Source organism: Arthrobacter sp. Z4-13 (genome assembly GCF_054792705.1).
The window spans coordinates 3,530,971-3,586,918 of record NZ_CP096459.1; the positions used below are offsets into that span (position 1 = coordinate 3,530,971).

Consider the following 55,948-nt stretch of genomic DNA (forward strand, 5'->3'; position numbering starts at 1 on the left):
CGTTTTGACGACGTTGGCTGCCAGCCAGTTTGGATCCAGTTAGTTGCGCGCCGGGACCAGGACTACTTCGTGCGGGCTGGCCGGCCGGTTGAACTGTGCGTTCACGGCGGCGAGGGTATCGCCGAACTTGGCTACCGTCGTCGGGATGTCGAAGTGCTTGCTGGTGATGACGTCCCGGACTGTTCCGGAAGAGAGGTCACCGGCAAGCTTGACGCGGGCGATCTGGTTGAGCATGTTCTGGACCGCCCACAGTGTGTTGCCTTGCAGGAGGATGCCGTCTACGAACTCCAAGTCCAAGCCTTTGATCCTGCTACTTTCGCCGCTCCACGGATTTACCGTGTAGAGGGCCTTGTTCTTGGTGTGGGCCACGATGAGCACACGGTCATCTTTGGCTGCCGCTATGCCGTTGAGCCCGAAGTCCTCGGGCGCCAGGGCGGCGCCTGCCTCGCCTTTCACGGTCAGCGTCCTGACAGCTTTGCGTACTTCACCCCAGCCGCTGACCTTGACCTGATACAGCTCGCCGTACTTGGAGTTCGTAAACCACGCGCCGTCGTCGGTGAGAACCACGTCATTGATGAACGAACCCGCCTTGGTGGTCAGCGTGAGGTCGGCGACAGTGGCCTTGGTTTCGGTATTGTAGATATACGCCTTCCCCTTACCTCCGCCAGCCACGTACAGCAGGTCTTTGCGGACATCCGCCTTCATGCCGACGGCCATCCGCCCATTCGGTACGTCAATGAAACGGTGGGCCTTGCCGTCACGCATGTCGCCACGGAAGATATCGCCGGTCATCAGCTCCCCGGCATAGAAAGTCCTGCCCTTGCCCGCGGCGATGCCCTCGGCGGACTTGGCGCCGTCGAGCACAATAACGTCGTCCCGGGAGGGCGAAGAAGCCACTGCCGGCAGCGCCGCGGGTAACAACAGGGCCAAAAGAGCGATAAATCCGACGGCGGCACGGCGGTGTACTCGGCGCATGATGCTTCCTTGCATTGGGCTGATGCGCGGGGCCCAATCTGCGGCAGCTCCGCACGATGGTGCTGCCATTTTAAGCACTTGCAGGACGTCCCGCCAGAGCCTGATGGCCTCTTCATAGTCGAGGGTGCGGCCATCGCGGACCACCATCGGATTCCGGATTCTGCTTACAATCGAAACCTCAATCAACTACTGAGGGACCCATGAAGAAACTCGCCACAGCCCTGATCGCCGCCGGCCTCGTTGTTTCCGCCACGGCCTGCACCGCCTCGAACCAGCTCAGCACCGCGGAAACCTGCGAGCGCATCCAGAGCGTTGTTACCAACCCTGCCAACAACGCCGGCAAGACGGGCATGAACCGGCTGGCCAACCAGATTCGCCCCATTCATGCGGTTGCTTCCAATGACCTCAAGCCGGCCCTTGAGTCGATCCTTGAATACACGGATGAGCAGGCAAAGGAAACCCCGGACAAGGCCAAGCTTTCCGAGCTTCAGAGCGGCTACGAGCAGGCCGGCAGCACCTACAGCCAGTTCTGCAGCTAAGCCTTACCCTTTGGCCGGACCCGGCCGCCCTTCCTAAAGTGTGGCCGGGTCTGTGTTCGCACCGCAGAGCACCACGGCCACGGTTTCGCCTGGAGCCGGGACATAAGCGCCCGAGGCCAGGGCAGCGTACGCCGCAGCGGCGCCGTGTTCCACTATCACCCGGTACTCGTTCCACAGGAGCGAACGGGCGCTGACAATGTCGGCGTCGGACACCAGCACGCTTTCGACGCCGGCGCGGACCGCGACGGAAAAACCGATGTCACCGACGCGCCGGGCTCCCAAGGAGTCAGCAGCTACGCCTGATACCGCCACGTCGACGGGCTCACGGGCGGCAAGGGCGGCATGGAGAGTTGGCGCGTTTTCGGGTTCGACGCCCGCCACTCTCGCGTGGCCTTCCACGGCTGCGGCGATTCCGGCCATCAGTCCGCCGCCGCCCACCGCAACCAGCACGGTGTCCACCCCGGCTATCTGCTCCAGCAGTTCCGTCCCCACCGTTCCGGCTCCGGCCGCGATTTCGGGCTGGTCGTAGGCATGACAGTAAACAGCACCGGTTTCCCGGGCGTGGGCTACGGCAGCCTGGTAGGCAACGGCGTATTCCGCTCCGCCCTGGATGACCGTTGCGCCGATCGCTTCGAGCTTCCTCACCTTCACAGCCGGAGCGGCGGTGGGGACAAACACCGTTGCCGGAACCCCCAGCTGGGCTGCCGCATAAGCGTTGGCCAGCCCGGCGTTTCCACCGGAAGCCACCACCACGCCGACGTCCGGCTTCAGCTCACCGCGCTCTTTGCTGGCGAAGATGCGGTTCAGCGCGCCCCGGGCTTTGAAGGTGCCCGTGTGCTGCGTGAATTCGCACTTGAACCACACCTCTCCGGAGAAGGCCCCCGGGTCAGCCTGCAGGACCGGCGTCAGCCGGGTGAGGCCTGCCGTCCGTTGTGCCGCAGCATCCACATCGGCGCGGGTAATCATCTCAGACGTCGTCGTCCCAGGTTCCGCGGCTCCGTCAGGGCTTCCTCGGGCTTGTGCTCCTGGGGCGGCTCGCCGCTTCCTGAGTACGACGCCGGCACGGTTCCGGCTGCGTGTGCCTGCTGCTCCTCGCGGATATTGCCTGCACCCGGCAATTCAGGGTGCTGGCCGCTTTGCGGCGCCTGCGTCACCTGCTTTGCCTCGTCGGGGTCACCCGGTCCACGAAGGTCTGCGTTGTTCTGCGACTCGTCATTCGAAGCGGTCATGGTCCTGCCTTCACCTCGGGAACTGTTTACTCTCGGCCGGGACGGACCCTGCACCGGACTCCAGCCTACGGTCTCTTCGTCCCCTCGGACACGGGCCGGTGGTGGTTGCCAATCCAGACCAGCTTCCGCCCGCCACCTTGACGGAACCAGCCACTCGGACTAGACAATAAGCAGGCTTAGTATTTTGTTGAGTGCTTCACGAGGAGGAATGGTCATGAGTGACAAGCCAGGCAACCAAACACCGAATACGCCGCAGGTCAGTGAGACAAAGCTGCGGGAGATGACGGTGGATGAACTCCGCCAGGAAGCCCGGAATGAGAACATCAGCGGGGCCTCCGGCATGCGGAAGGAAGAGCTGGTGAAGGAACTCGCCGAAGCACGGTCCAAAGGGACGCGCAGTGCAGGCGGAGATACAGCTCCTGAGCCGGGCGATCTGGGTGCCGGGCCGGAAGGAGGCAGGATTCGGCATGGGGACGACTCATCAAGTTCACTGAAGTATTCACAGGAAATCACCTCCACAGAGGACGAGCCCGAACGTGAAGGCCGCAGCCTGGCAACAACGCACCACGAGGTCATCAGACAGTGGGCTGAGGAACGTGGAGGAGTCCCGGCCACGGTAGAAGGCACCGAGCACGGCGACCACCTTGGTGTTTTGCGGATTGATTTCGGAGCTGAGGACAGCAACCTGCGCCGCGTCAGCTGGGAGGAATGGTTCGGCACCTTTGATGTGCGCGGCCTGAATTTCATTTACCAGGAACAACGCGCCGACGGTACGCAATCCAACTTTTTCCGGCTTGAGAACCCCGAACGTGAAGACGCGTAGGAGTCCCAAGGGCCTGCAGCTGGGAATACTTGCCCTGGTGGTTCTCACAGGCTGCGCGCCTGACGGTGCGGCACCGGCTACGGCTGCCGAAGAATTTCATCGCGCCATGCAGGACGCCGACACGTCCGCGGCCTGCATGCTGCTGCTGCCAAAGACACGGGAGGAGACGGCAAAGTCAGGCGATGCCGGAACCTGCGAGGGCCAGCTGGAAAAGGCTAAGGTGCCGGAACCAGGGAGGGTGCGGTACAGCGAGCAGTATGGCCAGGATGCCTTCGTTGAATTCGAAAGCGACACCGTTTTCCTCACGGTCTCCGAAGGGGGCTGGAAGGTTACTGCTGCTGGTTGCACCGCCAACGGGGAGACACCCTACAGCTGTGAGATAGGAGGCAAATAGAATGCGCTGGAGTTTCACGCTGTACCTGACCCTGATCATCGGCGGCCTGGCCTTTATGGCCGTCGTCGGACTGTTGCACGGATAGGCGGACCATGAAAAAGGCATTAAGAAACAATGGTTTAGCTCTGTTCTTCGGCCTCATTTTCATCCTGGCGCTCGTGGGACAAGGCCTCACCGGGCACGCCCTTTTCAATGAGGAACAAATCGCCGCCGGCTTTGAGGAGATTGGCCTCGGCCAGTATCTTGTTTCGTCCAACTTTGCTGTGGACGTCGCCGAAAACTGGCAATCCGAATACCTTCAGTTCCTTCTGTATATTTTTGCGACGATCTGGCTGGTGCAGAAAGGATCGCCGGAATCCAAGGAACTGAGTGAAACGGGCCTCGAATCGGACGAGAAACAGTTGGTAGGCGATCACAGCAACCCCAAGTCCCCGAAATGGGCCAAAATTTCCGGGTGGCGCCACACACTTTTCTCAAACTCGCTCGGACTGACGATGGGGCTGATCTTTATCCTGTCCTGGCTGGTCCAGTCCTTCACCGGGAACAGTGCCTACAACCAGGACCAGATGCAAAACTTCGAGCGGCCCGTCACCTGGACGGAATACATTGCGTCCCCTGAGTTCTGGAACCGCACGCTGCAGAACTGGCAGTCGGAATTCCTGGCTGTCGGGTCGATGGTGGTCCTGTCCATCTACCTCCGGCAGCGCGGGTCACCGGAATCCAAACCGGTCGGTTCGGCCCACGACGACACGGGCGCTACAGGCTAGGCAGGGCAGATCGGAGCCCAATCCGCAGTGGTGGTGGCGCCTCAGCGAGTGCTGGTGGAGGTCGGGCTGGATGTTGCGCTGCCGCCGTCGGCCTTTTTCAGCACCTCATTGATGAGGTCCTCGAGCTCCTTCTGGTCCGGATCGCCCAGGTTCGCTCCACTCTTGGTGGCAACAACCAGGAGCTTGCCCTCGGCGGCGGAGACCTGCATCAGCTTCTGCTGGTTTTCGCCGCTGCGGGTGCTGAGGGTGCCGAACGTCTTCCCGGCATCCGTGTTGGCCTGCAATTCCTCGCTGGTGACCTCATACGTCTGGCCCAACGCCGCCACGGAGAACTTGCCGCACTGGCCCATCTTGCCGCTGATCCTGTCCAGGACCTCGACGGCGCCCGGCCCTTCGCTGTCCGACTGCGCGGACACGGTGCGCGGCTGGTCACCCTCCGAAAGCGCGACGGCTATCCCACCGCTCTCCACCGTGTCCAGCAGCCCCGCGGTGGCGATGTCCTTGCAGTCTGCGGGGTTCACGGTGGCCGTGCTGAGGAGCAGGTTGGCGATGTTGCCGCCCTGGTCCACCTGTTCCTTGGAGTACAGCTTCAGCTCGCTGCCGTCGCCGTCCTTCATGCCGGAAATCAGTTCTCGGAGCTCATCCTCGGTGTAAACCTTTGCTTCGGCTGTCTCGGTAGCCGAGGCACTCGCCGCCCCGGTAGCAGTTGGGCTCGCAGCACCACCGCCGCCGCCCGTGCAGCCCGCCAGGGCAATCATCGCAGCAGTCATCAGTGCAAGTGCAGGTACTTTTCGCATCAGGTACAACCCCTTTTGGGAAGCATGCTTAGTGTTTCCAGTTTAAGGGGTTTCAGGCGAACTTGGGAGATAGCCAAGCCTTCAACTCCGGGTGGAACAGCGTGGCTACAGTCCCGGTCAGGCAGGCTGCGCGCCCTGCTCCCGTGACGGATGCCGCCACGACCCGCTCGCCGTCGCCTGATGACCCAGGTTGCGCGAGATGGCACGCGCCGCTGCCCGGACCAGCGGCACCAGCTCGTGCGCCGGCGTTGCCTCATCCGGAACCACGATGGACAGCCCGGCCGCCACCTCACCATCGGCTCCGTGAATGGGCGCCGCAACCGAGACGGTGCGGGAGGGATGGGTCCTGCGGACGACGGCGGCGCCGGACTTTTTCACGCCCGCAAGCAGTGCGCGCAGGCTATCGGCCTGCAGGTCACCTGACCCGGTCCCGCCATCAGCGGGCCCTGCGAGCAATTCATCAAGCACGTCAGCACCGGCGTCGGCCAGCAGGACCTGGCCGACGGCGGTGGTGCGCAACGGCATCCGGCCTCCCACCCGGTAGGCGACTTCCGTGGCGTGACGCGACGAGAGCCTGTCGATGAGTACCGCATCCGTGCCCTCCCGGACCGCAAGCAGCACATGATGGCGCGTTACCTCGTAGAGGTCCTCAAGATAGGGAAGCGCTATTTGCCTCACGCCGTGGCCGCGGGGCGAGAGCGATGCGACCTCCCAGAGGCGCACGCCGACCACGTAGCGTCCATCCTCAAGACGCTCCAAGGCCCCCCAATCGGTCAGGTGCCTCACCAGACGGAGGGTGGTGGCGGGGGCCAGGCCGGCAAGCCTGGACAACTCGGACAGGTTCAGGGCCCGGCGCCGTTCACTGAACTGCGCCAGCAGGCCCAGCGCCCGCACCAGCACCGGCTGGCCAGGGGTTTCCTGCAGTCCGTTGGTCCTGCCTGCTCCTGCCACGGTCCCTCCAGAAACGCCGTTGTGTCTTCCAAGCTTCTGCCGTGTGGCGCGTGCCATAAAGAGCATTTTCACTCAGTGAAAAGTAGCGGCGCCGGAGCTGGGCCAGGGGGCCAAGCTGAAGGACGTCCCGCCGGTGAGATCGAATGCCGCCCCCTTACCCGATTGGAATCAACGATGAACTCCAATGCCCCTCGAAAATCCCTTGCCGGAATTTTTGTGCTGTGCTGGCTTGGCCTGCTCGCTGACGGTTATGACCTCTACGTTTACGGCGCTACCCTTCCCGGCCTGATCGGCCAGCCGCCATTCAATGTGACGCCGGCCGCGGCCGGGGCCGTGGGCTCCATGGCACTGGTGGGAATGCTGCTCGGTTCCCTCATTGTGGGCACCCTGACGGACCGGCTGGGCCGGCGCCGCATCTTTGTCAGCGCCCTGGCCTTGTTTTCGCTGGCCATGCTGGCCTGCGCCGTGGCACCTACCTGGGAACTTTTCGCTGTGTTCCGCTTTGTCGCGTGCTTCGGCGTGGGAGGTTTGCTCCCGACGGCGGTTGCCCTCACCAATGAGTTCGCCCCGCCCGGCAAGAAGTCCCTGGTTCTGGGGGCAGTCCTCACCGGACCGGCCACGGGCACGGTGGTCGCATCCCTGACTTCCCTGGCGCTGTTGGAGTCCAGCGGTTTCCGTCCCGTGTACGCAATTGGAGCCGGTGGCCTTCTGCTGGTTCCGTTCGCCTGGTTCCTGCTGCCGGAGTCGCCGTCCTTCCTGCGGACGCAAATCCGCAATGCCGAGGCGGACCGCATTGAAGCCGTGTACGGCCTCTCCCGCACGGCAGAAGCACCCGCTTCAGCTGCCCGCGTTTCGCCCACACGCACCTTGTTCGCCCAGGGCACAGCCTCGACCACCGTTTTGCTGTGGGCCATCACCGTCCTGAGCCTGCTGACCATCTTCGGTGTCAGCACGTGGCTTCCGCAGATTATGCGGACGGCAGGTTTCGGCGTCGGATCGTCTGTGACATTCCTGCTGGCGTACTCGGTGGGCGCGGTGGTGGGCACTGTCCTGGCCGCGATCGCCAGCCAGAGGTTCGGCCCCCGGCCCATGGTGATCGTGGGTTTCCTCAGCGCCGCGGCCGCCCTGATGCTGATGTCCGCCAATCCGCCGGCCGCACTCATGACGGTGCTCGCCGCCGTCGCCGGCTTTGGTGGGCTGGGCACGCAGAACATGATCAACGACTACATCGCGCAGTTTTACCCTGCTGCCACGCGTGCCACCGGCTTGGGTTGGGCCTTGGCAGTGGGCAGGATCGGGGCCATCGCCGGCCCTACATACGGCGCACTGCTGGTCAGCTTCCGCGGTGGAGTGCCAGTGGCGGCCATGGCGTTCGCCGCCCCCGCCCTCTTAGGCGCAGTTCTCATGCTGACCCTCCGGTCAAGGGCGGCCAACCGGGCCCACGCGGCCCAGGAAGCGGAACTGGTGGCCCGAACCAGACCAGGGCCAGCGGTCGCTGTGAAATAATCCGAAGCAGTGGTCCTTACCGGACCGCTCCAGGATCGGAGGGGCCGACGTGCCAGCCAGAGCACCATCAGCGAGCAGCGCCCGGTCGGCGAGCGCAGCCATCAACAACTCGCAGGTCCCCAAGCATGAGCAGTTGCGGCTGATCATCCTCAAGCTGGCCAAGGAGGAGCTGGAGCCCGGGGCACGGCTTCCCAGCGAACGGACCCTGATGGACTCCTACGGCGTCAGCCGCATCACCGTCCGCGCCGCCATCGGCCGGCTCGTCAACGAAGGGCACCTGGTCCGGGTCCCCGCGAAGGGCACCTTTGTGGCCGACTCCCCCGTGCAGTCCACCCTGCACTTGGCGTCGTTCACCCAGGAGATGGAGGCTATGGGGCATGTTCCCAGCACGGTGGTGCTGGTGGCGGAGGCCGCGGCAGCTCCCGATGACACGGCCGAAGCGCTCAGCCTGGCTCCTGGAGCAGAAGCCATCCACCTCAAGCGCCTTCGACTTGCCGACGGCCGGCCGGTCAGCGTCGATGACGCCTGGTACAACCCCGCGCACGCCCGCGGACTGCTGGATCTTGACCTGACAGGATCCGTCTATAAGGCCCTGGCAGCACAATTTGGCCACCAGATCGACCGGGCACGGCAGAGCGTCCGGTCAGAGGGCGCCCCGGCGGACGTCGGGGCGCTCCTCGGCACCGGAACGGGGGCACCAGTGCTGGCCTTCGACCGAGTTTCCTACTCTGGCCCCCTGGCCATCGAGCATTCGCGTTCCTGGTACCGGTCGGACCGCTACTCCCTCAACATGGAAGTCCGGCTGTAGGAGCAAGCCCAGGCCTGCGCGGCTAGTCCAGCGAGAACAGGCTGGCCCCGGCCGCTACAGTGCCGGATGCAACCAGGGTGGCCGTGTCAGGCTTCGTGTCAAGCACGACGACGGGACTCACCATCGAGTACCCGGCCGCCAAGGCGGCGGCTGGGTTCACGCGCATGACGGGGGCGCCGGCATCTACGCTGTCCCCTTGCGCAATCAGCAGCTTGAAACCCTCGCCCTTGAGTTTGACCGTGTCGATGCCCACGTGCGTAAGGACGCCGCGCCCTGACGACTCCACCACCACAAAGGCATGCGGCAGGAGTTTGATCACCTTTCCCGAGACCGGGGATACGACGTCGAACATCTCACCCGCCGGAGGCTCGACGGCCGCGCCGGACCCCACCATCTGGCCTGCGAAAACGGGGTCAGGGACATCGGCGAGGGGAACCACCGTGCCGCTGATGGGAGCACGGACAACAAGGGACTGCGCCACTAGAGCAGGTCCTCGATGTCTTCGGCGAGGTTGTCGGCCTCCGGCCCTACGATCACCTGGACAGCAGTTCCGGCAGCCAGGACGCCGTGGGCTCCGGCGGCCTTAAGGGTGGCCTCGTTGACAAGTGAGCCGTCTTTGACTTCCGTGCGCAGGCGCGTGATGCACGCTTCGATTTCCACGATGTTGCCGGCTCCGCCCAGGCCTTCAATGATCTTTTCTGCTTTGGACATGGCTGCCCTTTCTGACGGTGCCCGCTCGGAGCACTGCTTCACCACCGGGGCCGGCGGCCCAAGTGGGACCAATTATGGCTTCCGCGGCCGGGCCTTTGAATAGCCCGGCAACCTCTCCACTTCCTTGACAGGCAATCGTGGGATGGATCACACTGAACTGGTCATAACCAGACAGTACCGGCTGGACCCATCCCTCCACAACCCCCGACGAACCCGCAGAGGTGCAACATGTCAACATCTGATACCGCCGCCCTGGCTCCGGAGAAGAAGCCAAACAGGGTTTTTGCGACCCTGCAGCGCCTGGGCCGCTGCCTGATGCTCCCCATCGCCGTGCTCCCCGCCGCAGGCATCCTCCTGCGCATCGGCCAGGCAGATCTTCTGGGCGCGATTCCGGGGTTCGAAGGCGGCGCCGCTGTCATCTCCGCCGCCGGCAATGCCGTCTTCACCTGGCTCCCGCTGATTTTCGCTGTGGGCATTGCCATTGGCTGGGCCAAGAAGGCAGACGGGTCCACCGCTTTGGCAGCCGTGGTGGGGTACATGGTGATCGACGGTGTCTTCAAGGCGATGTCCCCACTGGTACTGGCGGGACAGGTGGATCCCACTGGTAAGCCCGCGGTGATCAACTATGGTGTTCTCGCCGGCATCGTAGTGGGCCTCTTTTCCGCGATGCTCTGGCAGCGTTTCTACCGCACCAAGCTTCCCGACTTCCTGGGCTTTTTCAGCGGCCGGCGCCTGGTGCCGATCCTGACCTCCGTCACCAGCCTGGTGGCCGGTGTCGCCCTGGCCCTCGTTTACCCGTTCTTCAACGCAGGGCTTTCAGCGGTGGGTGAGGCCGTGGCAGGCAACGCCGTTGCCGGCGGCGGCGTCTATGGCTTTGCCAACCGCATGCTCATCCCTGCGGGCCTGCACCACATCCTGAACTCCGCCGTCTGGTTCCTGATCGGTGACTACACCGACGCCTCCGGCCAACTAATCCGCGGTGACCTCAACCGGTTCTTCGCCGGCGACCCCACGGCGGGTATCTTCATGACCGGGTTCTTCCCCATCATGATGTTTGGCCTGCCGGCCGCCGCTCTCGCCATCTGGCGCCACGCCAAGCCTTCGCAGAAGAAGATCGTGGGCGGCATCATGCTCTCCACCGCCCTCACGGCATTCCTCACCGGCATCACGGAACCGCTCGAATACTCGTTTATGTTCGTTGCCTTTCCGCTCTACATCGTCCATGCTGCCCTGACCGGAACCTCCATGGCCCTGGTCAACGCGCTGGATATCCACCACGGGTTCACATTCTCGGCCGGCCTTATCGACTTCATCCTCAACTTCGGCAAGTCGGAGAACGGCTGGCTGCTCATCCCCATTGGCCTGGCTTACGCGGTGATCTACTACTTCCTCTTCTCCATTGTTATCAAGCGCTGGAACCTGCGCACCCCGGGCCGGGAGGACGACGAGGTCACCGTGGAGACTGACGCGGCCAAGTAAGTCACCGGCCAACACATACCAGCGTCAGCAACGGCAACTGAAAGCACCCACACCATGGAAATTGTCATCCTCCCTACTCCCGCAGACGTGGCCCGCACCGCTGCGGACGCCATCGAGCAGCAGGTCAGCAGCGGCCCGTCCGTCCTTGGCCTGGCCACGGGTTCCACGCCACTCGGCACCTACCAGGAACTCATCAAGCGGCACCGCGACGGCGGGTTAAGTTTCGCTGGGGCGCAGGCCTTCCTCCTCGATGAGTACGTGGGCCTGCCGAGCGGGCATCCGCAGTCCTACCATTCGGTAATCCGGGAGGAATTCGTGGACAGCGTGGACTTTGCTGCGGGCGCGGTCCTCGGCCTGGACGGCGTAGCGGAGGACCTCGAAGCTGAGGTTGCCCGGTACGAGGCGGCGATTGCGGCGGCGGGAGGAGTGGATATCCAGATTCTGGGGATCGGAACAGACGGCCACATCGGATTTAATGAACCGATGTCCTCGCTGGCTTCCCGGACCCGGATCAAGACACTGACCCAGCAGACCCGGCAGGACAACGCCCGCTTTTTCGACAACCCGGCGGACGTTCCGGACCATGTGCTGACCCAGGGGTTGGGGACCATCCGCGAAGCCCGGCACCTGCTGCTGCTCGCCATGGGTGAGGCCAAGGCAGAGGCAGTGGCGGCAGCCGTAGAAGGTCCGGTGGCAGCCCTGTGCCCTGCCTCCGCGCTGCAGCTGCATCCACACGTCACCGTCCTCCTGGACCAGGCTGCGGCGTCCAGGTTGGCGCACCGCGAGTACTACCAGGACACGTTTGGGCGGAAGCCCGCGTGGCAGGGACTTTGAGCGTGGCAGCGAGCCTGCTCCAGGTGCCACAGCTTGAGCTGGCAGTGGAAAGCGCCGAAGGCGTGCGGCTCGCAGCATCTGTGGGCGCCGCACGGGTGGAACTTTGCGCGGCCCTTGCCGAGACGGACGGCGTCACTCCCAGCATCGCCACTATCGAGCAGGCATGTCGGGTGGGCCTGCCGGTCCACGTCCTGGTCCGCCCGCGCCCCGGCAGCTTCACCTACTCGGAGGAGGAGCTCCAGGTGCTCGAGCGGGATGTGGAAGCGGCGCTGGAGGCGGGCGCCGCCGGCGTCGTGGTGGGCGTCCTGGCGCGAGACGGCGGACCGGACGTTTCGGTGCTCCTTCGCCTTTCCGAGGTGGCCCGCCGTCGTCATCCCGATGCGGAGGTGACGTTCCACCGGGCGTTCGACGCTGCTCTGGCCGCGGGCGTGGACCCTGCTGAGGCGCTGATCCGGCTTGAAGGCGCCGGTGTCAGCCGCGTGCTGACCAGCGGCGGAAGCCCGGACTGCACAGCCGGACTGCCGATGCTGGCACGCCTGGTGGAGCTGGGACGGGACCATGCGCCGTCGTTACAGATCATGGCTGGAGGCGGAGTCCGGCTGGAACTGATGCCGGCACTGAGGGCAAGCGGCGTGCATGCTGTCCACACCTCCGCGCGGAACCACGACCATTCCACCGGGTCCAGGACGAGTGCCGCCGATCCCTTACTCGCTGCCGCGATGGCGGCGGCGCTGGCAGCAGGAGGCTGACGAGTATGGGCGGGGAACTGATTCTGCGGGGCCGTATTGTGTCCGGAAGCATGGACGTCGAGGACGGCCTGGTAGCGGTTGACGGCGGCCACATGACCTACGCCGGGCCGGCGTCGGACTTTCCCGGGGAGCCTGGTGCTGCCGGTGAGTGGAGTGCCACCGGAAACGGTGCCGGCCGCATCCTGTTGCCGGGCCTGGTGGACTTGCACTGCCATGGCGCCCACGGCTCGGACTTCTCCGAGGGCTCCCTGGAAGGCGCGCGCGCAGCTGCCCGGTACCTGCACAGCAGGGGTACCACCACGCTGCTGGCGAGCCTGGTCACCGGAGCCCCGGCGGACCTGGTCCGGAATCTCAAGGTGTTGCGGTCGATGGCTGAGGAGGGGCTGGTCGCCGGGTCGCACTTGGAGGGTCCTTTCCTCTCGCCCGGGCAGTGCGGCGCCCATGACCCCGGGCTGCTGCTGGAACCCGACAGCGGGCTGATGGCCGAACTCCTGGAAGCGGCGGGTCCTACGTTGGCTTCCGTGACCCTTGCCGCCGAACTTCCCGGCGCTGACGGCCTCGTGGATCTGCTCGCTCCCCGCGGAGTCATCCCGTCGCTGGGGCACACCGCAGCGAATCACCAGGCCGCCGCCTCGTTCCTTTGGCGGGCAACCGCCGGGCTTTCCAGTGCATCAACCCCGGAGGAGGGCCGCAGACGGCAGCGTCCAACCGTCACCCATCTCTTTAACGCGATGCCAAGCCTGCACCACCGCTCTCCCGGCCCCGTATCGGCCTGCCTCAGTGCCGCCCGCGCGGGGAACGCCGTCGTCGAACTCATTGCCGACGGCGTCCACCTGGCCCCGGAGACCGTGAAGACGGTGTTCGAACTGGTTGGAGCGGACAACATCGCGCTGGTCACCGACTCCATGGCCGCCACCGGCCTGCAGGACGGCCACTACAAGCTGGGAACGTTGGCCGTGACGGTCGATGGCGGCGTGGCCCGGGTGGACAGCACGGGCGCGATCGCCGGCGGGACGGCCACGTTGCTGGACGTTGTCCGCTCCGCAGTGGACGCCGGCGTTTCCCTGCGGGACGCCATCACATCAGCCAGTGCAGTCCCCGCGGCGGTCCTGGGACTGTCGCACCAGGCAGGGGACCTGCGGGCAGGGATGCCAGCCGATGTCGTCGTCGTCGACACTGAACTGAACCTGGCCGGAGTCCTGCGCCGGGGCGAATGGGTGACGGAGCTGCGGCGGTCCGCCTAGCCGGTCCGCCTAGCCGGTCCGCCTTAAATGTCAGTGCCTCGATGGATGATTTTGGTATGGGAAACGGCGTAGGTTCAGCGGCAGCGATGGAGGGCATTCATGCCTCTATCGACGGCGTGGACGCCCTGTTTCTCGATGACGCCGCACTGGCCACTGCCGGCGGCGGCGGTGTTGACCTGTTCCAGCGCGCGTACGAACTCCGGCTGGACCGGATGGGCTGCTGTCGCGGCTCGAAGCGCAGGTAGCTGCGCTCAAGGCCCGCGACGCAGCCGAAGCTTTCGACCTGCAACAAGCGATGACCCCACCGGACGCGCCCGTGCACGAACACACTTATGCCGAGATGTCGGGCATCGAGGAAACCGCCGGCGTCCTGACCATCAGCGGCCCGGCAGCCGGAGCGTTCATCACCCAGTCCCGCCAACTCTGCGCCCTCCCGCTGGCCCTGGAAGCGTTGTCCTCCGGAACCATCTCGTGGCAGCACGCAAGAATCAGCGCCGACGAAACAGAAGGCCTCAACCCCGCAGCCGCAAACGCCCTGGTAGCGCACTTCCTGGCCCCGGACGCACCGGCCCGCGGAACCGCCGCAGGTGAACTCGTGCCCTCCCGCTTCCGGGCCAGGGTGCGGTCCTGGCGCGAACGACACCACCCCGAATCCATCGAAAAGCGGCACGCCAAAAGCGCCGCCGACCGCCGCGTCGAATACAGCCCCGACCGTAACGGCATGGCCTGGTTCTCCGCCTATCTCCCCGCTCACCAGGCATCCGCGATGTGGAACAAGATCACCGCCCTCGCCCGAGGCGCCCAAGGCCCCGCGCTCAGCCGCGCCGGACACAGCAGGGACGCCGACGACGCCACGGGCCCTGCCGGCAACAGCGAGTACGCGGACGTCGCCAAAGTCCCGGTCCCGAACGCTACGGTGCTCGTGACCGTCCCGGAGTTCTCACTGCTCGGACTCACCAACGAACCCGCCGTCCTCGACGGCCACGGCCCCATCCCCGCCTCCATGGCACGGAAACTCCTCGCCGACGGTGCCACCTCCTTCCACCGCGTCCTCGTGGACCCCCGCGACGGGGCACCGCTGGAAATCGGACGCACAAGATACCGGCTTACCGAAGCCATGAAGCAGGCACTGCGGCTGCGGGACGGAAAATGCACCCTTCCCCGGCTGCAACAACCGCACCCCAGACAACGAAGTTGACCACCTCCAGGCCTGGCAACACGGCGGAAGCACCGGGATCAGCAACCTGGCACAACTCTGCCCAAAACATCACCGCCTCAAGCACAACAGCCGCTGGGCACCCACCCCAGCCACCCAAAACCATCCACCAGGCTGGACCTCACCCACCGGCCGGCACTACAAAAGCGAACAACACGACCGGGAACCACCACTCTGGCCAGCGCAACTGAAGCCGTTAGCCAAGCATCCGGACTTTGTCTCTACGGGGCTGTCCCCTGGCGAAGACGGTATACAGCGCTTCCTGCACCGAACCGGAACCTGACGCACCAGGGTCTCACTGCCTATCAGCAGCACGCCCTAGTCGGCGCCGGGGAGGTTCACTTCCACGAGTCCGCCAGTGACACGGGTCTCGAACCGCGGCTGCCTTGCTGTGGCCGGCCCTGCCTGGATTTCACCCGAGCGCAGGGAGAAGGTGCTGCCGTGCCAGGGGCAGACCACGCACGGGTCGCCGCCGTCGGCCTGGCTGCCATCCTTGAGCCTGCCGTCCTTGAGCTTGCCCTCGTGGAGCGGACCGGAGAGGTGGCTGCAGACGTCGGACAGCACGTTGACCGCTTCCCCCTCGCGGAAGACGAGCAACGGGAGTCCGGCCACCACACGCTTGTGGAGCTTCCCATCCGGCAGGTCCTGCAACGGCGCGAGTGCCTGCCACCCGCTCGGGAAGCGGTGCGGGATATCCTCGCTGTGATTGACCCCGGCAGCCTGCCGATAGCTGAGATGGCCGCCCAAAAAGCCGCCGAAACCTACAACTCCCAGGCCCATGTACGCGAGCACCTTGCCCGTGCCCTGCTGCCCATTGGCGCGCGCCACCAGCGACGCACCGTAGAGGCTGACAGCAGTGATGTTGGCGGCGGCGTGGACCAGGCCCACCCGCTGCTGCTGGCTGTGCAGCTGTGACCAGTCCATGAGGCCTGCCACTGCGGAAGGCACAGCAGAGGCAGCTCCGACGCCGATCAGCACGGTTGCTGCCTGGTCATTACCAGGCAGCGCATCAAGGACGGCCGCTGAAATCCAGGAACCCAAGGGAACCTGGACAGCCAGCGGATGCACCGGGTGTCCGATGGGAACCCCGTGCAGGATGTCGCGGGCCCACTGCGGGCGGACCGTACGCTTGACTACTTTTCTGACTTTCCTGGCCACAGGATCCAGCCATTCGGCATCTTCCAGGCGCGTAACAAGCTCAAGTGCCGCCAGCGGTTTCATGTGTCTCCCTTACCCCGTTCGTCAGCGTGCAGACGATAGTCCAGTCGATGCCGCGAGCCTAGCGGCTGAAGTGGACGGGGTACAGGTTTCGGCCGAAGGACTTACCGCAGCGGCGACCCGAGCACGTTGAACTGGTGCCCGCCCATTGCGCCCGAAAGCAGCGGCATCGCCTCGGCGATGGCAGCGCGGACACTGTCCAGCTGCAGCGAGGCACGATGCGCCTCCTGGGACTCCCACAGTTCGGACACGAATACCGTCTCCGGTGCATCGTCGTTCACGCCAACTTCATACAGCAGGCAGCCAACTTCCTTCAGACCGTTCATAGGCCGGAGCAGGATGGATACGACGGCATCGCGCTGGCCGGGCTTGGTTCCGAGACTTCCCACATTCGCAAACGTCATGGAGACAGTCTGCAGCACGGGGGCGACAAAACCGCAGAAGTTTTCGTCCCGCCGTCGTATGTCTGTCCGCGCTCCCGGCCGTTGTCGCAGCCCCGTGGTTGGATGGTGTTCTCTCGAGGGGATGGAGGCGGGCATGGAAGTCTGGACGGGGAACCCTTATCCGCTGGGCGCCACGTATGACGGCAGCGGCACGAATTTCGCAGTGTTCAGCGAGGCGGCGAGCGCCGTCCATCTGTGCCTGTTCGACGAGGACGGCGCAGAGCACCGGATCAGTCTGGAGGCAGTGGATGCCTTCGTCTGGCACTGCTATCTCCCGCATGTCCTGCCCGGCCAGGTGTATGGCTACCGGATGGAGGGGCCATATGACCCTGTGCGCGGCCTTCGCTTCAATCCGCACAAGCTGCTGATGGACCCCTATGCCAAGGCAACCAGCGGTGACATCACCTGGGGCCAGCCCATGTTCTCCTACAACTTCGGCGACCCTGCCTCGTTCAACACCGAAGACTCCGCACCCAACACCATGAGATCCGTGGTGATCAGCCCGTTCTTTGACTGGCAGCACGACCGCCCGCCGCGGATCCCCTACAGCGACAGCCTGATCTACGAAGCCCACGTGAAGGGCCTGACGATGACCCATCCGGAGGTGCCGGAGCGGGAACGCGGCACGTACGCCGGCATCGCCCACCCCGCCGTCATCGAACACCTGCAGAAGCTCGGCGTCACGGCCATTGAGCTGATGCCGGTCCACCAGTTCGTCCAGGACAGCACGCTGAAGGACAAAGGGCTCAGCAATTATTGGGGCTACAACACCATCGGCTTCTTCGCGCCCCACGAGAGCTACAGCTCCAGCACCAAACCGGGGCAGCAGGTGCAGGAATTCAAGGCGATGGTCCGCTCCCTGCATGCCGCCGGTATCGAGGTAATTCTCGACGTCGTCTATAACCACACGGCGGAGGGGAACCATTTGGGGCCCACCCTCTCTTTCAAAGGCATTGACAACCAGGCCTACTACCGGTTGGTTGACCATGAGAAGCAGCACTACCTGGACTACACGGGCACCGGCAACACGATCAACGTCCGCCATCCCCACGCCCTGCAGCTGATGATGGATTCGCTGCGGTACTGGGTGCTGGACATGCACGTGGACGGGTTCCGCTTCGATCTCGCCTCCGCCCTGGCGCGGGAGTTCTACGAGGTGGACCGGCTGTCCAGTTTTTTCGACCTGGTCCAGCAGGATCCCGTGGTGTCCCAAGTGAAGCTGATCGCTGAGCCCTGGGATGTTGGCCCGGGCGGGTACCAGGTGGGCAACTTTCCACCCCTCTGGACTGAATGGAACGGGAAGTACCGCGACGCCGTCCGCGACTTCTGGCGCGGCGCGCCGGCCACGCTCGGTGAGTTTGCCTCCCGCTTGGCAGGCTCGTCAGACCTTTACGAAAGTTCAGGACGGCGGCCCGTGGCGTCCATCAACTTCGTCACCGCGCACGACGGGTTCACCATGCGGGACCTGGTTTCCTACAACTCCAAACACAACGAAGCCAACGGAGAGAACAACAACGACGGCGAGTCGCACAACCGCTCCTGGAACTGCGGCGTTGAAGGAACCACCACTGACAGCGGCCTCCTTGCGCTGCGTGCACGGCAGCAGCGCAACTTCCTTGCCACACTCCTCCTTTCCCAGGGCGTTCCCATGGTGCTGCACGGCGACGAACTGGGACGCAGCCAGCAGGGGAACAACAATGCCTACTGCCAGGATTCGCCCCTCTCATGGATCAACTGGGAGGAAGCGGACCAGCCCCTGGTGGAGTTCCTCGCCGCCGTCAGCAGGCTGCGCAAGGAACACCCCACCTTCCGCCGCAACAGGTTCTTTGAAGGCCGGCCCGTCGTGCGTGGCTTGGACCAGCCCCTGCCGGACATCGTCTGGCTCGACAAGGACGCTTCTGCCATGGTTCCCCAAGACTGGGACAACCCCCTCGCGCGCGCCCTCGGGGTGTTCTACAACGGGGCAGGGGTAGGCAAGGACCACCGGGGCCGGGTGATTCACGACCGCAACTTCCTGCTGTACTGCAATTCCGGGGATGAGCCGGTGGTCTTCACCTTGCCCAGCGCCGAGTATTCGCCCAGCTGGGAACAACTCATCGATACCGCCGGTGAGCACGCGGACACCGGACTCCTCCATGCCGATGAAACCGTGGAACTGGCGGGGAAGTCACTGCTGGTGCTTCGGGCTTACACCAGCCCGCCGGAGACGCCCGACCATTCCGTTTCCGCCTCACTGGCGCTGCTCTCCACCCCCGAACCGGCGGTATTGCCGCCCGTAAAGGACCTGCCTTGAACCATGCCAGTCCTGACCGTGCCCCGTCGACGGCGGCCGCATCCGGGCAGGTTCGCCGAAGACGGCGGGCCAAAACATCAACTTGGCTGCCTTCGCCGCGTCCCAGCCCGAAGCAGTCACATCAGCGCGTGCATCCCATGGCTCCGCGGCCGGCCGAACGAGGCGGCGCCAAGGAATTCGACGGCGACGAAGGGCTGGTCCCCCACCACCCACTCGTCATGGCCGGGAGGAAGCGCATAGGTATCGTTCGCACGGATGGTGGAGCGGCCGCCGTCGGGCGTTTCGATCTCCAGAAGACCGGAGATGCAGTAGCCCAGGTGGTGGTGCTCGCAGAAGGCTGTCAGCTCTGCGGGCTTTGCAAACTCGGACCATCGCCAGCCCGGCGCCAGGATCAGCCGAGCCACTGAATAGTCATCCACGGTCACAAGGTCGAACTCCGCTTTGTCGGGGCAGCGCTTCCGGTCAGGATCATCAAACGACTTAACTGCCAAAGCTCTGATGAAATTTGCGGTCATTCGGACACAACCTAGGGATCGTGGTGGGACGCCTGGCCGCGAACCAGACGATGGGTTCGGATACCGACGAGCGGCTAAGAATATCGAGACCTACAGCCATGCGTGCCTTTGGCCCCCGTCACGCACGCATTCACCAGCCGATGCTGGCGTATCTCTAACCGTAGCCTGCCGGCATCCGAAGTCAATGGCAGAATTTTTTGGCCCCGCTTCTGCCGTCGGGGGGAGGTGAGCAGTTCACCTCTATTGCTGGGCAGGCCTGACGCACACTAGGTACCCCTAACGTCCCTCCCGATAGAGGGTAGTTCTGCCCCTAGCGGCAGGCGCAAACGCGTGCGCACGATTAAGCCACCGGATCCCGACCAATCAGATGAATCCGGGATCTCGCCTCCCCCTACGTCGGGGTGTGCTGTTTGGGAAAAAGGGACAGGCAGGCTGCGGCCGCCACACTGAGAATCGCGACGTTCTCAGTCGCGGGCTTAATCCTGCCCGAAAAGTAGGAATTCGCACCCTACAAAAATGGTGAATCGCATCCTAGTAGGAGCAAGAGAAATATGTCCATCACTTCAACAACGAAGAGCCGTTCAATCGGGGCAAAGATCGCCCTGGTTCCGGTCCTCTCATTGGGTCTGCTCGGGGGCTCGATGGCAATCGCTGGCCCGGCCTCGGCTGACTATGACAAAAAGATATCCGGTTGTACCGTCAAAGCCGAAAAGCCGTCGCACGAAAAAGGCACGACGGTCAACTTCAAGATCAGCATCAAATGTGATGACGGGAAGAAGAGGACTGTCAAGGTCCAGCAGCGACGCTTCGAAAAGGACAACGGCCCCGATACGCGCCTGGGCAAGGTCCGCACATTCGAGCGCCACTTCGACCGCAACGACCACCATAAGACCATCAACAGCCGTGACTACGTCCCGCGGCACCTTGATCACCACGACGGCGAAGAGGTCTATCACGAGGTCCGGTTCGCGGTTAAGTACGACAACGGCAAGTGGTCTTCGTGGTCTGACTACTCTAAGTGGAAGGAGAGCCCGGTTCGCTACGACATTAACGGTCGTTCACGTTAACGGGCGCTGATTTGCTAACGAGCCACGCACAGTAGAGCCAGGGGCACTGCCCCTGGCTCTACCTGCGTCAGTTCACCAGACCCTGCCCGCATGAAGGGGTGGTCATGATTCAGACAGAGGTTATTCGCCAACTGTTCCCCGGGCTGCAGAACACCATTTACCTCAACACCGCAAGCATGAACGTCGGCTGCGCTCCAGCCCGGGACGCCTACCGTCGGGCGGTCGATCAATGGGCTGCGGGCCGGTTCGACTGGGCCGAGGCGGAACGGGCTGGGGAGGATGCCCGTGCCATGTTCGCCGAAATTGTCGGCGGCACGGCCGGGGAGATCGCGATTGTCCCGTCCGTGAGTGCGGCTGCCGGAATTGTGTCCGCAAATATGCCCACGGCGGCGCCCGGCGAGAACATCGTGGTCGCCGAAAATGAGTTCACATCGAACTACTACCCCTGGCTCCAGCTTCGAGAGCGCGGCTATGAAGTACGCACCGTCGCGCCCGCCGGAGAAGGGGCGTCGGCTGAGGAGTTCGGCAAGGCAGCCGACAGGGGCACTCGCCTGATAGCGGTGAGTGCCGTCAGTTCGGCCAATGGCTATCGGGCGGACCTGGATGCCATCGGCCAAATTTCCAAGAACTGCGGAGCCTGGTTCTTCGTCGATGCCTGCCAGGCCTCCGGGGCGGTGCCGCTGGACGTCATAGGCGCCGGCGCAGACTTCCTCGCCGCGGCAAGCCACAAATTCCTCCTCGGCTCACGGGGCATGGGCTACCTCTACGTCCGCCGGGATTTGCTGGACAGCCTCCATCCGGTCGGGCCCGGGTGGAAGGCAGCGCGAAAACCCACCGAAAGCTTTTACGGGCCGGCCATGGATCTATCACCTACTGCTTCCCGCTTCGACGCCTCCCTGGCGTGGTTTCCGGCCCTCGCAGATCAGGCTGCACTAAACATCTTCCGCCGTTTCGGCATTGACACACTTCTGGAGCGCAATGCCCAATTGGCCCTCCGCCTGCGGGACACGCTCACGGCCCACGGCCTACCCTTCGAGCCGTCCGCTGACGATCACAGCTCAACCATCGTCTCCGTCCCGGCACATGATGCAGGAGCGGTCATGGCCCGGTTCCGTGAGGCCAATGTGGTGGCCTCGGTGCGTGCGGGCAGGATTCGGCTCGCCGTTCACTTCTACAACCTCGAGGAAGAACTCGATCGGGTCGCCGAGCTGATAGCTCGTTCTTGAAGCGCTGATCCCTGCCGAGCCCGGGCCCCTTGACTCAGTGCGCCATCCTTCCCTACACTTTTCATAAAGCAGAATCTAAATTCCACAAAGCGGAAACCCGGCACAGGCGCTGGGGAAGCAAGGGAAAATGGATCACAGCCCTCCTTGGAAGGACCTACGATGACGTACACAGTGAACTGCTCCATCCTCCTCACGGAGCTGCCCCTGCTCGAGCGCCCCGCCGCAGCCAAGGCAGCAGGCTTTGACGCAGTCGAGTTCTGGTGGCCCTTTGAAACCTCGGTCCCCTCGGATGCGGAAACGACGAAGTTCGAGAACGCCATCAAGGATGCCGGCGTCCAGCTCACCGGCCTGAACTTCAACGCCGGCAACATGCCAGGCGGCGACCGCGGCCTGGTGTCCTGGAAGGGACGCTGCTCCGAATTCAAGGACAACATCGACGTTGTCGCCGGCATCGGTGAGCGCCTGGGCTGCAAGGGCTTCAATGCCCTCTACGGCAACCGTCAGGACGAATTCGCTCCCGACGAGCAGGACGAGCTGGCGCTCAAGAACCTCGCCGCAGCCGCAGAGGGCGTCGCCAGGATCGGCGGCACCGTCCTCCTCGAACCCGTCAGCGGCGCACCCAGGTACCCGCTCCTCACCGCTGTTGACGCACTCAAGGTCATCGCCCGCGTGAAGGCGGAAGCCGGCGTCGGCAACATCAAGCTCCTCGCCGATTTCTACCACCTGTCCGTCAACGGCGACGACGTCGAATCCGTCATCGAGAACCACGCCAAGGACTTCGGCCACATCCAGATCGCCGACAACCCCGGCCGCGGCGCCCCCGGCACCGGCAGCCTCCCGCTCGGCGAGTGGATCGCCCGCAGCCGCGAACTCGGCTACGACGGCTACATCGGCCTCGAGTACAAACAAGCTCAGGAAACGGCCTTCAGCTGGGCCATCCGCGACAGGGCCACCGCGTAGGTTTCGACAAGCTCAACCACCGGGTTAACCAAAGACTTTCAGAAAGAGAACCATCATGAGCAACGTTTCAGTTATCGGACTCGGAATCATGGGCCTGCCGATGGCCATCAACCTCGTCAAGGCCGGCCACACCGTCACCGGCTTCAACCGCAGCCAGGACAAGATCGACAAGCTTGTCTCCGAAGGCGGCAAGGGTGCCACGAGCATCGCGGACGCCGTCAAGGATGCCGACGTCGTCATCACCATGGTGCCGGACTCCCCCGATGTTGAGGGCGTCGTCAGCGGCAAGGACGGCGTCTTCGCCAACGCGAAGAAGGGCACCTTGTGGATCGACGCCTCCAGCATCCGCCCGGACGTCGCCAAGCGCCTGTCCGACGAAGCCCGTGAAGCCGGCATCCGCCCCCTCGACGCACCGGTGAGCGGCGGCGAACAGGGCGCCATCGATGCCGTCCTCTCCATCATGGTTGGCGGTGACAAGGAAGACTTCGAGGCCGGACAGGACATCCTGAACGCGGTCGGCAAAACCATCGTCCATGTCGGACCCTCCGGCTCCGGCCAGACCGTCAAGGCAGCCAACCAGCTGATCGTCGCCGTCAACATTGAAGTCCTGTCAGAGGCAATAGTCTTCCTTGAGGCCTACGGCGTGGACACCGACGCCGCCCTCAAGGTCCTCGGCGGCGGACTCGCCGGCTCCAAGGTCCTGGACCAGAAGGGCCAGAAGATGCTGGACCGCAACTTCGACCCCGGCTTCCGCCTCGCCCTGCACCACAAGGACCTGGGCATCGTCACCTCGGCCGCCCGCGAAGCCAACGTCGCCGTCCCCCTCGGCGCCGTCGTCGCACAGCTCGTCGCCGCCACCGTCAACCAGGGCGACGGCGGCCTCGACCACTCCGGACTCTTCAAGCAGGTCCTGAAGCTCAGCGGCCGCGAGTAACCAGGGCAGCGCGCCGGCCGCCCCGAAAAGGGGCAGTTCGACACGGACACGCCGGCCGGCGTCGTAAATTACGACGCCGACACCCCTAAAGTGCCCCGCGAAGGTTCGCCGGGCTACTTCAGCACACCCAAAAACAGGCTTTCTCAACAGACTTTAGTAGGAGCACACCATGAGCAAGATGCGTACCGTTGATGCAGCGGTTGCCATCCTGGAAAAGGAAGGCGCCATCGAGGCGTTCGGCCTGCCAGGCGCTGCGATCAACCCCTTCTATTCCGCAATGCGGGCCCACGGCGGCATCCGCCACACCCTGGCCCGCCACGTCGAAGGCGCCAGCCACATGGCCGACGGCTTCAGCCGCGCACAGGACGGCAACATCGGCATCTGTATCGGCACCTCCGGCCCCGCCGGCACGGACATGATCACCGGGCTTTATGCAGCCTGGGCAGACTCCATCCCCATGCTCTGCATCACCGGCCAGGCGCCGGTGGCCAAGCTGCACAAGGAAGACTTCCAGGCTGTGGACATCGAGTCCATCGCCAAGCCCGTCACCAAGATGGCCATGACCATCCTGGAGCCAGGCCAGGTTCCGGGTGCCTTCCAGAAGGCCTTCCAGCTGATGCGCTCCGGCCGCCCCGGCCCGGTGCTGCTGGACCTTCCCATCGACGTGCAGCTGGCCGAGATCGAGTTCGACATCGACACCTACGAGCCCCTGCCCATCGAAAAGCCCAAGGCCTCCCGCAAGCAGCTGGAAAAGGCGCTGGACATGCTCACCGCCGCGCAGCACCCGCTGATCGTCGCCGGTGGCGGCATCATCAACGCCGGCGCTTCCGCGCAACTGGTGGAACTGGCCGAGACCCTGAACATCCCGGTTATCCCCACCCTGATGGGCTGGGGCACCATCCCGGATGACCACCAGCTCATGGCCGGCATGGTGGGCCTGCAGACCTCCCACCGCTACGGCAACGAGAACTACCTGCAGAGCGACTTCGTGATCGGCATCGGCAACCGCTGGGCCAACCGCCACACCGGCGGCCTGGAAACCTACACGGCCGGCCGCAAGTTCGTGCACATCGACATCGAGCCCACGCAGATCGGCCGCGTGTTCTCACCGGACCTGGGCATCGCGTCCGACGCCGGTGCGGCGCTGGCCGGGCTGGTTGAGCTCGCCAAAGAGCGCAAAGCGGCCGGGTCCCTGCCGGACTACAGCGCCTGGGCTGCCGAGTGCCAGGACCGCAAGGCCTCCCTGCACCGCAAGACCCACTTCGAGAACATCCCCATCAAGCCGCAGCGCGTGTACGAGGAGATGAACAAGTCCTTCGGCCGCGACACTACGTACGTGTCCACCATCGGACTGTCCCAGATCGCCGGCGCGCAAATGCTGCACGTGTTCGGCCCGCGCAAGTGGATCAACGCCGGCCAGGCAGGCCCCTTGGGCTGGACTGCCCCGGCAGCCCTCGGCATCGTTCGCGGCAAGCCGGACGAGACCGTGGTGGCCCTCTCCGGCGACTACGACTTCCAGTTCATGATCGAGGAACTGGCCGTGGGCGCGCAGTTCAACCTCCCCTACATCCACGTGGTGGTGAACAACTCCTACCTGGGCCTGATCCGCCAGTCCCAGCGCGGCTTCAAGATGGAGCAGAACGTGTCCCTGGCGTTCGACAACATCAACTCGCCTGAGACCAACGGCTATGGCGTGGACCACATCAAGGTGGCCGAGGGACTGGGCTGCAAGGCCGTCCGCGTGGAAGACCCCAACGACCTCGGCGCCGCGTTCGACAAGGCCAAGGCACTGATGGGCGAGTTCCAGGTGCCCGTGGTGGTGGAAGTGATCCTGGAAAAGGTCACCAACATCTCCATGGGTGTGGAAATCAACGCCGTGAACGAGTTCGAGGAACTGGCCGAGACCGCCGCGGATGCTCCCACCGCCATCCTGGCTCTGCAGGCCTAAACCATGCTCATCGTCATTGCCCCGGACAAGTTCAAGGGATCCCTGTCCGCCCCGGAAGTCTGCGCGCACCTCGAAAAGGGCCTGCAGCGCGGAGCGGGCGGGAACCTGGACGTCGTCCGCATTCCAGTAGCCGACGGCGGTGAGGGCACCCTCGACGCCGCCGTCGGTTCCGGCTTCACCCGCCGCAGCGCCGTGGTGGCCGGACCGACAGGGGAGCCGGTCACGGCCGACTTCGCCGTCCGGGGCAATGAGGCTGTCATCGAGATGGCGGCCGCCTCGGGCCTGGCCCTGCTCCCCGCCGGAGCACTGGTTGGGGGACGGCCAGGCCCGACGGCGGCGCGCACCGCCACCAGCCTGGGCACCGGCCAGCTGATCCGCGCCGCCCTGGACGCCGGCTGCAACCGCATCATCCTGGGGGTTGGCGGCAGCGCCAACACCGACGGCGGCGGGGCAGTCCTGCAGGGACTCGGCGCCCGATTCCTCGATATCGAGGGCAACGAACTTCCCCCAGGCGGTGCCGCCCTGGCCCGCCTGGACCGGATCGACTTCAGCGGGTTCGACGCCCGGCTGAAGGACACACGCTTTGTGCTGGCATCCGACGTCGACAATCCACTGCTGGGCGCCCAAGGCGCCGCGGCGATTTTCGGCCCGCAGAAGGGCGCCACACAACAGGACGTCGGCTTGCTCGACGCCGCCCTGGCCAGGTTTGTCGAAGTCCTGGCCAGGGAAATCGGTCACCGCGCCATCAAAGCAGCGGAAGCCCCGGGAGCCGGAGCAGCGGGAGGTGTTGGCTACGCCGCCATCGCCGTCCTGGCCGCGACGCGGCGCCCGGGCATCGACGTCGTCCTCGAATTCACGGAATTGCAGCAGAGGCTGGCCGGCGCCGACCTGGTAATCACCGGCGAAGGCAGCCTGGACGAGCAAAGCCTGCTGGGCAAGACGCCCATGGGCGTTGCCCGGGCAGCAGCCGCCCAGGGTGTTCCGGTGATTGCCGTCTGCGGACGAAGCACCCTTGAAGAAGACCAGGCAAGCGCCGCCGGGTTCGAGGACGTTTACGCTTTGACCGAGCTCGAAAGCAATGTAAACAGGTGCATAGCAGAGGCAGCGCAGCTTCTGGAGCAGCTGGGCACGCAGATCAGTGGGCGGCTGGCAGCCAATAAGCTGTCCCGTTCCGCAAGCACCAAGGAGAACCTCCATGTCTGAAGAACGTTTTGACCTGGTCATCCGCGGCCAGCGCATCCTCACCACCGCCGGCCTGGCTCCCCGGGAGGTAGGCGTCCGCGGCGGCAGGATCGTGGCCCTGGAACCGCTGGGCAACGGCCTGGCAGGAACCGAGGTCATTGAACTGGCCGATGACGAAACCTTGATCCCCGGCCTGGTGGACACCCACGTCCACGTCAACGAGCCCGGCCGCACGGAGTGGGAGGGATTCGCCTCTGCCACCCGGGCCGCCGCGGCGGGTGGCGTCACCACCATCATCGACATGCCGCTTAACTCGGTTCCGCCCACCACCACGGTGGAAAACCTCAAGCTGAAGCGCGAGGTGGCCGAGGACCAGGCGTTCATCGACGTCGGATTCTGGGGCGGCGCGATCCCCGGCAACAAGGGTGACCTGCGCGCCCTGCACGACGAAGGCGTGTTCGGTTTCAAGTGCTTCCTCCTGCACTCCGGCGTGGACGAGTTCCCGCACCTGGACGCGGATGAAATGGAGGAGGACATGGCCGAGCTGAAGTCCTTCGATTCCCTCATGATCGTCCACGCCGAGGATTCCCACGCCATCGACCGCGCCCCGCATCCCGGCGGCGACCACTACTCCACCTTCCTGGCCTCCCGCCCCCGTGGTGCCGAGAACAAGGCCATCGCCGAGGTGATCGAGCGGGCCCGCTGGACCGGTGCGCGTGCGCACATCCTGCACCTCTCGTCGTCGGACGCACTGCCCATGATCGCTTCGGCAAAGCGCGACGGCGTGAAGCTCACCGTGGAGACGTGCCCGCACTACCTCACGCTGATGGCCGAGGAAATCCCGGACGGTGCCACCGCCTACAAGTGCTGCCCGCCCATCCGCGAGGCTTCCAACCGGGAGCTGCTCTGGCAGGGGCTGCAGGACGGCACCATCGACTGCATCGTCTCGGACCACTCCCCCTCCACCCTGGATCTGAAGGACCTGGAGAACGGTGACTTCGCCGTGGCCTGGGGAGGCGTCTCGTCCCTGCAGCTGGGCCTGTCCCTGATCTGGACCGAAGCCCGGCACCGCGGCATCCCGCTGGAGCAGGTGGTGTCGTGGATGGGTGAAAAGCCGGCAGCGCTTGCCCGCCTTTCCAACAAGGGCCAGCTGGCGCTGGGCTACGACGCCGACTTCGCCGTGTTCGCTCCGGACGAGGCGTTCGTGGTGGACGTGTCCAAGCTCAAGCACAAAAACCCCATCACCCCCTACGACGGCAAAGCCCTCTCCGGCGTGATCCGCAAGACGTTCCTCCGCGGCGCCGTGGTGGACGGCCAGACCCCTACGGGCAAGCTGATCCGCCGCGGCGGAGTGTAGGGACGCGCCATGGCAGTGGAAGCGCACTTTCCGCGGGCCGGGGCGCGACCAGGATTTGGTTCACAGAAGGCGGCTGCCCGCGGCCTCGCCGTGTGGGTGGTCCCGGAGGAAGGCACCAGCCCCGAGCTGCTGGCCGTCGCTGCCCGCCTGGTCCTTGCCCGGGCCCTCGAAACTGCTCCGGAGGCGGAAGTCCACTGGCCTGCCGCCGGAGCTCCCACGACGGGGTTCTCCGCTGACGCGGGAGGAGCCACAGACGACTCCTCTCAGCCTCCTCCCGCAGCGGAGACCCTTCCGGGTGCTCCTGTTGGGGCACCCAACGAGGACGACGGCGGCACCCGGCTGCCGCCGTCGGCCGGGCCCGTCAGCCGGGTTGCCGTTGACCTTGCCGCCGATAAAGTCCTGCTGGACGGCAGCCCCGTGCCGCTGACCGGCGTGGAATTCAAGGTGCTGCGCTACCTGGTGACCCACCTGTCCCGCACTGTGGGCAGGGAGGAACTCCAGGAGTTCCTCGACTCGTTTGAAACCCCCGGCGCCTCGGCCCGGTCCATTGACGTGTATGTGGGCCGGATCCGGCGGAAACTCGGGAATGCGCGCCATGCCGTAGCCACCGTCCGGGGCGGTGGTTACCGCTTTATACCCGGGCAGCTCGCAACTGTTCGGGGTCCGGCGGAATACTGCATATGACGCCGGAGTTGTATGACTAAGCGGGAAGCCGCTTCACTTGATTGCTTGCCAGTAATGACAAAGTCTTCCAAAGGAACGCCATGAGCCAGACCCTGACCACCAAGCTTCAGCCCGGAACCCAGGCCCCTGATTTCACCCTTCAGGACGCCGAGGGCCGCGGGACCGCCCTGGCCGATTACCGTGGCAAAAACGTCATCGTGTACTTCTACCCCAAGGCCGCCACCCCCGGCTGCACCACCGAGGCCTGCGACTTCCGTGACAGCCTGGCTTCGTTGCAGGGCAAGGGTTACGAGGTCATCGGCATCTCCCCCGATGCACCGGAGGCCCTGGCCGGCTTCACCGGCGACTTCTCCCTGACCTTCCCGCTGCTCTCCGATCCGGACCACGAGGTGGCCCTGGCCTACGGCGCCTGGGGCGAGAAGCTCGTGAACGGGGAAATTGTCGAGGGCATTGTCCGCTCCACCGTGGTGGTGGACCCCGAAGGCAAGGTCACGCTCGCCCAGTACCAGGTGAAGGCCGACGGCCACGTCGCAGCGCTGAAGGAAGCTCTGGGAATCTAACCCTCCCCGGACGCCCCACCACGTCCTGCAGCTTTTCCCCGGACGCCCCATCACGTCCTGCAGCTTTCCCCAGGACGCCCCACCACGTCCTGCAGCTTTCCCCAGGACGCCCCATCACGTCCTGCAGCTTTTCCCCGGACGCTCCTGCACATTGGACTGCTCCCGCACATTGGACTGAGAAATTCAGTTCCAACTTCCTGCGGGAGCGTCCGGTGGTTAAGGCTGGGCGTCGGCCGTTTCCGGCGCCCCTGCAGCCGCCTCCGCGTAGGACGCCGACACCCGCCGGTACACGGGGGTAAGGAAGGCCAGCAGCGCGGCGACGACCAAAATGATGCCCGCGATCAGGAACACCAGGGCGATGCCGCGGGAGGTGCCCTCGCCGAGCAGCGGGGCCAACTGGGCGGCGCCGTCGGCCGACCTCGCGTAGGGGATGATCCAGAACTGGGCGATCGGCGCGATCAGGAACGCGGTGACAGGTGCTGCCGCGGACTCAAACGCCATCGCGAATCCGAACACCCGGCCCTGCCGCTGCAAGGGCACCACTTGCTGGATGACCGTCTGCTCGGCGGCCTCTACGAAGGGCACCAGGGTCAGATAGAGCCAGATCCCAACAATGTAAAGCCATGCCCACTCGCGCAGCGTGAACACCGCGCCGAGGACTCCCATCACAATCACAGCGAGGAGCATGGTGCGCAACGGGTTGGAACCCAGCCCGAACTTGCCGATCAACGCGCCGCCCACAAGGAACCCGCTGGAACCAACCGCCAGAAGGATCCCCCACAGCTCCACCGGAAACATCTCCAGGCCGTAGGGATCCATCAACGCCATATAGACCCCGCCGATGAAGTTGTTGAACGTGGAGAACAGGATCAGCGCGAACAGCCCGGCGATAGCCAGCACGGCGGCAAGGGCACCGCGAAAATCAAATCCGCCGTGCGCATCCGTGGCGGCCGCGCGCAGTTCCTCGGGCATGCGCAGCGTGAGAAGGTGCGCGAAAGCCAGCGCCGTGAGTACCAGGGCGGCGGCGATCGTCCAGCCCATCCCCAGCAGCCCCACCGATAGCCCGGAGAGCACCGAGGTGACAAGGAACATCAGCCCCTGCACCATGCCCACCAGCCCGTTGGCGTTGGCCCGACGGTCCGGCTCGATGAGGATGGTGACCGTGGTGGAGAGCGCGATATTGCGCATGTTCTCCACCACCGCGCCGATCAGGATGATCATCGTGAAGACCCAGAACCACGGCTGGGCCAGGTCAAGCAGCGCGGCGGCGGGTGTCAGCAGGAACATCACCCCGGACAACACGAACATCACCAGGGTGAACATGGCAGCAAACCGCATCACAGCAAGCTTGCGGTAGCGGTCCACGAAGGTGCCGAAGCTGATGCTCGAAAGGGCGATCAGCAGCATATAGGCACCGCCCACTACCCCGGTGGCGATCACGTTCCGCGTCTCCAGGTAAACCCAAAACGTCAGGGCGAACCACAAATAGCTGGTGGTTATGTTGGCGAGGGCTGTATTCACCAGGATCCCGGTGAAGGTGCGGGACCTTTCTGCCGGACTGCGCAGGGAAGAGTCGACGGCGTCCGGGTCGGCCAGGTGCTGGTCCTCGCCGTCCTTACCCAACGCTGGGTTGACGGCGGCGTCCTCGCGAAGGCTTTCCCCGCCGTCGGGAGCCGCAGCGGCCCAGCCCCGGGCCGGTTCCTGCTCGGTCATGCGTCCCAGTGTAGTGAGAACCAGCAGGCGCAGACAGGGTTAAAGCCCCCTGATGGGGCATTAGCAAAAAGAGGGGGGAACGCGTGTCCACCAGCTTCGATTGCACGGTCACGGCTGAAAACTAAGCTGTTATGGGGGGGCATTCAGCCCCGCCCGAACCAGGAAAGGAACGAGGCCATGGCGGACGAGACGGCAGAACAAACATTCACCAAGGCCGCTGCAGAGCACGAAGCGAAGGAAACCGCGGACCGGGAACGCTTCGCAGCCTGGTCCTGGTACGAGCTTGACCATCGTCTGACGCTGCTCCTGGCCCCGATCTTTGAGGTCGGCAATGACGCAACAATTGAGCTCACCCTAGTAGTCGACGGCACCGTCATCTCCGGATCGGTCGTATCTGAGCAGGCTTGGGCGCAGAGGCAGAATGACCAGATCCGCGTCGGAAGTCCGGTTGTCGCCGACGCCTTGGAAGTGGTGGAGTCCAAGGTGGGCGAACAGAAACTGAAGGCAGCGGACGAGGCCAGGCTGAACCCTCGGCTGAAGACGCAGAACCGGTACATTCATTTCCTTGGGCCGGTGCTGCTTTCAGGGGGAGTCCACGTACGCCTGCAGGCAACCAGGGTAGACCTTCGCAAAGTCTCGGCATGGAGCATCGGGCGTATTCCTGGCGAGTAGGGGCTCCCGCCGTTGCCCGTTCCGGAGGCCGGTGACAGGATGGCCGCATGGCGATCGAGGTCCGTCCAGCCACTGAGTTTGAGGACGTCAGGACGATGGTAGGGCCCAAGCGGCCCGACGCCAACGTCTGCTGGTGCCTGAGCTACCGCATTCCATCGAAACAGAATCAGGCCTTGCACGGGACAGAGCGCGGGGACCTGGTGAAGGAATTGGTGGCCCAGGATCCTCCCCCGGGCGTTTTGGCGTACGACGGCGGCGAGGTAGTCGGATGGGCGGGAGTCCACCCTCGCGCGGACACGAGTTTCGCAGGCAATCGGAAAATCCCGCACGTGGATGATCTCGATGTGTGGTCGGTGTGGTGCATCCGCGTGCGGCCAGGGCATCGCGGCAAAGGCATTTCGCACCACCTGCTGAACGGTGCCATCGACCTGGCGCGAACCGAAGGGGCACCGGCTATTGAGGGGTACCCGGTGGATAACCGCGGGCGGAAGGTCGATCTCACCATGGCGTACGTCGGCACCCGGAAGCTCTTCGAGGACGCCGGCTTCACCAAGGCCGCGGATACGGAGTCAGTACTTAACGGCTTCCCGCGGGTATTGATGCGCCTGAATCTCCGCTGATCGGGCTTGTCCAAATCCAGGTATGGACGAACTGAACTACCGCCGGCCGGCGCCAGGGTCTCTTCCGCGGTAGCCCCCAGCCACTAAATTGCTCGCAGGTGTGGCACCTAAACGGCAGCGGCTGAACGCCCCAGGTCCACACTCCTGAAAAGCGCCTCGAACCTGTAATGCGCCTCAGTTTCCAGTTTGAGGCGGTGGGTCAGCTTCTCCACCTGCGCCGACATCTCCTCGCCCACCGGCAGCCGGTCCCCGGGCCAGCTGGATGCCTCCCTCGATGCGGCCAGCGCTTGGGCAAGAGCATTGGCTGCAGCGCGAACTTTCCGTGAATGGAAGTAGACACGCAGGAGCGCCCTGCCCTTGTCCATGGCGGCATGCATCAGGTCGCGCACCTCTTCCGCTCCTGATTTCAGGGGACTCCGTCCTGAACCAGCCGGCACTGTGCAGGCCGGTTCTGCAACAGTGGCTCCGCCCGCCGTCGTCTGGTCTTTTGCGTCGACGTGTCCCATGGCTGCTCCCCTCCTGCAAGCCGTCCAGCCTCCGGGCGGGTCGTCTTTGACCCTCGTCCCCGCGAAGCTGTTTCCTGCATTTGAGTGTTCCGGACCTTCCTCAATGTCCGGGCAAGCAGGTCCCAAGATTTGCGCAGGATCCCTGAAGCACATGCAGGCGAAGGGCCTGCAGCCGAAGCCATGTCCTGCCGTCTCTCCGGCCAGCAGGGCCACGTAACCGCAAAAGGCCCTGCGACATGCCCTGTTGCGGTTAATACGGTAGAAGTAGAGCTATGGTCTCTCCCCCCGAAATCCGCCGTGCCGTTGTCATTGAAGATGACCCGGATATCCGCGGCCTGCTGGTCCGTGTCCTGGTCAAGCAGGGTTTCGACGTGACGGAGGCCGCAACCGGCCTGATGGGCGTGGAGGAGGTCCGCCGCCGCCGGCCGGATCTGGTCACACTGGACCTGAACCTGCCCGACGTTGACGGCCTGGAAGTCTGCAGGCAGCTCCGCGAATTCTCGGACGCCTTCATCGTGATGCTCACTGCGCGCGCTGATGAACTGGACAAACTGACCGGCCTTGATAACGGGGCCGACGAATACATCAGCAAGCCGTTCAGCCCCCGCGAGTTGCAGTCCCGCATCAACGCCCTCTTCCGCCGCCGCCCGTCCGCGGCAGCCGATTCGGCCGCCCGCAGCGAGCTGGAACGCGCCACCGAAGTCCAGCAAAGCCTCCTGCCCAAGGAGGACATCCGCGTTGAGGGTTACGACGTCGCCGGCATGTTCCGCCCTTCCCGCAGCGTGGGCGGCGACTTCTACGACTGGTACCAGACCCCCGACGGACTTCACCTGACCTTCGCGGACGCGATGGGGAAAGGCATGGGCGCAGCACTGATCGCGGCAACAGTCCGTGCCGTGATGCGCTCCACCGGCCACCACCAGGACCTGGACGGCGCCTTCGCCTCCGCCAGCAAGTCCATCGCCACGGACGTGGACTCCTCCAACTCCTTTGTCACCTTGTTCCACGCGCGGGTTCATGCTGCATCCGGCACAGTCAGCTATGTCGACGCCGGGCACGGGCTTGCGCTGCACGTCCAGTCCTGCGGTACTGCTGAAAGGCTCCCCTCCGGCGGTCCGCCGGTCGGCGCCTGGGCAGGGACCCAGTGGCCGCAGTCCAGCCTCGAACTCGCCCCGGGCGATTCCCTGGTGGTGGTCAGCGACGGCGTGCTGGACGTCTTTGACTCCGTGGAGCACTTCACGGAAGCCGTCCGCAGCGCCACCCAAAGCGAGGATTCTGCCCAGGCAGCCAGCAGCGCCATCATGGCACTGGCCCCGGCCGAAACCGCCGAAGATGACGTCACGGTGGTTGTGGTCCGCCGGCTGCCGGAAGCAGCAGCTGAATGACCCTGTTCCTCACCCGCCTGGTGGTGGTGCTGACCGTCATCACCGGCGTTAACTACATCGCGTGGCGCTGGATTGCATCGCTGAACTGGGACGCTTGGTGGATCGCCCTGCCGCTGGTGATCGCCGAAACCTACAGCCTGATCGACGTGATGCTGTTCGGCATGACGGTGTGGAAGCTGAAGATCCGCAAGGGCGCCCCGCCGCCCCCGCATGACGCCACCGTGGACGTTTTCATCACCACGTACAACGAAGACCTGGACATGGTGCTGACCACGGCTTTGGCCGCCCAGAAGATCCGGCATCCGCACAGCACCTGGATCCTCGACGACGGCGCCCGGCCCGAACTGAAGGCCCTCGCCGAGCAGCACGGCCTGGGTTACGTCACCCGCAGCGAGGACTGGACCGCCAACCTGCCCCGGCACGCCAAGGCCGGAAACCTGAACAACGCCCTGATGCAGACCCACGGCGAGTTCCTCCTGATCCTGGACGCGGACCAGATCCCCGAGCCGGACATCCTCGAGAAAACGCTCGGGTACTTCAACAACCGCCGGGTGGCGCTGGTCCAGACACCGCAGTACTTCAGCAACGTCCACGCGGACGATCCCCTCGGAAGCCAGGCACCCCTGTTTTACGGCCCCATCCAGCAGGGCAAGGACGGCTGGAATGCCGCCTTCTTCTGCGGCTCCAACGCCATCCTGCGCCGCGAAGCCCTGATGCAGCTGGGCCTGGTGGGCTACGTTAAGGAAACCGAGAAGAGCATCCGACGGGCGCTGGCCGCCTCCCGTTCCGCCATCAAGCAGGCACGGAAGTCTGCGGACGTGGAGACGCCTCTGGTGGCCCAGGTGCTCAACGAAGTTGAAGCGGCAACACGCGAGGCGCAGCAGGAACTGGCCGCCGGCCAGCCGCTCGGCGAGATCACCTACCGGGTCCGCCGCCGCGTGGACGCCGCCGTGCAGACCCTGGTGCTGGCCGACGTCGAAGCGCTCCAGGCGGATCTCGAAGAGATTGCCGCCATGGAACTGGCCCACGTGGGCGAGTCCGGCGTGACCGTTGTGGCGGACGACGCTGTGCAGCGCATGTCCGCCCGCGACTGGTCCCCCCTGGGCGCCCTGGAATCCGTGCAGGCTGTCCTGGACGCGCTCTCCGTGGAACGCAATGACGAAGCCCAGCCCGTCATGCCCCTGGCTACCATCTCCGTCACCGAGGACATGGCCACCGCCATGCGCATGCACGCGATGGGCTGGGAGAGCGTCTACCACCACGAGGTCCTGGCGTACGGCCTCGCCCCGGAGGACCTCAAGACCATGCTCACCCAGCGCCTTCGCTGGGCACAGGGCACCATCCAGGTGCTGCTGCGCGAGAACCCGCTGGTGCAGAAAGGCCTCAAGCTGGGCCAGCGCTTGATGTACTTCGCCACCATGTGGACCTACCTCAGCGGCTACGCGGCCGTCATCTACTTCGCCGCCCCCATCATCTACCTGCTGCTGGGCATCCTGCCGGTAACCAGCCTGAGCTGGGACTTCTTCATCCGCTTCATCCCGTTCATGGTGGTCAACCAACTGCTGTTCGCCGTCGCCGGCCGCGGCATCCCCACCTGGCGCGGCCAGCAGTACAGCCTGGCCCTGTTCCCCACCTGGATCAAGGCATGCTCGACGGCGGCCCGGAACGTCTGGTTCGGCCGTCCCCTCGGGTTTGCCGTCACCCCCAAGGCCCGCCAGAGCGGCGGACCCGGCTGGAGCCTGATCCGGCCGCAGATCGTGGTGTCCGTGCTGCTGGCGCTGGCCGCCGTCGTCGGGATCATTCGCCTGGCCGCCGGCCTGGCGGAACCGCTGGGCACCCTGGTGAACGTGGCCTGGGTCATTTTTGACCTCGTGGTCATGAGCATCCTGGTGCGCGCAGTGCTTTACAAGGGTTACGAACCGGCCCCCGAAGCCGTAGTCCACAACACAGAGAGGAATCCCGATGGAGTTTAGCTATGAGGTCAAGGACTCGTATGCGGAGGTCAGGGCGGACGGGCGGCTGAACATGGTTTCCGCGCCGAAGTTGCGCGAGTTCGTCACCGGCGTGATCGCCGGCGGGTCCAACCGGATCGTGGTGAACCTGGAGAATACGGCGTTTATGGACTCCTCAGGCCTGGGAGCGCTCATCGGTTGCCTCAAGGCGGCGCGGCAGGCGGGCGGGGACCTCCGGATCGCGGCCGTCCAGCCGCAGGTGAAGATGGTCCTGCAGCTGACCAGCATGGACAAGGTCCTCATGCCCTACGGATCAGCCGAAGAGGCGTTCAGCAATGACTAAGGTCTTGGCATCCCGCAGCTTCCGCGGGCTGGCTGCCGAGGACGCCATCGAGTCGGTCCACAACCACCTCGACAACCTTTGGCTCGACGTTCCGTTTGTGCAGGACCTGGACCAGATGACGTTTACGACGGCGGTCATCGAGTCGGCGTCGAACATCGTCCAGCACGCGGAGCCGGCCGGGCGGGAACCGGTGGAGCTCGGCGTGGACATCGAAGTGCGGCCCACGCTGCTGCAGGCCCGGGTGAGCGCGTATCACGCCAAGCCGCCGTTCGGGCCCATGGAACCTCCAGCGGCGGGCCAGGACGCCGAGTCCGGCCGCGGCCTGGCGCTGATCCGGGCGCTGGTCACCACTGTCACTTTCGTGCGGCAGGACGGTACGAACACCTGGGTCCTGTCCCGGACATCACAGGGCCAGTTCGGGAACGCATAATGCGTGCCTGGCCCAGGCAGCGGAGGCGCTCTCTTGACACCACCCGGATGCTCAACTTCAATATTACGTATGCTGAAATAACAGTTCCATGATGCGGAAGCTCCATGCCAGTGTTGCTGGTGATGGGGTGCCGGAAGTCCGGCCTCCGCATAGCCGTCGCCATGGATGCCAGCATTTGTCACCGAGGAAACAGCCAGCATGAAGCTTGCCGAATTCAACACCGCGGAGCCCGCCCGGGCCGCGCAAACCCTCACGCCCTGCATTGACGTTAAGCGCTGGGTGGACACGGTTGCCGCCGCCCGGCCCTTCCCTTCCAGGGACGCGCTCCTGGCTTTCGCCTCCGAAGCCGCCAGCCCCTTCACTCGCGCCGAAGTTGAGTCAGCCATGGCGCACCACCCTCGAATCGGTGAACGTCCGACGGCGGCCACCACCGAGGCGTCCATGTCCCGTTCGGAGCAGGCCGGGGTGGACCCGGCAGATACTGCCCTGGCGGAGGCGTTGGCCCAGGGCAACAGGGACTACGAGGAAAAGTTCGGCCGCGTATTCCTGATCCGCGCCGCCGGCCGTACGGCCCCGGAAATCCTGCAGTCCCTGAAGGAGCGGCTGGAAAACTCCCCGGCCGAAGAAGACATTATCGTGGCCCAGCAGCTGCGCGAGATCGCCGTACTGCGGCTTGAAGGACTGGTTACCGAATGAGCGTCTCCCACGTCACCACCCATATCCTCGACACCGGCGCCGGACGCCCGGCGGCGGGAGTCGCCGTCGTGCTGTACAGGAACGACGGCGGCAGCTGGCAGGAACTGGCCGGCTCCACTACCGACACCGATGGCCGTGCGAAGGACCTGGGCCCGGAACAGCTGGAACCCGGACACTACAAGCTCAACTTCGCCACCGGGAGTTACTACGCGGGACTGCAGACCGCCACGTTTTTCCCGGAGGTTGACCTGGTGTTCGAAGTCACAGGCCCCGAGCACTACCACGTCCCGCTCCTGCTGAGCCCCTTCGCCTACTCCACGTACCGCGGCAGCTAAGCCCCTCGTTGCCCTATCACCTATGGTCCCCAAACAGGGGTGACAGCCGCCGTAAGTGATAGGTCAACGGTGGAAATGTAGGCTTGATGCATGCCTTCTGAACAACCCTCCGCCGAGCGCCGCGAAATCACCGTCCGCCGTGCGCCCAAGTACGTCCCGTTCCTGATTCTGGGCGCACTGGTGGGTATCGCCGCCGCGGCAGTGGTGGCCTACGGGCTGCCGGAAACGCCAAGCTTCGACGCCGGCTCCGTCTTCGGATTCTTCCTGGTGCTGTTCGCCGCCGGCGGGGCAGTCCTCGGCGCCGTAGTGGCGCTCATCCTGGACCGGCGCAGCATCAAGCGGCAGCAGCGTGCAGTGGTGGAGCCTGTCCCCGATTCCGAACCAGACACGGATTCCCAGCCTTAGCCTGGTCACAAACGGGCGGCCGGAAAAGTCTTACCCCATGTCGTGAGATAATCGACCAGTGGCACGCGGCGATGGAAAACTTTCCCATGATCTTCTCCCTGGCGAAAAAGGCCCGCAGGACGCCTGTGGCGTTTTCGGAGTCTGGGCACCAGGTGAAGAAGTAGCAAAACTTACCTATTACGGGCTGTATGCACTGCAGCACCGCGGACAGGAGTCCGCTGGTATAGCAACCAGCGACGGCAACCGGATCAACGTCTACAAGGACATGGGACTCGTCTCCCAGGTCTTCGACGAGACCACCCTGAACACCCTCACCGGGCACCTTGCCGTAGGCCACTGCCGCTACTCCACCACCGGAGCCAGCCATTGGGCCAACGCCCAACCCACCCTCGGCGCCACCAGCACCGGAACCGTGGCCTTGGCGCACAACGGCAACCTCACCAACACCGCCGAGCTCAACGCCATGATCCAGGAACGCAACGGCGGTCAGCTCACCGGCGAAATGAAGCAGGGCAACACCTCGGATACTGCGCTGGTCACCGCCCTCCTTGAGGGCGAACCGGGCAAGACCCTGGAAGAGACGGCCATCGAGCTCCTGCCCAAGATCAAGGGCGGCTTCTGCTTCGTTTTTATGGACGAAGGAACCCTTTACGCCGCCCGCGACACCTACGGCATCCGCCCGCTGGTCCTCGGCCGGCTGGAACGCGGCTGGGTTGTCGCCTCCGAGCAGTCTGCACTCGCCACCGTGGGCGCCAGCTTCATCCGCGAGATCGAACCCGGCGAATTCATCGCCATCGACGAGCAGGGGGTGCGCTCCCAGCGCTTTGCAGATCCGACGCCGGCGGGCTGCGTTTTCGAGTACGTTTACCTTGCCCGTCCGGACGCCGCCATCGCAGGCCGCTCCGTGTACGAGTCCCGGGTGGAGATGGGCCGCCAGCTTGCCCGCGAAAACACGCAGGTGGCGGACATCGTGATTCCCGTCCCTGAGTCCGGCACCCCTGCTGCCGTGGGCTACGCCGAGGAGTCCGGCATCCCGTTCGCCCACGGGTTCGTCAAGAACTCCTATGTTGGCCGTACGTTCATCCAGCCCTCGCAGACGCTGCGCCAGCTGGGCATCCGGCTCAAACTCAACGCCCTTGAGTCCGTGATCCGCGGCAAGCGGGTGGTGGTGGTGGATGACTCGATCGTCCGAGGCAATACGCAGCGCGCCATCGTCCGCATGCTGCGCGAAGCAGGTGCCGCTTCCGTCCACGTGAAGATCTCATCCCCGCCCGTGCAGTGGCCCTGCTTCTACGGCATCGATTTTGCCTCCCGTGCGGAATTGATTGCCAACGGCGCCACCATTGAGGAGATCTCCCAGGCAATCGGCGCCGACTCGCTGGCCTACATTTCCGAAGACGGCATGATCGAGGCCACCCGGCAGCCCCGGGAGCGGCTGTGCACCGCTTGCTTCACGGGCAAGTACCCCATCGAGCTTCCGGACGCGCACAAGCTGGGCAAGAACCTGCTGGAGCGCACGGACCTGGGCGGCCTGAAGCCCGCCCCCACCGCCCTTCCGGGCGAAACAGCTGCCCTGGCCGTGGACCCCCACGAGGACCCGTCGGAGAAGTCCGGGGCCACCGGTTGCGATCCGGGGCCGGACTCCGAGTTTGAGAACCTGCTGACCGACGCCGACCTTGTGCCTGACGTACACGCCGCCACCGCCGGCGCTGACAAGAAAGAGTCCGTATGACTTCCGCTGCCCCCGCCTCCGGCAACACCTCCGGAAACACTGCCGGCATCACCTACGCCTCCGCAGGCGTCGATGTTGAAGCCGGCGACCGCGCCGTCGAGCTGATGAAGGGTGCCATCAAGGCCACCCACAACTCCTCGGTGATCGGCGGAGTGGGCGGCTTCGCCGGCCTCTACGATGTCTCCCGGCTCCTCACCTACAAGAAGCCGCTGCTGGCCACATCCACCGACGGCGTGGGCACCAAGGTGGCCATCGCCCAGGCCATGGACATCCACGACACCATCGGGTTCGACCTGGTGGGCATGGTGGTGGACGACATCGTGGTGGTGGGCGCAGAACCGCTGTACATGACGGACTACATCGCCTGCGGCAAGGTGGTCCCCGAGCGCATCGCCGATATCGTCCGCGGCATTGCCGCAGCCTGCTCGGTAGCCGGCACCGCGCTGGTGGGCGGCGAAACCGCCGAGCACCCCGGCCTCCTGGGCGAGCACGAGTACGATGTCGCGGGCGCAGCCACCGGCGTCGTTGAGGCAGACCAGCTCCTGGGACCGGACCGCGTCCGGGCAGGCGATGTTGTGATCGGCATGGCATCCTCCGGCCTGCACTCCAACGGCTACTCCCTGGTGCGCCGTGTGATCAACCACGCCGGCTGGGCACTGGACCGCCAGGTCTCCGAACTCGGCCGCACCTTGGGCGAGGAACTCCTCGAGCCCACCCGTGTCTACGCGGCGGACTGCCTGGACCTCGCGCGGGCCTTCCCCGTCACCGGCGCTTCGGCAGTCCACGGTTTCAGCCACGTGACCGGCGGCGGCCTGGCCGCCAACCTGGCCCGCGTACTCCCCCAGGGCCTCGTGGCCACGGTGGACCGCTCCACCTGGGAACTGCCGGCCATCTTCAAGCTGGTGTCAGAACTGGGTAATGTGCCGCTGGCAGACCTGGAGCGCACCCTGAACCTGGGAGTGGGCATGGTGGCCATCGTCTCTGCCGACGCCGCCGAGGCAGCAGTCTCCCGCCTGAACGACCGCGGACTGCCGTCCTGGATCATGGGCACCGTCACCGGGGATTCGGACTCAATCCTCAAGTCCGGCCCCGACTACGTCCAGGGCGCCAAGGGTGTGGACGGCGGCGCAGTCCGCCTGGTCAACGCCTACGCCTGATCCACCTCATCACGCGGCCGTGACCGTCACGGTTCGGGTGGCCAGAACCTGACCCGTGATCCAATGCTGGAAATCGACGGCGATGGTGTACTTTCCAGGGGCGGGCGGACGCAGAAGGTAATCGAACTTCTCCGCCGCCCCTGACTTGATGATGCTGGTCAGCAGCGGTTTCCCTGCCATCGACGGCTGAATGGCCGGCCCGGTGGGACTGGGCGTGGTCCAGAACGGACGGCCGTCGTGCCCAATCAGTTCGGCGATGCGTGCGGGCTTTCCGGCCGCATCGAGGAACCGCGTGCGAGTGGGGAAGTAGTCCACGTTCACCATCCGCACCAGCGTGGGCCGCTTTTCGCCCGCCACAACGTTTGCCTTCATGGCCGAGACGGCCCAGACCCGGTCGCCCCGGGGCCGGGCTGGAATAACGCCTCCCAGCAGGTAGAAATGCCGGGGCTGGAAGCGGTTGAGCCCCGCATCTTCGCCCGACAGGCCTGCGGCGTGATTCAGTTCATGCCACCGGGGATCCACCGAATAGGGGGCGATCAGGGTTTCAGTAGCGATGTCATACAAGGGACCTTCAGTCGAATGTCGGCGCGTCCCCTTCGGCGCCGGTTTCGCCGGGTCGACGATGGGATCTACGATGACTGCCCCGAACATGCCCATCTGGACGTGGAGCGGGGTGTTCACATGGCAGTGGTAGAAGTACGTTCCCGCCGCGCCGCGGTTCGGATTGCCGCGCTCGCCAGTCTCAGGCAGCCACTGGTACGTGTAGTGTCCGGACACCTCAAAGGAGGTATGGCCTACGCCGTCGTTGCGGGGATCGGGTTCCAGTCCGTGCCAGTGCACAGTGTGAACCTTTTTGCTGGGCTTGATGGTCGCATGGAAGATTTGGCCTTCGGTGACACGCACCAGCGGCCCCGGCAGCTGCCGTCCTGATTTGTCGTTTTCAAAGCTCCATATCTCGTGCTCGGCACCGTCGGGGAATTTGAGTTCCCTGCTGAAGAAGTCGAGCTCCACCGAGACGCCGGGGCGCTTAAGGAACTCCGTCTCAGGGCTGCCCTCATGCGGCTGGTCCGAAGCGAAGTCCACCTGGCTCCGGAACGTGTGGTGGGCATCGTCTTCCACCGTGCCCGGCAGTCCAGGCTCCGGTACCGGTCCTGCGGCCAGCACCCAGTCTGACATAAGGCCACCAGGGTAAAGGCCCCCCGCCGCCGTCTGTGACGGTTCGGCATGACAGTGCATGGGATACTTCCAGTCATCTTCCCTGGCATCCCACACCTCGTCAATGACCTCAGGCGGACGCCGGACCGGCAACATCGCCTCCTTGGTTTCCAGCGGCTGCAGCTGGACCGTGTCCTCCCACTGCTGCAGGATAACGTCCCCCTCCGGGCTGACGCTGCCGCCGGTACGCGGGAAATCCTTGCCGTTGGCCCGCACCGTCCACACATGGTTCCCGTGGTAGTGCAACTGGTGGTCCACTATGCCGGCGTTGACCATCCTCATCAGCTGGCCGGTGCGGACAGCGCCCGGTTTGGGGGAGGCACTGAAGTTCCGAACGTCCGTCTCCCTGGGAAAACCCGAGGGGAGCGTGTCTTCCTCCCGGTGCTCGTTGAACACCTCATCGGTAGTGAGGGCCAGCGCCTGGAACCCCGAATATCCATTAAGCGTGAAATACCGCGGCACCGCCGGGGTGGTGGCCGGATTGACGCTCTGGCCGGTGGAGGCGATACGCGCCCAATTCGGTTCGACATCATGGCAGAGCCATAGCCACTGGCGTTCGAACTCGGCGCCACCAGGATAGAGGCTCCAAGCGGCCTTTGGGTCAATGACCACCAGCGCGCCGTACAGGCCCAAAGTTCTTTCGACAGGTTCGTTGCCGGGATCGGAGAATAGGTAGGTGCCGGGCGCCCCGGCAGGGAAGCTCAGCAGTTTACTTGCCCCGGGGGCAACCGGCCCGCTGCTGATGTCCTTTCTGCCGGCACCCGCTGCGTGAAAGCGCAGCTCGTGCGGCTGTGACAAATTGTTGCGCAGCAGGATGCTGATGGTACTTCCCGTTTCGGCAATGAGCGTCCGCTCCGGGAAGAAACTGGCCCAATAGGCGCGCCGGGCCAGAAACTGGCGCTGCGTCTCCGGATCTGTACCGAAAGGCGCCGGCCGGCCGAAGGGGGGCACCGGCGCCTTGAGGGGGTAATGCCGGCTGGCAACTATCGAGCCCGCCGCCGTGAAGACCTGTGGACTCATCCTCAGCGCCGGATTCGCGTCGGCCGTCCGCGTAGCCCTGTCCCCGAAGCCCCGGTGGTAGACCAGCGATCCGTCAACCATCGGGAGGAATCCGTCGTTGATGTGCATGTTCAGCGGGCTCATGAGAAGTCCTTAATGGTTGTCACGAGTTTGTTTGGAAAAGCGCTGTTTGGATGATTCATAACCGCCCCATCGGTGTCCCGTTGAGTTCCACGGTAGGAACCTGCGCTTGTAAAAAACTTGGTTTCTCCAAGGACTGGACAGGCGGACTCCTCCCAGAAAATGCCTCCGGCTGCAGATTAGCCAGATGCGAATGATTCTTGATAAGGTAATCGCATGCCTGAGCCCGCCCTCTCCGTGACGAACCTCGCGCTCACGCATGCCGGCCGATACTTGGTGCACCCCCTGACGTTCTCCGTCGAGCCCGGTGAGTGCGTTGCCCTGCTTGGCGCCTCGGCATCCGGGAAGTCGCTGACAGCCTCAGCCCTGACAGGAACCGTTCCGGACGGGATCACCGCCAGCGGGAAGGTCTCCTTTTCAGCTGAGTCTGGGGTGGCCGGCAGGACGATGGCAGGCAAAACGGCAGCCGGCAGGACAATTCCAGACACAGCGAACGCGGCACTCATCCGCCAGGACCCCCAGACCACCCTCAACCCGCTGGTTCCCGTGGGCAAACAACTGCTCATTCCACTGCGCAGGGCCGGGCTCAACCGCACGGACGCTCGGATGCAAGCTGGCCGGTTCCTGGCCCAGGCCGGAATTGAGGAGCCCGCAGCCATCCTGCCCCGCTACACGGGTGAACTCTCCGGCGGGCAGCTGCAGAGAGTCTGCATTGCCTTGGCGTTGGCCTGCCGCAGCAAAGTCCTGGTGGCAGACGAGCCCACTACCGCCCTGGATTCGGTCACCCGGCTCAAGGTACTTGCGGCCCTCCGCGCCTGGGGAGCCGAAGGCCGAAGCCTCCTCTTCATCACCCACGACCTCGCTGCTGCCGCCTCCCTGTGCAGCCGCGCGCTGGTGATGGAGGGCGGCCGGATCGTCGAAGAGGCGCCAATGTCCGAACTGCTGCGCAATCCGCGCCACGCCTACACCCGGCGGCTGGTCCGCGCCGCCCACGGTGCAACTCTTCCGCTTGCAGCTCCGGCAACACTCGCGGCTGCAGAAGCAGCGGCGGCAGCGTGACAGGCGACCTGGCCGCGGACCGAATCTCCTTCGCCTACCCCGCCCGCGGCTTCCGCAACAGGCAACCCGCAGAAACGCTCCGAAACATCAGCCTGCGCCTCTCCCCCGGCACCAGCACGGCGCTTGTGGGGAGTTCCGGCTCCGGAAAGTCCACTCTGGTGCGGATTCTCCTGGCCTTGGCAGAGCCCTCCGCCGGTGCCGTGACGCTTGGTAGGCAGACAGTAGGGCCCGGCTCCGTCCGGGCTCTTCGGTGGTACCGACGCGAGGTGCAGTACATCCCGCAGAATCCTGCAGGAAGCCTCGATCCCCGGATGACCGTCTCGCAGCTGCTGATGGAACCGCTGCGGCAGCTCCGGTTAGCGGGAAATCACCGGGCACTGATCAATCAGGCACTGGAAGGCGCCGAGCTGCCGGCTGCCCTGATGGAGCGCCGCCCGGGAGAACTCTCGGGCGGCCAGAACCAGAGGGTGGCCATCGCCCGCGCCCTGGTTGTCTCGCCTGCCTACCTGGTGGCCGACGAGCCCGTCAGCGGCCTGGACCTCCCCTTGCGGGATACTGTGCTTTCTTTGCTGGACAGACTGGTGCGGGAGGAGGGCCTGGGTCTGCTTTTGGTGACCCACCACCTCGCGACGGCCGCCAGGATGTGCGGCACCACCGCCGTGCTGGCAGAGGGCACCATCGTGGAACAGGGGCCCACGGACCAGGTGCTGAAAAACCCCGCCAGCCCCGCCGCCGTCGAACTTGTGCAGGCGTCAGCAGGCATGCAACTGCCCCACGCTGTCCCGGCGGCCGCCCTGTGACCGCCCCCAGCGCCATTGACCCGGCGGCAACAAAACCCCGTCCGGCCCCGGGCCTCCTACTTGCCAGCCAGCTGGTCTTCAACATCGGCTTCTATGCCGTGGTCCCGTTCCTCGCGCTGGTCATGACGCGGGACTTCGGCATGACAGCCACCGCGGTGGGGGTGGTCCTGGGCGCCCGCGTCTTCAGCCAGCAGGGGCTCTTCCTGGTGGGCGGGATGATCACTGACCGGTTCGGACCACGGCGTGCAATGCTGGCGGGCTGCCTGGTCCGCATTTCCGGCTACCTCACCCTGGCCCTGGCCGGCAGCTTTCCGCTGTTCCTTCTGGGCGCAGTCCTCACGGGCATGGGCGGCGCGCTGTTCTCCCCTGCCCTGGAATCTTTGGTTGGCAAGGCAGAAGAACGACGGCGGAACACCAGCGGGAAGGCCCCTGCACTTTTTGCGCTCCTCGCCATCTGCGGAGAAATCGGGGCCGTAGCGGGACCGCTGGTTGGCGCACTGCTGCTGGGGCTTTCCTTCAGCTGGGCCGCGCTGGCCGGGGCGGCAGTCTTTGCCGTGATGACCGGGGTGCTGTGGCGCAGCGTGCCTGCCGGAACGGGGACGCCTGCGCCGGCCCGCCTGGAGTCACCTGCCCTGCCCGCTGACGGTGTGGCGGCGATGCTGCGGGACAAGCGCTTTGTGGCCTTCGCCGCCCTCTACAGCGTGAACCTGCTGGCCTACAACCAGCTCTACTTCGGCCTCCCCATCGAACTGACCAGAAGCGGCGCAGGACCGGAGGCGCTGGCCGGCCTGTTCGCCGTCGCCTCCATCCTCACGGTTGCGCTGCAATGGCCCATCTCCCGGCTGACAACCCGGATGGGAGCCGGCAGGGCGCTGACGGCGGGCTTCCTGCTCAAGGGCCTGGCTTTCGCCACCATGGCCCTGCTCGCCCAGTTTCCGTCCACCGGCACGCTTCAGCTCCTGCCGCCGCTGCTGCTTGTGGTGGGACTCTGTCTGGGCCACATGTGCATCGGGCCGGTGGCCATGCCGCTGGTCCTCGACTTTGCCCGTGGACGCCGGACCGGTATTTACTACGGACTCCTCGCGAGCATGGGCGGCTGCGCGGTGCTGCTGGGCAACTTTGCCCTCGGACCGCTTTACTCAGGCGCCTTCCAGCCGGGACCCGACGCAGTTTGGCCCTGGGCGCTGATGGCGGCACTCACGGTGATTCCCGCCGTCGGACTTTCACGGCTCCTTCCAGCCAAACGCTAAGCCCTCCACCTCTACGCAAAGCCCTCTCCGGCCGATGGCCGGCCATTTCCCTGCAGCATCTATAACCGAAACGGGTAACAAACGTGCCAAAAATACGACTGAAAGCCAGCGTAACCACCCTCTCAGCCCTGCTGATTGCCGCCGGCCTGACCGGATGTTTCGCCGGCGCCGAGCAGGCGGCGGAGGGTGGCGCCGGTGCCGGCCGAATCAAACTCGCCATGCTTCAGCCGCCCCGGTCCGGGTTGTCGCCACTGAGCGACGACGCCTTCAAGCTGTCGCGCTGGAAGACCGCCGAGACCCTGGTGGTGCTTGACGATCTCGGCGAGGCCAAACCGGCGCTGGCCGGCGAGTGGCAGCAAATCGATGGCACCTCGTGGCGTTTCACGCTGCGGGACGGCGTGGAGTTTCATGACGGAACGGCGATGACGTCGACGGAGGTTGTTGCCTCCCTGACGGCCGCCGCGCAGGCCAGCCCCAAGCCGAGGATCCTGGACGGCGTCGAGCTCACCGCCCAGGCCGATGGCCCCGGGGCCGTGATAATCAGGACGGCGACGCCTGATCCGCTCCTGCCCCAACGGCTGTCCAGTCCGCAATTGGCCGTCCTCGCAGCCTCGGCCTACAAGGACGGCGGCCTGGTTGATCCCCGGAATGCCGGCACGGGGCCGTACCGGCTGGTCTCAGTGGAGGGCACATCGTCCGCACGGCTGGACCGCTTCGACGGGTACTGGGGCGAAAAGGCGGAAGCCGACGGCGTGGACGTCGAGTTCGTCCCGGACGGAACTGCGCGGGCAGCGGCGCTGCGGACCGGGAACGCGGACATCGTGGAAGCGATCCCCGTGGGCCAGGTGGCGCAGATCGACCCGGCCCTGGTGCATGAAGTGCCGATGCCGCGGACCAACACGCTGTACCTCAACACGGCGTCCGGTCCGTTCGCTGATCCCGCCGTCCGCGCCGCAGCCCGCGAAGCCATCGATGCCGGCACCATTGTGGACAGGGTCTACGAGGGGCGCGCAGACAAGGCCGCCGGGCTGCTCGGCCCGGCGCTTCCGTGGGCAGCGGACGAGCGGGGAAACGAAGGCTACGCCGCCGCGCTGGCTGCACGCATTGCCGCAATCGCCGTCAAGGGGACGCCCATCCGGCTTGGGACCTTCACGGACCGCGCCGAATTGCCGGAAGTAGCGGTCCAGCTTGAGCAGCAGCTCGAAGCTGCCGGCTTTACCGTTGAGCAGGACGTCCGCGAGTACCAGCACATCGAAGCGGACGCCCTGGCCGGCGCATTTGATGCGTTCATCCTCTCGCGCGCCACGGTGCTGGACTCCGGCGACCCCGTGGCTTACCTCTACAGCGACTTCTCCTGCGCCGGCTCCTTCAACATCTCCCAATTCTGCGATCCGGCAGTGGACGCGGCCTTGGCCAAAGCCGCGGGCAGCCCTGCCGGCCCGGAGCGACGCACAGCCACCGCGGCCGTCGAGAGCCTCATCCTTGCCCGGGACGCCGCCATCCCGCTGCTCCACGAACGCGTCATCCAAGGCGAATCCACCCGGATCCTCAACGTGGAGCGTGATCCGCGCGAGCGTGCCCTGATCACGGGCAAGACGGGAATCAGCAGCGGACCCACCAGCACAGGCGCCGCAGGCTGATGCCCGCTCCGGCCTTCCTGAAAGTCACGGCCTCGCGGATCACCGCCCTCCTCGGACTCGTGGTGCTCGTCGGGATGATGCCGTGGCTCTCGGGCCGCGGCGCCGAGTACACCATCCTTCGCGCCCGGTACGCGGACCGCGAGCCCACGCCCGAAGCCCTCGCCGCCATCCGCGCAGAGCTCGGCCTGGAACATGGGCCGCTGGCCATGCTTGGGTCCTGGGCCCAAGGTATCCTCGCCGGGGACCTGGGCACGTCCTGGATCAGCAACGCTCCTGTCGGACCCGGCGTCGCCACCGCGTTGAGCGTCTCGGTGACCCTGATGGGTTTTGCCATCGCCGCAGCGGCAGTCCTTGCCCTGCTGATCTGCGCGCCTGCCGTGCAGGACGGGCTCCGGGAGCGGCGGAGGCCGGCGTCAGGTGCCCTGTCCGCTGCGCTGACCTCCCTGCCGGAGTTCGTGCTCGCCGCTATGTTGCTGGTAGTGGGCGCCGTCTGGCTCCGGTGGTTTCCGCCGTTCGGCTGGAAGGGCCCGGAGTACGCCGTCCTGCCGGCCCTCGCCCTCGGCATCCCGGCAGGCGGCCTGATGGGACTGCTCCTGTCCGATGCCATCCGCGCGGGCTTTGGGGAGAAGTGGGTGGCTACCTGGCGCCTGGCCGGTGCTGGAGCCGGGCAGCTGACGCGCGCTGTTCTGCGGCGCGCGCTGCCGTCAGTGCTGCCACAGATCGGGCTGGTCCTCATCGGACTGACCGGCGGGGCAGTGGCCGTCGAAAAGGTCTACGCCGTTCCGGGGCTCGGCCGGCTTCTTCTGGGCGCCGCCAGCGCCCAGGACATCCCTACCCTCCAGGCAGGCATGCTGGCGCTCATGGGGCTGGCACTGTTGGCGGGAACGCTGACGACGACGGTCCGTTACTTGCTGATCGGTCCTGCGGTCCGCTTCGGCACACTTCCCCTTCCGGAGCCACCGCGGCCAGCGCGCCGCCGCCAGCTGGCCGTGCCGGCAGTTGCGGCCGCCGCCTTGCTGCTGATCGTCGGGGCTGGGCTGCTGCGGGACCCCTTCACCTCCGAACATACGAGGCTGGAATCACCCACCTGGGCACTGCCCTTTGGTGCCGACGCCAGCGGCCGCGACCTCCTGGCCCGCGTGGGGCACGGAGCCGTTGGGACGCTGGGAACCGCGCTGGTAGTGGTGCTCGCCTGCCTGGCCGTGGGAATCGCCGTCGGCCTGTTCCCCTTGGCTGCCACGGGGCCTCTTGAGGTGGCAAACGCCGCGCCGCCCATCCTCGCGGGCCTGGTTGTTGCCGCCATGATGGGGCCTTCGGCGCAGGGTGCTGCCCTGGCCGTAGCCGCCGTGAGTTGGGCGCCGCTGGCCGCCCATACCGCCGCTTTGGCCCAGGAAGCACGGGCACAGTCCTACGTGCAGATCCTCCCGGTGCTGGGGGTGGGCAGGGCGCGCATCATGCTGCGTTACATTTTGCCGGCGGTGGTGCGGCCGCTGCTGCGGCACGCGATGCTCCGGCTGCCGGGAGTAGCGCTTTCCCTCGCGGCACTCGGATTCCTGGGGCTGGGCCCGCAACAGCCATCACCCGAATGGGGCCTTATTCTGGCCGAGGGTATTGGTTATGTGGAACGGGCACCGTGGACAGTCCTGGCGCCGGCAACCGCGCTGGTACTGGCGTCGGTGCTGGCCGTGGGGCTTTCTGGCACCGGCGGCACTGTTGTCCGGGTGTCACCGCCGCAAGATACCGGAGAACTGCCAACAGCTCAGGCGGGAACCGGCGGGGAACGGGCGGCAGCGCGCTAATGATCCCAAAGCAACAACAAGAAGCCCGCTCCCGGCACCGGTTTACGGCGCAGGGGGCGGGCTTCATAACTGAGGTCGGCACCCGCGATCCGACCGGATCAGGGTGCCAAAAGAAGCGCTGCACTGGTCCAACACGGAGACCAGGATCCAGATGCTGAATCCATAAGTGCGACGGCGTCACAGGGCTGTCCGGTTACGGCAACAGCACCTCGTGACAACTAGCCGATGCGACGGGTGTCTACCTCGTCGTCGTCTTCTTCCAAATCATCCGCGTACTTATCCACATAAGCCGAATAGTCCGGTTCAACCGGCTCATTCGCGTAATGGCTCGTGGCACGACTGCTCGGGCCCGTCAGCTCGCGCTGAAGTGCCGAATAGTCAGTATTCGGGGAGTAGTACTTAATATCCCGAGCCTGCTTGGTAGCTTTTGCCTTTTGACGGCCGCGCCCCATGGCGTGACCCCCTTTTGTACTTGGACCGGAGGTGGTCACCTTTGGCTATGGTGAGGCCCCGGAATGTTTGGTCAATTTGTCGTACACCTAGATTACATGCTTTCGACTCCCCCCGCTTGCCAGCCTCGGCGTACGGCGGTCACATGCAGTACCATTCCGGCCCTTCCAAGGCCGGAATCTGGCTTTTTTCTTCGGTAGAGTCGCATCAGCAACTACTGAAACTGGCCGGAAATCCGGCTGCGCATGCGGACAAAACGCAGGAGGATGCACCCCGTGAACCACCAGGACGTTCCGCCCAAACCCGCCTCTCCGCCCACCGCCGGCCTGCCCACGGTGCCCGCTGCCGAATACGGGGTGCCGGCAGCCGAACCTCCGGCGCGCAGCAAGGGACAGGTGCGGGACCAGGGCGGTGCGTGGGACCAGGACCGGTCGGTCCTCCCCCAGGGGCCCGAAGCGGGCCGTGGCAGCGTCAACCAGCGGACACTGTGGAAGGCGTTCTTCGTCGTCGTTGTCCTGGCCGTCATCGGCTCGCTGGTGTGGCTTGCCATGTGGCTGTACGGCAACGGGAACCAGGAGGCGTCTGCGGGCCCCGTTCCCGGCATCCTGGAAACCTCTGTCACGCCACCCGCAACCCCGCTGCCACTGCCCCGCGAGGCGGAGCCTGCCAGCTATGCCCTGGGCGACTGCTTCAAGGACTTCAGCCCGGAGGCGTTGAAATCCACCATTGTGCCGTGCGACACCGGCCATTCCGCGCAGCTGGTTGCCCTGTTCCACTACCCGGAAGGCGGGTCCTACCCGGGGGCGGAAGCATTGAAGGCAAAAGCCTTGGAGGCATGCCAGGCGGCAAAGCTGGGTCCGGCCGCCAACCAGTACACGCTGAACTTCGAGCGCAGCTACCCCAGTTCAACCAGTTGGGGCTCCGGGGACCGCAGGCTGGACTGCTACGTAACTTCCCCCGGTGGCAACAACGTTAACGCGAGCGTGCTGCCCTAGCACTGGGGGCGCCAGGGCAGCACGTCTCAGGCGGGTCCGGCCCTTGATCCTTCCGGCGGGCCTAATCCTTCCGGCGGACCACCAGTCCCGTTCCCGGGACAGCGCCGCCGTTCGGCCCGGCGAGCGCCTCCAGCCCTTCGATGGTGAGTTCATCGACGTCGGTGGCCGTGTCCACCAGCACAGTGTCCCCGTCAGCGATCCCGCCGGACAGGATGGCCTTGGCCAGCCGGTCGCCGATCTCCCGCTGCACCAGCCGGCGCAGCGGCCGGGCGCCGTAGGCGGAGTCGAAGCCGGACATGGCCAGCCAGGCGCGGGCGCCCTCGGAGACGTCGAGGGTGAGCCGGCGCTCGTGCAGCCTCCGGCCCAGTTCAGCCACCTGCAGCTCCACAATGCGGGCCAGTTCTTCCACCGACAGCGGATCAAACAGCACCACTTCGTCCAGCCGGTTCAGGAACTCCGGCTTGAAGGAGGCGTTGACGGTGGACATGACCGCGTTGCGCTTTGCCTCGGCATCCAGCGAGGGGTCCACCAGGAACTGGCTGCCCAGGTTGGACGTCAGCACCAGGATCGCGTTGCGGAAGTCCACGGTGCGGCCCTGGCCGTCGGTGAGGCGCCCGTCGTCGAGCACCTGCAGGAGGATGTCGAAGACCTCCGGATGGGCCTTCTCAACCTCGTCCAGCAGCACCACCGAATACGGACGGCGGCGGACGGCTTCGGTTAGCTGGCCGCCCTCCTCGTAGCCCACGTATCCCGGAGGCGCACCCACGAGCCGCGCCACGGAATGCTTCTCGCCGTACTCGGACATGTCAATCCGCACCATGGCCCGTTCGTCGTCGAACAGGAAGTCCGCGAGGGCCTTGGCGAGCTCTGTCTTACCGACGCCGGTGGGGCCCAGGAACAGGAACGAACCGGTGGGGCGGTTGGGATCGCTGATGCCGGCACGGGCGCGGCGGACGGCGTCGGAAACAGCGGTGACAGCCTTTTTCTGGCCGATCAGCCGTTTCCCGAGCTCCTCCTCCATGTGCAGCAGCTTTTGGCTTTCACCCTGCAGCATGCGGCCGGCGGGAATGCCGGTCCAGGCGGAAATGACCTCGGCGATGTCGTCGGCGGTTACCTGTTCCGCCACCATCTGCGCGGACTTGTCCGTGACGGCGGCTTCGGCCTCCGCGGCAGCATTCAGTTCCCGTTCCAGCGCCGGGATCTCGCCGTAGAGGATCCGCGACGCCGTCTCCAGGTCGCCTTCACGCTGTGCTTTGTCCGCGGTGGAGCGCAGCTCGTCCAGTTTGGCCTTGAGGTCACCCACCCGGTTAAGTCCGGCCTTTTCCGCCTCCCAGCGGGCGTTCAGTCCGGCGAGTTCCTCTTCCCGGTCCGCCTTGTCCGCCCGGAGCGCGGCGAGGCGCTCCACGGAGGCGGCGTCGGTCTCGCCCTCCAGCGCCAGCTCCTCCATGGTGAGCCGGTCAACGGCGCGGCGCAGCTGGTCGATTTCCTCAGGTGCCGAGTCAATTTCCATCCGCAGCCGGGACGCCGCTTCGTCCACCAGGTCGATGGCCTTGTCCGGCAGCTGGCGCCCGGAAATGTAGCGGTTGGAGAGCGTCGCAGCGGCCACAAGGGCAGAGTCTGCGATGGCTACCTTGTGGTGCGCCTCGTAGCGCTCCTTCAGGCCGCGGAGGATGCCGATGGTGTCCTCGACACTGGGCTCGCCCACGTACACCTGCTGGAAGCGGCGCTCCAGGGCAGGGTCCTTTTCGATGTTCTCGCGGTACTCATCCAGCGTGGTGGCGCCGATAAGCCGCAACTCGCCGCGTGCCAGCATGGGCTTGAGCATGTTGCCGGCATCCATGGACGAGTCGCCGGTGGCGCCTGCACCCACCACCGTGTGGATCTCATCGATAAAAGTGACGATCTGCCCCTCAGAATTCTTAATTTCCTCGAGGACGGCCTTGAGGCGCTCCTCGAACTCGCCGCGGTACTTCGCCCCGGCCACCATGGAGGCCAGGTCCAGGGCTATCAGGGTCTTGCCGCGCAGGCTTTCCGGCACGTCCCCGGCCACCATGCGCTGGGCCAGTCCTTCAACGACGGCGGTCTTGCCGACGCCGGGCTCGCCGATAATCACGGGGTTGTTCTTGGTGCGGCGGCTGAGGACCTGGACGATCCGGCGGATTTCCGTGTCGCGGCCGATCACCGGGTCCAGTTTGCCGGACCGGGCCATGGCGGTGAGGTCCGTGCCGAACTTCTCCAGGGACTGGAAGGTGTTTTCCGGGTCCGGGGTGGTGACTTTCCGGTCGCCGCGGACACCCGGCAGGGCGGCGAGCAGCGCTTCATGGGAGGCGCCGGCGTCGCGCAGCAACCGACCCACGGCGTCACTTCCGGCCGAAAGACCCAGGAGGAGCACTTCGGTGGAGACGAAGGTGTCACCCAACCGCTCAGCCTCCCCCTTGGCGTTCTGGATGGCCTGCAGCGCGGGGCGGGACAGCTGTGCCTGCTGGCTGGACGCACCGGAGGTGGCCGGCAGATCTTTGATGGCACTGCTCGCCTGGACGCTGACAGCGTCAGGGTCGGTTCCGGTGGCGCGGAGAAGCGCCACTGCGACGCCTTCACGCTGGTCCATCAGCGCCTTAAGCAGATGGGCAGGCTCCACCTGCGGGTTGCCGGCGGTGGAGGCATTCATGGCCGCAGCCGAAAGAGCCTCCTGGCTCTTGGTGGTGAATTTGACGTCCAAAGAGAGCTCCTTTCAGAGACATTTAATCTAGGTTGAGTCTACTACGCTCAACTTTGAACGGGGTACCTTTTATTTCCTGTTTGCCCACGGCGAACCGGTGCGCGCCACCCGACAGCCCGTTTTCAACCGGTCCGATCCACCCTAGGATCACCTAGTGACCGGGGAGCACAATGCCGCCGGCACACGGGAGACGGGACAGGCAATGAAGAAGTTTGTTGTTCTCTACATCGCAGCACAGTCAGCCCAGGCGCAAATGGCCGAAAGCTCGCCCGAGGCCGCCCAGGAGGGCATGAAGGCGTGGATGGCGTGGGCCGAGGGCGCCGGCGACGGCATCGTGGACATGGGGAAACCGCTCGGGGCCGGCAAGGACATCACCTCAACCGGCACCTCAGACATCAGCACGGGCGTGGCGGGATATGGGATTCTCCAGGCCGAGGACCTCGCCGGTGCCCAGGCCCTGCTGGACGGGCACCCGCACCTCATGATGCCTGGCGCCAGCATTCAGGTCTACGAATCCCTGGACCTGCCGGGAATGTAGGCAGGCACAGGAATGTAATACCCGTGTGGTGGCGGGCCGGTTCAGGCCGGATAGATGGCCACGGCCATGGCCTTCACCACGAAGTGCACTGGCAAGCCGGGGACAAGGCCCAGGTCCGCTGAAGCGGCGGGAGTTATGTCGGCCGCAAGGCTTCCCGCCCGTACCCGGATGAGATCCCCGTGCGGCTCCAGGTCCGTGATGGTCACCTCGAAGTAATTGCGCGGACTGCCGTGGGCGTCGTCGAGGAATACGGACACGGCGGACGGCGGGAACACGGCCACCGCTGCCCGGTCCCCCTGCCCTGCCGGGACGGCGTCCTCCACCCGGCCGGCAATGGTCTGGCCGTCAGCCGTTCTAAGCCCGTCAGCGGCGAGGGTTCCAGGAATCAGGTTGAGCCCCGCCAGCCCGGCGGCGAATGAGCTGCGGGGCCGCTCGAGTACCCCGCGGGTTGGCCCTTCTTCTGAAATCCTGCCGCCTTCCAGAATGACCACACGATCCGCCAGCATCAGCGCGTCCAGGACGTCGTGGGTGATGATGATGGCCTGCCTGCCGGCAAGGACCCGCTTCAACAGGCGGCGCAACAGCGGTGCGGAGTGGATGTCGAGGGCGGCCATGGGCTCATCCAGGAGAAGGAGACCTGGGTCCGCAGCGAGCGCCCTGGCCACCGCAACGCGTTGGGCCTGGCCGCCGGAGAGTTCCGCCGGACGGCGGTGGTGGAGGTCCCCCGCTTCCACCTCAGCCAGCCAGCGCATGGCTTCAGTTCTGGCCTTCTGCCTGGCCGCCCCGGCGCTCCGCGGACCAAAGGCCACGTTTTCCAGGGCAGTGAGGTGGGGAAACAGCAGGGCTTCCTGGGCGAGCAGTGCGGTGCCGCGGTGATGCGGCGGCGTCCATGATCTCCTGCCCGGAGTGAGATCGAACAGCGCCTTCCCGCTGAGCTCAGCCCGGCCGCTGTCCGGCCGAAGCAGGCCGGCGATCACGGACAGCAGCG

The 55,948-nt window shown here is 65.4% G+C and carries 54 protein-coding genes and 1 pseudogene (1 of these 55 cut by a window edge); 39 read left to right on the top strand and 16 right to left on the bottom strand.

What is annotated here, in order from left to right:
• Positions 1–39: 39 nt before the first annotated feature.
• Complete coding sequence (locus tag M1E07_RS18130; protein ID WP_461188010.1) at positions 40–975, bottom strand: SMP-30/gluconolactonase/LRE family protein; 936 nt, start codon at positions 973–975, stop codon at positions 40–42.
• Between the two features lie 200 nt (positions 976–1,175).
• Between M1E07_RS18130 and M1E07_RS18135 the strand changes: the two genes are divergently transcribed.
• Positions 1,176–1,514, top strand: coding sequence for a hypothetical protein (locus M1E07_RS18135; RefSeq protein ID WP_461188011.1), 339 nt, complete (start codon positions 1,176–1,178; stop codon positions 1,512–1,514).
• 33 nt (positions 1,515–1,547) lie between these two features.
• Here the strand turns inward: M1E07_RS18135 and M1E07_RS18140 are convergent, their stop codons facing one another.
• Both M1E07_RS18140 and M1E07_RS18145 read right to left on the bottom strand, forming a co-directional pair.
• Positions 1,548–2,480 (bottom strand): threonine/serine dehydratase, encoded by a 933-nt coding sequence (locus M1E07_RS18140; RefSeq protein ID WP_461188012.1) that lies wholly within the window; start codon positions 2,478–2,480, stop codon positions 1,548–1,550.
• Entirely contained in the window at positions 2,477–2,743 is a 267-nt protein-coding gene (locus tag M1E07_RS18145; RefSeq protein WP_461188013.1) for a hypothetical protein, read from the bottom strand. The genes M1E07_RS18140 and M1E07_RS18145 overlap by 4 nt, the downstream gene beginning before the upstream one ends.
• Positions 2,744–2,957: 214 nt before the next feature.
• On the opposite strand from M1E07_RS18145, the gene M1E07_RS18150 reads away from it, so the two are divergent.
• The 3 genes from M1E07_RS18150 (at position 2,958) to M1E07_RS18160 (ending at position 4,727) form a co-directional block, all read left to right on the top strand.
• Positions 2,958–3,566: a Rho termination factor N-terminal domain-containing protein gene (locus M1E07_RS18150; RefSeq protein ID WP_461188014.1), complete on the top strand. Its 609-nt coding sequence runs from the start codon at positions 2,958–2,960 to the stop codon at positions 3,564–3,566.
• A 106-nt stretch (positions 3,567–3,672) separates the two neighbouring features.
• Positions 3,673–3,960 (top strand): hypothetical protein, encoded by a 288-nt coding sequence (locus M1E07_RS18155; RefSeq protein WP_461188015.1) that lies wholly within the window; start codon positions 3,673–3,675, stop codon positions 3,958–3,960.
• Positions 3,961–4,052: 92 nt separating this feature from the next.
• Positions 4,053–4,727 (top strand): DUF6766 family protein, encoded by a 675-nt coding sequence (locus M1E07_RS18160; RefSeq protein WP_461188016.1) that lies wholly within the window; start codon positions 4,053–4,055, stop codon positions 4,725–4,727.
• 41 nt (positions 4,728–4,768) lie between these two features.
• Here M1E07_RS18160 and M1E07_RS18165 read toward each other — a convergent pair whose 3' ends face one another.
• Positions 4,769–5,524: a hypothetical protein gene (locus M1E07_RS18165; protein WP_461188017.1), complete on the bottom strand. Its 756-nt coding sequence runs from the start codon at positions 5,522–5,524 to the stop codon at positions 4,769–4,771.
• A 117-nt stretch (positions 5,525–5,641) separates the two neighbouring features.
• Positions 5,642–6,532, bottom strand: coding sequence for an IclR family transcriptional regulator (locus M1E07_RS18170; protein ID WP_461188018.1), 891 nt, complete (start codon positions 6,530–6,532; stop codon positions 5,642–5,644).
• A gap of 117 nt (positions 6,533–6,649) precedes the next feature.
• On the opposite strand from M1E07_RS18170, the gene M1E07_RS18175 reads away from it, so the two are divergent.
• A complete protein-coding gene (locus M1E07_RS18175; protein ID WP_461188019.1) occupies positions 6,650–7,981 on the top strand; it encodes an MFS transporter in 1,332 nt (443 codons plus the stop codon).
• A 49-nt stretch (positions 7,982–8,030) separates the two neighbouring features.
• Positions 8,031–8,789, top strand: coding sequence for a GntR family transcriptional regulator (locus tag M1E07_RS18180; RefSeq protein ID WP_461188020.1), 759 nt, complete (start codon positions 8,031–8,033; stop codon positions 8,787–8,789).
• 22 nt (positions 8,790–8,811) lie between these two features.
• On the opposite strand, the gene M1E07_RS18185 is transcribed toward M1E07_RS18180, so the two are convergent.
• Both M1E07_RS18185 and M1E07_RS18190 read right to left on the bottom strand, forming a co-directional pair.
• The gene (locus M1E07_RS18185; RefSeq protein WP_461188021.1) at positions 8,812–9,270 is read right to left on the bottom strand and encodes a PTS sugar transporter subunit IIA; all 459 of its coding nucleotides are present in this window, start codon (positions 9,268–9,270) and stop codon (positions 8,812–8,814) included.
• On the bottom strand, positions 9,270–9,500 hold the full coding sequence (locus M1E07_RS18190) for a glucose PTS transporter subunit EIIB (RefSeq protein WP_104043504.1): 231 nt from the start codon (positions 9,498–9,500) through the stop codon (positions 9,270–9,272). The genes M1E07_RS18185 and M1E07_RS18190 overlap by 1 nt, the downstream gene beginning before the upstream one ends.
• Before the next feature lie 228 nt (positions 9,501–9,728).
• On the opposite strand from M1E07_RS18190, the gene M1E07_RS18195 reads away from it, so the two are divergent.
• From M1E07_RS18195 to M1E07_RS18215, 5 genes and pseudogenes are all read left to right on the top strand, one after another.
• Positions 9,729–10,979 (top strand): PTS transporter subunit EIIC, encoded by a 1,251-nt coding sequence (locus M1E07_RS18195; RefSeq protein ID WP_461188022.1) that lies wholly within the window; start codon positions 9,729–9,731, stop codon positions 10,977–10,979.
• 54 nt (positions 10,980–11,033) lie between these two features.
• Entirely contained in the window at positions 11,034–11,813 is a 780-nt protein-coding gene (gene nagB, locus M1E07_RS18200; protein WP_461188023.1) for a glucosamine-6-phosphate deaminase, read from the top strand.
• Positions 11,814–11,815: 2 nt separating this feature from the next.
• On the top strand, positions 11,816–12,562 hold the full coding sequence (locus M1E07_RS18205) for a copper homeostasis protein CutC (RefSeq protein ID WP_461188024.1): 747 nt from the start codon (positions 11,816–11,818) through the stop codon (positions 12,560–12,562).
• Between the two features lie 5 nt (positions 12,563–12,567).
• Positions 12,568–13,806 (top strand): N-acetylglucosamine-6-phosphate deacetylase, encoded by a 1,239-nt coding sequence (locus M1E07_RS18210; RefSeq protein ID WP_461188025.1) that lies wholly within the window; start codon positions 12,568–12,570, stop codon positions 13,804–13,806.
• Positions 13,807–13,862: 56 nt separating this feature from the next.
• Positions 13,863–15,305, top strand: a pseudogene (locus tag M1E07_RS18215) (HNH endonuclease signature motif containing protein).
• Positions 15,306–15,340: 35 nt separating this feature from the next.
• Here the strand turns inward: M1E07_RS18215 and M1E07_RS18220 are convergent.
• A complete protein-coding gene (locus tag M1E07_RS18220) occupies positions 15,341–16,243 on the bottom strand; it encodes a Rieske (2Fe-2S) protein (protein WP_461188026.1) in 903 nt (300 codons plus the stop codon).
• A gap of 101 nt (positions 16,244–16,344) precedes the next feature.
• Positions 16,345–16,644: a putative quinol monooxygenase gene (locus tag M1E07_RS18225; protein ID WP_461188027.1), complete on the bottom strand. Its 300-nt coding sequence runs from the start codon at positions 16,642–16,644 to the stop codon at positions 16,345–16,347.
• A gap of 133 nt (positions 16,645–16,777) precedes the next feature.
• On the opposite strand from M1E07_RS18225, the gene glgX reads away from it, so the two are divergent.
• Positions 16,778–18,976 (top strand): glycogen debranching protein GlgX, encoded by a 2,199-nt coding sequence (glgX, locus tag M1E07_RS18230; protein ID WP_461188028.1) that lies wholly within the window; start codon positions 16,778–16,780, stop codon positions 18,974–18,976.
• Between the two features lie 116 nt (positions 18,977–19,092).
• Here the strand turns inward: glgX and M1E07_RS18235 are convergent, their stop codons facing one another.
• Positions 19,093–19,491: a cupin domain-containing protein gene (locus tag M1E07_RS18235; protein ID WP_461188029.1), complete on the bottom strand. Its 399-nt coding sequence runs from the start codon at positions 19,489–19,491 to the stop codon at positions 19,093–19,095.
• Positions 19,492–20,042: 551 nt separating this feature from the next.
• Between M1E07_RS18235 and M1E07_RS18240 the strand changes: the two genes are divergently transcribed.
• The 9 genes from M1E07_RS18240 to bcp all read left to right on the top strand — a co-directional run bounded on the left by M1E07_RS18240 (position 20,043) and on the right by bcp (position 29,409).
• Complete coding sequence (locus M1E07_RS18240) at positions 20,043–20,558, top strand: hypothetical protein (RefSeq protein WP_461188030.1); 516 nt, start codon at positions 20,043–20,045, stop codon at positions 20,556–20,558.
• Between the two features lie 104 nt (positions 20,559–20,662).
• A complete protein-coding gene (locus M1E07_RS18245) occupies positions 20,663–21,784 on the top strand; it encodes an aminotransferase class V-fold PLP-dependent enzyme (RefSeq protein WP_461188031.1) in 1,122 nt (373 codons plus the stop codon).
• A 159-nt stretch (positions 21,785–21,943) separates the two neighbouring features.
• Positions 21,944–22,744 carry a hydroxypyruvate isomerase family protein gene (locus M1E07_RS18250; protein ID WP_461188032.1) on the top strand — a complete coding sequence of 267 codons (801 nt, stop codon included), beginning with the start codon at positions 21,944–21,946 and terminating at the stop codon, positions 22,742–22,744.
• A gap of 55 nt (positions 22,745–22,799) precedes the next feature.
• The gene (locus M1E07_RS18255) at positions 22,800–23,678 is read left to right on the top strand and encodes a 2-hydroxy-3-oxopropionate reductase (protein ID WP_461188033.1); all 879 of its coding nucleotides are present in this window, start codon (positions 22,800–22,802) and stop codon (positions 23,676–23,678) included.
• A 169-nt stretch (positions 23,679–23,847) separates the two neighbouring features.
• The gene (gcl, locus tag M1E07_RS18260) at positions 23,848–25,626 is read left to right on the top strand and encodes a glyoxylate carboligase (RefSeq protein ID WP_461188034.1); all 1,779 of its coding nucleotides are present in this window, start codon (positions 23,848–23,850) and stop codon (positions 25,624–25,626) included.
• 3 nt (positions 25,627–25,629) lie between these two features.
• Positions 25,630–26,829, top strand: coding sequence for a glycerate kinase (locus tag M1E07_RS18265; protein WP_461188035.1), 1,200 nt, complete (start codon positions 25,630–25,632; stop codon positions 26,827–26,829).
• The gene (allB, locus tag M1E07_RS18270) at positions 26,822–28,165 is read left to right on the top strand and encodes an allantoinase AllB (protein WP_461188036.1); all 1,344 of its coding nucleotides are present in this window, start codon (positions 26,822–26,824) and stop codon (positions 28,163–28,165) included. Before M1E07_RS18265 ends, allB begins: the two co-directional genes overlap by 8 nt.
• 9 nt (positions 28,166–28,174) lie before the next feature.
• Positions 28,175–28,849, top strand: coding sequence for a winged helix-turn-helix domain-containing protein (locus tag M1E07_RS18275; protein ID WP_461188037.1), 675 nt, complete (start codon positions 28,175–28,177; stop codon positions 28,847–28,849).
• A gap of 80 nt (positions 28,850–28,929) precedes the next feature.
• Positions 28,930–29,409, top strand: coding sequence for a thioredoxin-dependent thiol peroxidase (bcp, locus tag M1E07_RS18280; RefSeq protein WP_461188038.1), 480 nt, complete (start codon positions 28,930–28,932; stop codon positions 29,407–29,409).
• A gap of 216 nt (positions 29,410–29,625) precedes the next feature.
• Here the strand turns inward: bcp and M1E07_RS18285 are convergent, their stop codons facing one another.
• Entirely contained in the window at positions 29,626–31,122 is a 1,497-nt protein-coding gene (locus tag M1E07_RS18285) for an MFS transporter (RefSeq protein ID WP_461188039.1), read from the bottom strand.
• A gap of 177 nt (positions 31,123–31,299) precedes the next feature.
• On the opposite strand from M1E07_RS18285, the gene M1E07_RS18290 reads away from it, so the two are divergent.
• On the top strand, positions 31,300–31,794 hold the full coding sequence (locus tag M1E07_RS18290) for a hypothetical protein (protein WP_461188040.1): 495 nt from the start codon (positions 31,300–31,302) through the stop codon (positions 31,792–31,794).
• Between the two features lie 47 nt (positions 31,795–31,841).
• Positions 31,842–32,414 (top strand): GNAT family N-acetyltransferase, encoded by a 573-nt coding sequence (locus M1E07_RS18295; protein WP_461188041.1) that lies wholly within the window; start codon positions 31,842–31,844, stop codon positions 32,412–32,414.
• Positions 32,415–32,521: 107 nt separating this feature from the next.
• Here the strand turns inward: M1E07_RS18295 and M1E07_RS18300 are convergent, their stop codons facing one another.
• The gene (locus M1E07_RS18300) at positions 32,522–32,920 is read right to left on the bottom strand and encodes a hypothetical protein (protein WP_461188042.1); all 399 of its coding nucleotides are present in this window, start codon (positions 32,918–32,920) and stop codon (positions 32,522–32,524) included.
• Between the two features lie 272 nt (positions 32,921–33,192).
• Here M1E07_RS18300 and M1E07_RS18305 point away from each other — a divergent pair, with 272 nt between their 5' ends.
• From M1E07_RS18305 to purM, 9 genes are all read left to right on the top strand, one after another.
• Positions 33,193–34,305, top strand: a complete 1,113-nt coding sequence (locus M1E07_RS18305) for a PP2C family protein-serine/threonine phosphatase (RefSeq protein ID WP_461188043.1) — start codon at positions 33,193–33,195, stop codon at positions 34,303–34,305.
• Positions 34,302–36,278 carry a glycosyltransferase family 2 protein gene (locus M1E07_RS18310; protein WP_461188044.1) on the top strand — a complete coding sequence of 659 codons (1,977 nt, stop codon included), beginning with the start codon at positions 34,302–34,304 and terminating at the stop codon, positions 36,276–36,278. The genes M1E07_RS18305 and M1E07_RS18310 overlap by 4 nt, the downstream gene beginning before the upstream one ends.
• Complete coding sequence (locus M1E07_RS18315; protein WP_461188045.1) at positions 36,268–36,600, top strand: STAS domain-containing protein; 333 nt, start codon at positions 36,268–36,270, stop codon at positions 36,598–36,600. The genes M1E07_RS18310 and M1E07_RS18315 overlap by 11 nt, the downstream gene beginning before the upstream one ends.
• Positions 36,593–37,030 (top strand): ATP-binding protein, encoded by a 438-nt coding sequence (locus M1E07_RS18320; protein ID WP_461188046.1) that lies wholly within the window; start codon positions 36,593–36,595, stop codon positions 37,028–37,030. Before M1E07_RS18315 ends, M1E07_RS18320 begins: the two co-directional genes overlap by 8 nt.
• A 198-nt stretch (positions 37,031–37,228) precedes the next feature.
• The gene (gene uraD, locus M1E07_RS18325) at positions 37,229–37,726 is read left to right on the top strand and encodes a 2-oxo-4-hydroxy-4-carboxy-5-ureidoimidazoline decarboxylase (protein WP_461188047.1); all 498 of its coding nucleotides are present in this window, start codon (positions 37,229–37,231) and stop codon (positions 37,724–37,726) included.
• Positions 37,723–38,061, top strand: a complete 339-nt coding sequence (uraH, locus tag M1E07_RS18330) for a hydroxyisourate hydrolase (RefSeq protein ID WP_461188048.1) — start codon at positions 37,723–37,725, stop codon at positions 38,059–38,061. The genes uraD and uraH overlap by 4 nt, the downstream gene beginning before the upstream one ends.
• Positions 38,062–38,151: 90 nt before the next feature.
• Positions 38,152–38,466, top strand: a complete 315-nt coding sequence (locus tag M1E07_RS18335) for a hypothetical protein (protein WP_461188049.1) — start codon at positions 38,152–38,154, stop codon at positions 38,464–38,466.
• Positions 38,467–38,524: 58 nt separating this feature from the next.
• On the top strand, positions 38,525–40,198 hold the full coding sequence (purF, locus tag M1E07_RS18340; RefSeq protein WP_461188050.1) for an amidophosphoribosyltransferase: 1,674 nt from the start codon (positions 38,525–38,527) through the stop codon (positions 40,196–40,198).
• Positions 40,195–41,355 carry a phosphoribosylformylglycinamidine cyclo-ligase gene (gene purM / locus M1E07_RS18345; RefSeq protein WP_461188051.1) on the top strand — a complete coding sequence of 387 codons (1,161 nt, stop codon included), beginning with the start codon at positions 40,195–40,197 and terminating at the stop codon, positions 41,353–41,355. Before purF ends, purM begins: the two co-directional genes overlap by 4 nt.
• A gap of 9 nt (positions 41,356–41,364) precedes the next feature.
• Here purM and M1E07_RS18350 read toward each other — a convergent pair whose 3' ends face one another.
• The gene (locus M1E07_RS18350) at positions 41,365–43,713 is read right to left on the bottom strand and encodes a multicopper oxidase domain-containing protein (RefSeq protein ID WP_461188052.1); all 2,349 of its coding nucleotides are present in this window, start codon (positions 43,711–43,713) and stop codon (positions 41,365–41,367) included.
• 213 nt (positions 43,714–43,926) lie between these two features.
• Here M1E07_RS18350 and M1E07_RS18355 point away from each other — a divergent pair, with 213 nt between their 5' ends.
• The 5 genes from M1E07_RS18355 (at position 43,927) to M1E07_RS18375 (ending at position 50,258) form a co-directional block, all read left to right on the top strand.
• Positions 43,927–44,769, top strand: a complete 843-nt coding sequence (locus tag M1E07_RS18355) for an ATP-binding cassette domain-containing protein (protein WP_461188053.1) — start codon at positions 43,927–43,929, stop codon at positions 44,767–44,769.
• The gene (locus M1E07_RS18360) at positions 44,766–45,569 is read left to right on the top strand and encodes an ABC transporter ATP-binding protein (protein ID WP_461188054.1); all 804 of its coding nucleotides are present in this window, start codon (positions 44,766–44,768) and stop codon (positions 45,567–45,569) included. Before M1E07_RS18355 ends, M1E07_RS18360 begins: the two co-directional genes overlap by 4 nt.
• Complete coding sequence (locus M1E07_RS18365; RefSeq protein ID WP_461188055.1) at positions 45,566–46,819, top strand: MFS transporter; 1,254 nt, start codon at positions 45,566–45,568, stop codon at positions 46,817–46,819. The genes M1E07_RS18360 and M1E07_RS18365 overlap by 4 nt, the downstream gene beginning before the upstream one ends.
• A gap of 218 nt (positions 46,820–47,037) precedes the next feature.
• Positions 47,038–48,459: an ABC transporter substrate-binding protein gene (locus M1E07_RS18370; RefSeq protein ID WP_461190434.1), complete on the top strand. Its 1,422-nt coding sequence runs from the start codon at positions 47,038–47,040 to the stop codon at positions 48,457–48,459.
• On the top strand, positions 48,459–50,258 hold the full coding sequence (locus M1E07_RS18375; protein ID WP_461188056.1) for an ABC transporter permease subunit: 1,800 nt from the start codon (positions 48,459–48,461) through the stop codon (positions 50,256–50,258). The genes M1E07_RS18370 and M1E07_RS18375 overlap by 1 nt, the downstream gene beginning before the upstream one ends.
• Before the next feature lie 218 nt (positions 50,259–50,476).
• On the opposite strand, the gene M1E07_RS18380 is transcribed toward M1E07_RS18375, so the two are convergent.
• Entirely contained in the window at positions 50,477–50,710 is a 234-nt protein-coding gene (locus M1E07_RS18380) for a DUF3073 domain-containing protein (protein ID WP_009359485.1), read from the bottom strand.
• Between the two features lie 264 nt (positions 50,711–50,974).
• Here M1E07_RS18380 and M1E07_RS18385 point away from each other — a divergent pair, with 264 nt between their 5' ends.
• Positions 50,975–51,703 carry a septum formation family protein gene (locus M1E07_RS18385; RefSeq protein WP_461188057.1) on the top strand — a complete coding sequence of 243 codons (729 nt, stop codon included), beginning with the start codon at positions 50,975–50,977 and terminating at the stop codon, positions 51,701–51,703.
• A gap of 61 nt (positions 51,704–51,764) precedes the next feature.
• Here the strand turns inward: M1E07_RS18385 and clpB are convergent, their stop codons facing one another.
• Positions 51,765–54,422 carry an ATP-dependent chaperone ClpB gene (gene clpB, locus M1E07_RS18390; protein WP_461188058.1) on the bottom strand — a complete coding sequence of 886 codons (2,658 nt, stop codon included), beginning with the start codon at positions 54,420–54,422 and terminating at the stop codon, positions 51,765–51,767.
• Positions 54,423–54,576: 154 nt separating this feature from the next.
• On the opposite strand from clpB, the gene M1E07_RS18395 reads away from it, so the two are divergent.
• Positions 54,577–54,960 (top strand): hypothetical protein, encoded by a 384-nt coding sequence (locus M1E07_RS18395; RefSeq protein WP_461188059.1) that lies wholly within the window; start codon positions 54,577–54,579, stop codon positions 54,958–54,960.
• A gap of 41 nt (positions 54,961–55,001) precedes the next feature.
• On the opposite strand, the gene M1E07_RS18400 is transcribed toward M1E07_RS18395, so the two are convergent.
• Positions 55,002–55,948, bottom strand: partial view of a sulfate/molybdate ABC transporter ATP-binding protein gene (locus M1E07_RS18400; protein WP_461190435.1) — the 3' portion only. It continues 112 nt past the right edge of the window; the window shows 947 of its 1,059 coding nt (coding positions 113–1,059); its start codon lies beyond the right edge, outside the window; it ends in the stop codon at positions 55,002–55,004.

Bases quoted from the DNA above. Each gene is read 5' to 3' on its own strand.
- M1E07_RS18350 (WP_461188052.1), bottom strand. From the start codon at position 43,713: ATGAGCCCGCTGAACATGCACATCAACGACGGATTCCTCCCGATGGTT.
- M1E07_RS18250 (WP_461188032.1), top strand. From the start codon at position 21,944: ATGACGTACACAGTGAACTGCTCCATCCTCCTCACGGAGCTGCCCCTG.
- M1E07_RS18175 (WP_461188019.1), top strand. From the start codon at position 6,650: ATGAACTCCAATGCCCCTCGAAAATCCCTTGCCGGAATTTTTGTGCTG.
- M1E07_RS18135 (WP_461188011.1), top strand. From the start codon at position 1,176: ATGAAGAAACTCGCCACAGCCCTGATCGCCGCCGGCCTCGTTGTTTCC.
- M1E07_RS18170 (WP_461188018.1), bottom strand. From the start codon at position 6,532: ATGGCACGCGCCACACGGCAGAAGCTTGGAAGACACAACGGCGTTTCT.
- nagB (WP_461188023.1), top strand. From the start codon at position 11,034: ATGGAAATTGTCATCCTCCCTACTCCCGCAGACGTGGCCCGCACCGCT.
- uraH (WP_461188048.1), top strand. From the start codon at position 37,723: ATGAGCGTCTCCCACGTCACCACCCATATCCTCGACACCGGCGCCGGA.
- M1E07_RS18265 (WP_461188035.1), top strand. From the start codon at position 25,630: ATGCTCATCGTCATTGCCCCGGACAAGTTCAAGGGATCCCTGTCCGCC.
- M1E07_RS18220 (WP_461188026.1), bottom strand. From the start codon at position 16,243: ATGAAACCGCTGGCGGCACTTGAGCTTGTTACGCGCCTGGAAGATGCC.
- M1E07_RS18225 (WP_461188027.1), bottom strand. From the start codon at position 16,644: ATGACGTTTGCGAATGTGGGAAGTCTCGGAACCAAGCCCGGCCAGCGC.
- glgX (WP_461188028.1), top strand. From the start codon at position 16,778: ATGGAAGTCTGGACGGGGAACCCTTATCCGCTGGGCGCCACGTATGAC.
- M1E07_RS18285 (WP_461188039.1), bottom strand. From the start codon at position 31,122: ATGACCGAGCAGGAACCGGCCCGGGGCTGGGCCGCTGCGGCTCCCGAC.
- M1E07_RS18315 (WP_461188045.1), top strand. From the start codon at position 36,268: ATGGAGTTTAGCTATGAGGTCAAGGACTCGTATGCGGAGGTCAGGGCG.
- M1E07_RS18240 (WP_461188030.1), top strand. From the start codon at position 20,043: ATGTCCATCACTTCAACAACGAAGAGCCGTTCAATCGGGGCAAAGATC.
- uraD (WP_461188047.1), top strand. From the start codon at position 37,229: ATGAAGCTTGCCGAATTCAACACCGCGGAGCCCGCCCGGGCCGCGCAA.
- M1E07_RS18195 (WP_461188022.1), top strand. From the start codon at position 9,729: ATGTCAACATCTGATACCGCCGCCCTGGCTCCGGAGAAGAAGCCAAAC.
- M1E07_RS18140 (WP_461188012.1), bottom strand. From the start codon at position 2,480: ATGATTACCCGCGCCGATGTGGATGCTGCGGCACAACGGACGGCAGGC.
- M1E07_RS18335 (WP_461188049.1), top strand. From the start codon at position 38,152: ATGCCTTCTGAACAACCCTCCGCCGAGCGCCGCGAAATCACCGTCCGC.
- M1E07_RS18300 (WP_461188042.1), bottom strand. From the start codon at position 32,920: ATGGGACACGTCGACGCAAAAGACCAGACGACGGCGGGCGGAGCCACT.
- M1E07_RS18295 (WP_461188041.1), top strand. From the start codon at position 31,842: ATGGCGATCGAGGTCCGTCCAGCCACTGAGTTTGAGGACGTCAGGACG.
- M1E07_RS18305 (WP_461188043.1), top strand. From the start codon at position 33,193: ATGGTCTCTCCCCCCGAAATCCGCCGTGCCGTTGTCATTGAAGATGAC.
- M1E07_RS18210 (WP_461188025.1), top strand. From the start codon at position 12,568: ATGGGCGGGGAACTGATTCTGCGGGGCCGTATTGTGTCCGGAAGCATG.
- M1E07_RS18310 (WP_461188044.1), top strand. From the start codon at position 34,302: ATGACCCTGTTCCTCACCCGCCTGGTGGTGGTGCTGACCGTCATCACC.
- bcp (WP_461188038.1), top strand. From the start codon at position 28,930: ATGAGCCAGACCCTGACCACCAAGCTTCAGCCCGGAACCCAGGCCCCT.
- M1E07_RS18145 (WP_461188013.1), bottom strand. From the start codon at position 2,743: ATGACCGCTTCGAATGACGAGTCGCAGAACAACGCAGACCTTCGTGGA.
- M1E07_RS18370 (WP_461190434.1), top strand. From the start codon at position 47,038: ATGCTTCAGCCGCCCCGGTCCGGGTTGTCGCCACTGAGCGACGACGCC.
- allB (WP_461188036.1), top strand. From the start codon at position 26,822: ATGTCTGAAGAACGTTTTGACCTGGTCATCCGCGGCCAGCGCATCCTC.
- gcl (WP_461188034.1), top strand. From the start codon at position 23,848: ATGAGCAAGATGCGTACCGTTGATGCAGCGGTTGCCATCCTGGAAAAG.
- M1E07_RS18375 (WP_461188056.1), top strand. From the start codon at position 48,459: ATGCCCGCTCCGGCCTTCCTGAAAGTCACGGCCTCGCGGATCACCGCC.
- M1E07_RS18385 (WP_461188057.1), top strand. From the start codon at position 50,975: ATGCACCCCGTGAACCACCAGGACGTTCCGCCCAAACCCGCCTCTCCG.
- M1E07_RS18355 (WP_461188053.1), top strand. From the start codon at position 43,927: ATGCCTGAGCCCGCCCTCTCCGTGACGAACCTCGCGCTCACGCATGCC.
- M1E07_RS18245 (WP_461188031.1), top strand. From the start codon at position 20,663: ATGATTCAGACAGAGGTTATTCGCCAACTGTTCCCCGGGCTGCAGAAC.
- M1E07_RS18190 (WP_104043504.1), bottom strand. From the start codon at position 9,500: ATGTCCAAAGCAGAAAAGATCATTGAAGGCCTGGGCGGAGCCGGCAAC.
- M1E07_RS18255 (WP_461188033.1), top strand. From the start codon at position 22,800: ATGAGCAACGTTTCAGTTATCGGACTCGGAATCATGGGCCTGCCGATG.
- M1E07_RS18380 (WP_009359485.1), bottom strand. From the start codon at position 50,710: ATGGGGCGCGGCCGTCAAAAGGCAAAAGCTACCAAGCAGGCTCGGGAT.
- M1E07_RS18165 (WP_461188017.1), bottom strand. From the start codon at position 5,524: ATGCGAAAAGTACCTGCACTTGCACTGATGACTGCTGCGATGATTGCC.
- M1E07_RS18320 (WP_461188046.1), top strand. From the start codon at position 36,593: ATGACTAAGGTCTTGGCATCCCGCAGCTTCCGCGGGCTGGCTGCCGAG.
- purM (WP_461188051.1), top strand. From the start codon at position 40,195: ATGACTTCCGCTGCCCCCGCCTCCGGCAACACCTCCGGAAACACTGCC.
- M1E07_RS18160 (WP_461188016.1), top strand. From the start codon at position 4,053: ATGAAAAAGGCATTAAGAAACAATGGTTTAGCTCTGTTCTTCGGCCTC.
- M1E07_RS18150 (WP_461188014.1), top strand. From the start codon at position 2,958: ATGAGTGACAAGCCAGGCAACCAAACACCGAATACGCCGCAGGTCAGT.
- M1E07_RS18275 (WP_461188037.1), top strand. From the start codon at position 28,175: ATGGCAGTGGAAGCGCACTTTCCGCGGGCCGGGGCGCGACCAGGATTT.
- M1E07_RS18155 (WP_461188015.1), top strand. From the start codon at position 3,673: ATGCAGGACGCCGACACGTCCGCGGCCTGCATGCTGCTGCTGCCAAAG.
- M1E07_RS18290 (WP_461188040.1), top strand. From the start codon at position 31,300: ATGGCGGACGAGACGGCAGAACAAACATTCACCAAGGCCGCTGCAGAG.
- M1E07_RS18235 (WP_461188029.1), bottom strand. From the start codon at position 19,491: ATGACCGCAAATTTCATCAGAGCTTTGGCAGTTAAGTCGTTTGATGAT.
- M1E07_RS18130 (WP_461188010.1), bottom strand. From the start codon at position 975: ATGCGCCGAGTACACCGCCGTGCCGCCGTCGGATTTATCGCTCTTTTG.